Below are 56,320 nucleotides of genomic sequence, written 5' to 3'. Positions count from 1 at the left end.
ACTGGCTTCGCATGAGGGGTTAGGTAGCACTGTCGATCTGCCGTTAGTCTTTATTGGAGACTTCCTGGGAGGAAAGTGTTTGCCTATGGACATTGTTAGTGCGCTAGCGCTCATGATATCCTTTGGGATGTTAGTAGCGTTTATCGATTCTGATAATAACCATAAAAAATAATCCCTCATGCACTTTAGCGGGTTCGTGAGGGATTATTTTCCTAAGCTGCCCACCCCTCTTGTCGGGGATCGGTCTTTATTATTTTGTATGCACTTATAATCTTTCTATTTTAATCATACCACGAAGTAAATGTTTATACACGTTTTATTTATTCTTACTTCTTTGTTATTCCAAATCATTTTCAGACCGGATCAAACACAACCCTCTCCCGATTTTGTCTCCTTCGAAAAATGATCCTTATATGCAATACAGGCGTGCAACCCTTATTCCTTAAGTACATTACTTCACAAAGATTTTTTATAAGTAACAAAGAACGGGGTCAACAAAGAACCAGTAATTAACATAAACAGCGCTATTCCAAGTGTTACAAGAATATTCTTAATAGGCGAGAGAAAATCGCCAATGACTACCATTGGTAGGATAGTCAAAGAGACAAAAATGATCCTACCAGGAATTGTTATCTTATGTGTCGTACCACATTCGTTACATTTAATAGGTTTATAATTCCACCAAAGTGATTTATAGACTTTACTCCATTAACTGGCCGTTATGTACAATACGGGCACTGATCCTTATTCCGGAGGCGCGCCCGATTGCGGTAGATACATTATCCTCAATTACTTCTTTGGATTAAAAAGTTCATACTTAACTCCCTAGCATATTATTTTTCTTTTAACATTGAATACCTTCGAAAAAACTTATAGGAAATAGTACCAAGGAAAATACTAAGAAGTACAGGAGACAATTTCAAAAGGACAAATGGAGTTTCAAATAAAAATGCCTTCCAAAATAAGTCACCTTGCATACTCCAAAGACCTGTATGATATAATTCCGAATAATCCGTGTAGGGAGTAGCAGCAAATAGCATAAGCATACATAGCGAAAATGAATAACCCATCAATCTTTTATAATAATTAGCCATTGATTGGCGATCCGAGAAGATTTCATTTTGATCATCACCTTCCTTTTGCCAATACTGTCTTCCACCCAGACGGTGCCCCTCTATGTGGCTCCAACCAAAATCTTCATATATCCCTTTGTATTCCATGAACTTTTTCTTTGGTAAATAATCTTGATAATCAAGTCGCATCACATACCTCTTGTCAGTTCTTTCGAAAGTGTATATTCCTAATCCACTAATATTTGTACAGCGATAGCCTTCTTGTAATTGCTCGTTCAGCCATTGCTCTTCTTTTTCAATATCAAAAAATACCTTAAACCTCTTCATTTGATTCACTTCCTTCATACAAGGCTAAAATATGCAATAGCCTTTCCTGTTCCAATTTCAAAATAGCCCTTCCTTCTGCAGTTATCATATAAATTTTTCTCCGACCTGAATTTCCAACAGGTTCAATCCAACCATGTTTATTCAAGTTTTCAATCGCACCGTATAATGTACCAGCCGCTAAAATAACGGTACCATTACTTATTTTTTCTATCTTCTGCATTACGGCATAGCCGTGGAGTGGCTCACGTAGAGCTAATAAAATGTAATGCATGGTTTCAGACAAAGGCAATAATTTATGTTTCATACTCTCACCTTCTATTCAGTTTAACTATATAGTTTGACTTTATAATAATATAATACAGTTCAACTGAATAGTCAACAGCATTTTTAAAATTCATCGAAGGAACTTAAAGTAAAACCTTTATAATTAGGCAAAAATTTAATCTAAAAAAGTCGATTTCCTTTACGTTGGGAAATCGACTTTTTGTGTAATCTTATTCAATTAAATGGCTCAATACAGGAATAATATTTATTCCGGATAAGCTCCCTTTCCTGGAACAAAATTCAGGTATTCTTTTTATTCTCGAGATCATCGACCCTTTTTTCGAGATTTGAAATTTCCTCTTTTAGATTATCAGTTGGAGTTTTGACCCTATGCGTTATGCCTTTAAGAATTGCCATTACAGCTATAATCAAAACGATTATTCCAACTAAAAACATCAAAATTATTTCCATAAATTAATACTTTCCTTTCTTCCGTTAAAGCGCCAGTTTGAAGAACATCTTTATTGTAAATGAACGACTTTATTGAAGAAACATCTTTATAACACTTAATTCGTCTGTTTAAGTCCTTCGAAATACACATCTAACACACACATCGCTTCATCAAGTGAATCAAACGAACCTTGCTCAGCGATCCATAATGCACTTTCGTTCATTGCCCCTGATAATGAGTGGGTCAGTGATTCTACCGACAGGGACGAAAAACAACCGTTCTTCTGCATTTGATCAAGCTGACTGTATAGAAGTTTCATTGAATGATTGGCATCTAATTGACGCCAACGATTCCAACCAATGACCGCAGGACCATCAATCAGAATAATCTGTTTATGGTCAGGCTCAATGGCAGACTTAATAAATGCTCTGCAGCCAATTGACAGTTGTTCCCATTGTTCTGAACCCCTGCTTGCCTGCTGTTCGATATCTTGAGCGATTTTCTTCTGAATAGATTCAATTACAGCAAAAAAGAGTCCTTTTTTATTCTTAAAGTGATGGTACAACGCTCCACGCGTCACACCTGAATCTTTCACAATATCCTCGAGTGCTGTTTTTGCGTATCCATTTTTTGCGAAATGTCGTTTTGCCGTTTGGAGGAGTACTTGTGCTGTTTCCTCTGCTTCAGCTTTTGTTTTCTTCATTTGTTATTCACCAATCCTGCACATAAATTCTAGAGCATCTCCATCATTGACTTTTATCAATGACCGTAGTCCGTGCTTTACCGTCCAATTGATTTTGTTTCCATGTAACTTATACATCTTTTTTATCCATTCCATTGTTTCCTTTTTATACATTTTTGACAAGTCATTCAGGTGATTTCCAACAGATTTTTGTACATACTTGGAGCGATCGGTGATCAATAGCTCGAGCAAGGAAAGATTCACACACGGATCGCCATTAAGCACGGCGATTCGTTTTGCCCAAGGTAAACGAGGGCGTGTTCCCTCACTAACGAGTCGTCGTACATGTGCGTTTTCATCGATCGCCCATAGACGAAGTTTCTCTAACACTTCTCGTTCATAGTATAGTAAATAAGGACGAATCGCATATTCAGACGTATGACGTTTCGTGATTTCATACAAAGCGCCCATCGACACATCAAAGTCATCGATTCCATACACTTCGACATAATAAGCAATTGGCATTAAAAAATACCCATTTGTAAACATCCCTTGTTCCGTTTTGTTTTCAGGCCCAAGAATTTGTTTCAAAATTCCAATTGCATCAACATAGGGCAAGGCGAGCGCTTTGTGCAATTCTTTAGAGATGACAGCCACCCTGTCTTTCAGCTCCAATCCTTCGACGAGACCATTCACTCTCTTAACAAAGGAATCATGAGGAAATTCCGGATAAACAGGGCATATTTGATTCCCTAAAAATTTAGCTAATTCAGTATCAAAGTAATTCTTCAAAGGAATGTAAACACTCATGACAGAGTACCCTTGAAATGCTTTTGGAATTCAGCGGATGGTGGTATTGCTTGAATTACATCGATAAGAATTCCGTTCGGATCAGATGTAATGAAATGACGCTGCCCAAAATCTTCATCCCGTAAATCGAGTACAATGGGCAGGTGATGTTCATGAATTAAGCGATCGTAAAGGACATCAACATCTTTTACCTCAAGATTCAAAATTAGACTGGTCGTAATCTGCTGCCGAATGTCTGTTGGAACTGTATCATGACGATGATGAAGCACCGCTAGCTCAAACGAATCCAACTTCAAACTCACATACCAATCAATTTCAAAAACCACTTCAAACTGAAAGTGGCGGACAAAAAAATCTGCAGATTGAGAAACATCATCCGTAAGAATTACAGGATAAAACCCAGTCACTGCCATCAAACTACACCCCTTTAAATAGTTGTTAAATCAATTTTAACATACATACTGAATGTATGTAAACATTAACTTCAACCAATTACTTCAACCACGTGTTATTTTGGAATGGCGCCCGTTTGCTTAAAACAATGCATTCCGGTTCTTACACACAATTCAATCGTTCTCCTGTAACTTATTATTTACAATGTCTCTCAGTTTAGGGAATGCAAAAATCACAATAAGCGTTAACAATATAACCACAGATAAAGAGCCTAAAACGCTATATTCAAAATTAATGAGTTCAAACCAAACTTTACTTACCGAAAACATTACAACGAGCATTATCAAATAAGGAAAGAGCATCATAAAATAAAATCCTACACCTTTTCCAGATTTGAAAAGAGCATTCCATTTATCTGCATTCATATTAAAAATCATTTTCAATAGCTTGAATGATAACAGTAGCGCACCAACGTAAAAGACAGAACCTATGATGTCTAGTAGAATGTAGGAAATGATAAACAGAAGGATATCCAAATCCATCACCCCCTAATTTATGCAACAATATGCCCAATTGCGCCCGATTGCAACATAGTTTACAAACTTGGCTTACGTGATTGTAAAAGCCATAAAAACTTCCCTTTTGTATATGTATATACCGCTGGCGTCGAAGTATTTTCTGTCGCTACTTCATCTTCCAACTGTATATGATTCGCATTTATCTTTCTAATGACAAACATGTTACCCTCGTACTCACCATGCCGAAAGTTATCCAATGCAACAAAATTATAAATTAAGTGGAATGTTTCAGTATCCATTATTTCACTTTCAATAAAACTATCAAATATATCTGGTAAAATAAAATCATCATTACTCATCAATTCAACCTCCTTGCTTATCTATAACTGCTCCCGATTTTTTAAGTAATACACTATCCTCAAAGTATAGGTATTAAAAACTTACTTTGCAGTTCTGTTACGATATACAATCAAAGTAAGCGCATTTAATAAGATGGTAACGATAACAAGAACTGCTGAAGTGAATGCCACAGCACCTCCTGTGTCCATAAGAGCAGACCAATCCTCAATTTTTACCAATTGATAGTTACTAAAAATCTGGAAACATAACGAAATAGCACAAGCACTGATACTTATAATGGAAAAAGCGACCCATTTCTCATTTCCCTGTTTTTGAGATCGCAGGAGATTAACAACAGGAAGTACCCAAGCAATTAATCCAATCACGAGACTGCCAATGTTAAGCCAACTAGAATCAATCATATATTTTTCCCCTTTACAGCTATAATTTGAAATCCCTTATTCAATTATATGGCTCAACTGATGAATAAATTTATTCCGGAAGTGCGCCCGATTGCGGCACTTTAAAATGAATTTAACTCTCCCTCAAGAATTTCTTATACGCCTTCGAAGTGATTAAGTATATAATGTTAAGGCTTGCAAATGAAACAATTCCTACAAAAAGTAAATAAACTGCCGTATTAGGCTTTGGACTATCCACCACAAAAAATGCAATCAAAGAAATTATTAGAGAAATCTCAAATGCCTTTAATACAGTATTTCTCTTTGTTCTTTTCATAAAGTCCCCTCCAGTCTTGTTATCGAAGAGCAGCCATCTTTATTTAAAGTTAGAAAAGCGATTTTATGGATTTAATAACGTCAGTGAGAAATAAAATTGTAAAAAGTCCAGTGCTCGTGAGGATATTGGATAATGTACCATCAAAAATAAACGTACCCAAAATAACCCCTAAATAAAATCTCGGATCAGAGAATTCTTCAAAGGACTCATCTTCATCAATACTAATCTTTTTTTGCAGACTTTCATCTTTCTTTATTAACTCGTCAATGGTAACGCCAAAAGTATCACTTATTTTGATTAGTTTATCAATGTCCGGATATTCTTTATTTGACTCCCACTTATAAACTGCCTGACGTGACACGTCCAACTCCTCAGATAATTTTTCTTGAGACCAGCCACTTTCTTTCATTTCTCAATTCTTTCAATTTATCACCAAACTGAAGACCCATAATATCACCCTTTTTCATCAAGATTACATCAATTAATAAATAAGGGAAACAAACCTGCAGTTTCAAGTGTAAACTCCAGGTTTACATACTATATATTTAACCAAAGATCTTCTGTATTTAGGGTTTTTCCGCAAAATGGCCTGATTGTTGAATTGTCACAATCCGTCTCGTCAATGTAATTGTATCAAACTTTTTTATAAATTATCGGACTTTATTCAAATGATCAATCTTTATTATAAATTATCAAACTTTATTTCAAAGCCACAACTGAGGGCTTGTCCTTAATCCGTAAATAGCTCTAGAGACACAGTTTGTTTAATAATAGCTTTAAGATTTATATTACAACACTTCCTCAATAATTGAATTTCCCTCAGTTTCTTCGGCATCAAGCCATTTCCATTTCTCATACAGTCTAATTCGCCCATTGGCTAAGATTTCAGGATTCGAAACACATTCCCCTCCCCTAATTTCATTTTTGATATTAACGTGGTTATACCTAAACTCTAAACAACCATCTTCATTAACAATACCAATTAGTAAACCTTTGACGATTTCTCCTCCACTATACGTTGCGGAGATAATATTCCCCTCTTGCTTATATCTAAAAGTTGTTTTTGAAGAAACTTCTCCGTTAGCTGTATTATCAACTGAAACAAATGTACGATCGTTATAATTTATCATATTTTTACTCACCCTTTTCTTGTACTAAGTACATTTTTCACAATCCCATATTTATATTTAACATGAATGTCCATTCTTCTCATGAAGGTTTATTCTACAAAATGGCCGATTGAGGAACATCTTTATTGTAAATAAACGACTTTATTGCACTGATCACTTGTTTATAAAAAGTTTGATCAGAATTTATTTAAAGCATGCCAAGCTGTTGCATGAAGTGTACATCATCAGAAGAAACCTAATAATCCTTGATTTTACCCTCTTCCAGAAAGAAGATATCCATACCATGAAAAGAGATAACTTCTCCAGCATTTGCCTTGGCACCCGGCATTTCCCCGTTATATGTTCCAGTCAATTTCCAACGTGCGGAAACATAAGCGTTTTCTTCGATAGGACCTACTTCAATTGACATCTTTACGTCATTAAAGATCGCACGCCCATTCGTTATCTATTTCCTTTAATACTTCTACTCCTTTTCGTGATTCTGAATCCTTCTTATCAAGCCTTGCTTGATGAACTGTGCAGTTAGGTGACGTCACCTCATTAAGAATGGAAACATCTCCATTCCAAGCCTTTACCCATAGCTTATAAACTTGTTTTCCATCTAGAACAGTCAAACCAAAAACCTCCTCAATACGATTATATACTGCATTCAAGATCTCCCTTGGGATTCCTTCTTTTCTTCAACATAATAGCCCAATTGCGGAAGATTTTCCTTATTTAAAATCGGTCAAACTTGTACAATAAGTATAACATTTTCGATTCAAAAGATGACGGGTTTTTAACATTGATCATCGAGAAGGTGTGAAGTGGTAAGCAGTCTGTCACTTACTGGTACATTTTTTGTCATGCAGTGGTAAAAGTTATCCTCAGGAGGGTACATTTCAATTGGCTGTAACCACTTCCGAATTACGCTTCAATTTGTCTCCGATATTCCGACTATGTTCCTGTTATAACAAATTTATTTCCTGCTATCGCGGGGATGAGCAAACAAATGTATAGACATTGAAGATTGTGGAAAGCCGTTAATGTTACACTTGCTACCTTAGTATTCATTATGCTCTTTCAGGCGAATACAAAATAAAAAGCACCCCAAAATCCTCAACGAGCATGCCTCTATCTACCTGCTATATCTAAATATCACAATAAAAAGACATTTATAATGACTCTACACTCCCCTCTCAAACAAAATCCATTTCCATATTTTAACCGTATATTCGTTCGCATTTGGTGATATAATAGAACAAACGTTTCCAACAGGAGGCTTTCATATGACAATAAAACCTGGAAGTACACTAGAACTGATTTATCTGGACAGCAATAACCAGATCACACAACGAACAATTAAAGTGCTACGGACGAACAACGATACGGTGCTTGCTTTCTGCTACACCAAAAGGCAAGTCAGAACGTTTAAACGAAATAACATTTTATCTGTCGGGCCAATTAGAAAAAGGGTAGGTGCATAAGAAGTGGCTCATGATCGTGGTTCAATTAAATGGACATCGTTAATGATCCCGGAACATGTCGAGCTTTTAAAAAGGACATGGGAGGAACTGGAGCGTAAACAAAAGCCGATGATAGACGAACAGCGGCAGGAGGAAATAAATGTAAAGCTGCAGATGGCTTTAAAGGATGCCTTAACAGTGGAAATACAGTATTTTGAAAACCACGATTATCACAAGGTTAAAGGCAAAATCGGAAATATTGATCTGCAGAATAAGCACATCAAAATAGTCGATCACTGCCTGCCTTTAGAAAATATTATCGATGTTTATGTAGATTAACCCCTTATGCTAGGGGATTTTTTATGGCCCCCAATTGGAATACATGCATGCAAACTTCCTTCGCTTGAGGAAATGGTTTTTCGTATGAAAGCAGCTGCTGGGCAAGGGTCTGACCCCCTACCGCAGCGGCAGTCTTTGTTTTGGACTAGACTTGTTGTTCGTCATTAAAGATCCGCCCGAACTCCTTCCTCAAGCAATGCCTTTAAAGTTCCAGCTCCCTCTTCGTACACAACATCCGCTTCGAAACCGAGATCTCGCAGCATCTGATGGTCTTTTGTATCTTCTTGGCCCAACGTTGTCAAATAATCTCCAATAAAAATGGAGTTCGCTGCATATAATCCAAGCGGTTGCAGGCTTTTCAAATTTACCTCACGTCCGCCGGAAACGCGGATTTCTTTCGTCGGATTGATAAAGCGGAACAATGCCAGCACCTTCAGGCAATATATTGGATTTAATTCATGAGTGCCTTCAAGCGCAGTCCCATCAATTGCATGGAGGAAATTCACTGGAATCGAATCTGCCTCCAAATTCCTTAAAGCCTTGGCCATCTGCACCACATCCTGTTTTGTTTCCTTCATACCGACAATTACTCCGGAGCAAGGGGACAATCCAGCTTGTTTCGCTTCATTTACCGTCCTGACGCGATCCTGGTATGTATGGCTGGTTGTAATGGCATCATGATGATTTTCCGATGTATTAATATTATGGTTATAACGGCTTACTCCTGCCGCTTTCAACCTTTCTGCCTGACCAGGTTTTAAAATGCCAAGACATGCACATATTTTTAAATCGTATTTACCTTTGATTTCCTCGACGGCCTCGATGACTCGTTCCAATTCCCAATTGGCAGGTCCCCTCCCGCTCGCAACAATGCAATAGGTTCCGGCATTAAGCTGGTGCGCCTTTTCAGCACCTCTGACAATCGAATCCTTATCAAGCATCCTGTATTTTTCAATAGGCGCGGTGGAATCTCTTGATTGTGCACAGTACCCGCAGTTTTCGGAACAATTCCCTGATTTGGTATTGATAATCATATTCAGCTTCACTTTATTGCCATAGTAATGCTTTCGTATTTGATAAGCACCGCTAAGCAATTGCAGAATTTCTTCATTCGGACTTTTCAATATTGCCAGCGCTTCTTCATCAGTCAGTTCATAACCATTGATCACATCTTGTGCAAGTACATCCCAGTTCATTTCATGTCCCCTTCCTTCATATCAGGCTGCACGTTGTTTCTTTTGGACCTTTTGCACCCCTATGCCAATCTTTTCAATTCTATAAGCAAAAACTCCCGCCACAACAGATAGAATGATATCTTTAGGCAATGGCACCGCCATCCAGGCCCATGCCACGCCATATGTAAATCCGCTCGGTGCATCAAACCAAAATAAATATGCTGCATACATCCAATTGGTACCGAAGATATAATTGATTGCCATCCCGACCACTGCTGCAGTGACATACATTGGCAGACTTTTTTTCTTCTCCACCAGCTTTCCCGTAACATATGCTACCAGGATAAATGACACAATAAATCCAAATGTCGGTGACAGCAATATCGCAGCCCCGCCTTTGAACTGTGCGAAAATCGGTGCGCCGACAAGTCCGAGCAGCATATAAACAAACATCGTAAATGCCCCTAATCTGCTTCCCAGAACAATTCCAGCCAATACTGCGAAAAATGTTTGCAATGTAATTGGTACCCCGCCAACCATCATAAATGGTGCAATCGATGTGATATTAGCTCCGATTGCAGTAAGAGCAACAAACGCTCCAGCAGTGGTGATACTCTGTGCTGACCATCTTTGATTCACTATTGTCAACCCCCTTCCTCTATTGTTAACCAAATTATATATCAGTTAACAATAGAGGTAAAGAGAAAAAATTAGTATAGATAGATTGTTGGTTTCGAAAACAAATCCGGAAATTAACCGAACAGTTACGTTACAATTTTATCAACGAATTTAAAAGCGGGTGAAGAAGCGATGAAAAATGGAGAAATAGTTGGAAGGAAAATTATCGGGATTTCTAAAAATGGCGTTTAGGTTTGAAGGTTATATTGATGAAACAACGGGAAAAATAACAAATTTCTACCCAACTTTAAATGTTTAAGTGGAAAATAAAAATAAAGATTACCTTTTTCAAGTCATCCTGCCTTTACAAAATATTATCGATGTTTATGTAGACTAACCCCTCATATAAGGGGGTTTTTTATGTCATCCTATTAAGCATAATGCCCGCCGATTTTCCCGCTCCGATCTATCGTAATTCCAGCGTCCGTATAACTGGAAGCACGTAAAATAGCGGTTGATCCATATTTGTCGCGAATCGCATCCATGACATAACCAATATCATTTTTCTTCGCGCGATCCTCGAACAGATCCAATTGGGTTTCCCCTTTTTCAAACAGATTATCCAACGTCACATAGACATGCCTGATTTTACTTGCGCCATCGTAAAATTTTCGGAACAAATGCATGCAAACTTGGTACACATCCATTGTTACATTTGTCGGGATGTGGATGGACTGCGAGCGGGAAAATCCTCCTCTGGTTTCTTTAGAATAAGAAATCCCAAGATGAATTGTTTTCCCAACTTTATTGGCAGTACGGGCCCTGCGGCAAACCTCTTCGGATAGGTCCAGGATACATACTGCAACTTCTTCTCCAGTGTAATCACGTAATAATGATATACCGTGGCCAAACCCCTTCTGCTCAGGTCGCGTAAAGTCACCAAATACAGGACTTAAATCAATCCCCCAAGCGTGCCAATAAAGCTGCTCCCCCATAACACCAAAACGCTTTTTCAAAAGGGCCAGTTTAAAATTGGCGATTTGCCCAAGATTAACAATTCCCATCCGGTTTAAATTGTGTTTCATCCTGCTGCCAATTCCCCAGATTTTTTCAATAGGCGCGGGCCAAAGCTTCTCCTTCACGTCCTCATATCTGCACTCAGCGATGCCTGATTTTTTGGCGTGTAAATCCATGGCGACCTTTGCTAAAAATTTATTATCACCGATACCGATACTGCAGGTGAGTCCAAATGATTCAAAAATATCCTGTTTAATTTTTTCCGCAATTTCCCATGGGCTTCCAAAAAGCCGTTCCAACCCATTGACGGTTACCCAGACCTCATCAACCGAATAAACATGTATCGCCTCTTTCGGTGCATAGCGATTGAGCAGCTTTGTTATTTCAGTTGATACTTTTAAATAGTCAGCCATATGTGCAGGGGCGATAACAATATCCGGATCTTTGGGCAACTCATAAAAGCGACTAACGTTACTGATTCCGTATTTACGTTTTAACGCAGGCGATGCTGCAAGTACAATACTTCCTGATCGGTTTGGATCCCCAACTACGGCAAGCATTACTTTCATCGGATCTAAGCCTAATTTCACAGCTTCCACACTTGCATAAAAGGACCGCATATCAATACATAGCACATCATGCCGCGGGTAAAGCGAATAATCCATTGATTTATTTCACCACCTAAAGGAACGTTCGTTCTTATTATAGGCAAAAATAACTAGAATAATCAATGGAATTTCTAACCATCGGCAAATCACTTTGATTTCAATGGTAATTTCCTTCCGTATAATGGGATGACTGGGATCCTGAATCAAATATGTATACAAAAAAGTCGATTCGTTATTCAGCAATTGAACTTGTTTACGGAAGAGTCTAAGTATGATTCCTTCTTCAGTAACGTACCCTTCATTTACAGAGTAGGGATTTATCATTTTTTAAAAAATTTTAAAAAGTAAGATGTATATATTTTTAAAGCATGCTACATTTGAAATGTAACAAATAAATAAGGAAAGGAAAAAAATCTATGAAATTCAAAGCCGAAACACTGCCAAACTACCGCATCGCCTATATGCGACGAGTTGGTCCGTATGGTCCTGCAAATTATCAAGTAATGGAGAGGTTAAAAAAATGGGCTAAGGAGAAAAATCTGCTTAAATCGGCAACCCTATTTGCCATTTCACAAGATAATCCCGAGACAACACTTCCAGAAAACTGTAGATTTGATGCTGGTATTGTGATTTCAAAGGATTATCAATTGGATGATTCCGTTTACGAAGGTGAACTTTCTGGTGGAAAATACCTTATTTACGAAGTCAAACATACGGCACAAGCTATTCAACAAGCATATGCTGCTATTTTTCCATCACTAAAAAGCAATGGATACCAAATTGATAACAAACCTATTCTAGAAAGATACACTGGTGATATGATTAATAACCCTTATTGCGAAATATGTGTACCTGTAAAATCGTTATGAGCCGTACTATCAGCACAGAGTAAAAAACAGAGAAGAACAAGTCACTTATCAGGGGAATGATAACTTCTTGTTCTTCTTTCCTATCATAATTATTTCATCCTTGCGCTTTAACAGAATAACAAACCTTAAAGGATATGTTTTCAAATGTTCATAGCTTTTTTTCCAAAATGATTTTAGGTTCTCCTTCATTATCTGTGTAAGTACCAATAATGTCGAATCCGTTTTTAATATTTAATAGCAGCATCTGACGCCACTTATTTTTGGTATGTGTTTGAACTGCTTTGTAGCCACTCTCTTTGATATGTCGATGCTGCTGCACCATTAACGTTGAAGCAATACCTTGATTCCGGTATTCGGCATCCACTCCGCCTAGCCAGCTATAAAACTGCTCACGATTCAAAGCATATCCTATCTTATACCCGACCACCTTTTGATCATCTAATGCAATGTCAATTCGCAACTTAGGCTTTTCTTTCATTCTCCCTGCTAAATCATCAGACTTTCCAAAAACACTCGTATGCAGCATTATAATTCTTTCTAACACTTCCATATCGAGCATTTCATTATACTCGGTATAATTGATAATCAAACCAAACCTCCCTCTCTTATTCCATTCTTGCATAAGTAAATTGATTATTTTCCTTCCGTTACGATTTGAAAAGTCACGCCAAATTTATCTGTTACATTACCGAAAGCCGGGCTAAAAGGAGTTTCCTCTAGCGGTTGGTTGACCTTCCCATCCAACTGCAATGCTTCAAAAATTCGTTTTGTTTTTTCCACATCATTCGTTGAAATGCTAATCATTACTTGATTCCCCTTTTTAATCGGCGGGCCTGGAGTATCGGAAAATATAAGATCTGTTTCACCAACTTTTAACATTGCATGTCCCACATGTTCCTTAATAGCTGAAGGACAAGTAGGTAGCACCTCACCATAAGTTTGGACAGTAACAATTGTAGCATCCAATGTTTTTTCGTAAAATTGTATCGCTTCCTTTGCATTTCCCTCCATCATTAAATATGGCGTTAAGCGTAATGTCATTGTGAATCAATTCCTTTCTTTGGGATTTAGGTTTAATTCTTCAAAAACTATGAACGTTGACAAAAAATAAAATGACCATCAGGCCCCCAAACGTGCAGATCATCGGCAATGTATCCAACGCAACCACAGCATACCTTTGATACGTCTGAGATAGAAGCCTTTCGGGAAATTTTCGTCTTCTGTTAGTATCTCTGAAGCTATTGTGATGGAGCCATATGGAGCTTGATGTTGCCGGGAGGGCTGTCCAGAATAACCTTCAGGCTGATCCAGATACCTTAGTCTTAGGTTAGGGCCAAGCTCAAGCGGACACAATTCCAATCCAAGATCATTCGCTCGCTTAAAGAGCTGAGTCGTAGTTGCTCCCTCTGGCAACCCCAGGTCACGTACGGTGAGCTCAATGGTGTTCAACGTATACGTTTTGGCAGAGGTTGTAAAATTAGCTTCAGCAAATAGCCTTTCTCCAAACTCGTTCATCAAAATAGAGTGTTGTTGCATTTTCTGGATAAGCTGCGATTTAGTAAGGCCACCCACCTCGACTGTCCTAGTGATTGTTAGGCAATTGGGGTATATTTTTTCCCCATTTTCAATACGCATTCGTCTTCACCCCTTTTATGCATAAGTCTGCACAGGCCATATTCCATTCTTGCGCGCCGATTACGGAGGATCGTTCTTGAAAATCCATTGCTTTATAGATATTTAAGAAAAGCGTCAAAATAGTTTACGTACATTAATTCAAAACTTTTTCTCTATTTCAACACACAATTTTATCGAAATATTATCTGCATGCCGTTTTTACTTTTATATCCTTGAAAACGAAGCCAAACATACAGCAGAAGACATTCAAATAGCATACGGTGATATGATTAACAACCCTTATTGCGAAATATTGACTAACGAATATTCATTTTATATTTTTTTACGCCAATGAAGTCATGTTCATTATCTTACGGAATTTATCAATGAAATGACGTGTACAAAATCAATTATTGCAATTTGTCATTGACAAATGTTTATGTTGAGTTTATAGTTTTATTAAAACGGTATTTAAAAAACTAATAATTGTAAAAAGAGGTGAATTGACAATGTATGAACTTCTTGTTCTGTCATTATTAATGAAGTTTCCATTACATGCCTATCTCATTTCGAAAATAGCCAATGACACGATTGGACCTTGGGAAAAGGTTAGTAGGGGGACACTTTCAACTTTGTTAACCAAACTAAATAAAGCCGGGCTTATTCAAGAGGCGAATCCAGAAAATGTTCCCTTCCCTTCTGAACGATCATCCCGCACCTTTGAAATTACGGATAAGGGAAAAGACCGCTTTTATGAATTAATGATGGATACTGAAAAAGGCCTTGGGAACTACCAAAAGATTTTTCACACTAAAGCAATCTATTTTGACTACTTATGCTATGAAGATCAAATGTATTTAATAAATCATTATATGCGGTATTGTCAAAAAGCTATAGATCATATTAAGGAACAGCAATTAGAGTTTGATGAGAACCCTGACCAGATACAACCCATGCAAAACACGTATTTTTATCGAACAATCCGAGGATTAATGGATCATCATGTTAATCAGTGGCAGCTTGAATTACAATGGTTATCTAATTTTAAGGAACAGATTGAGACGAACCATACTAATTAAATAAATAAAGAAAAAGGAGATTAATAAATGGAATTTAAAACAGAAAAAGGCAATATAAATAATTTATTTGAAACCATGTATTCTGCATGGAGTAACGGTGATGGAGCAGCATATGCTACTTGTTTTACCGAAGACGTAGATTATGTCACTTTCTTTGGGCAGCATATAAAAGGCAAACAAGAAGTAAAAACTTCACATCAGGAATTATTTGATGGTGTGTTAAAGGGGTCCCAAATGCAAGGGCGAATAACGGACATTCGCTTTCTAAATGAACATACCGTTATTGTACATTGCGTCGGAAATACGAAAATGCGTTGGCAAAAAAATTATTCCAAAAATAGAGAATCCATTAATACCAATGTTTTAATCAAACAAAATGGAGAATGGAAGATTTCAGCATTTCACAATTGTCGTATCAAAGAGCCTAACTTTTTAGCGAAATGGTTTATGAAGAAAAATAATAAATAAGTTATTTTGATAAGGAATGGTATTGAAAAGGGTAAAATCGCTTACGGACCACCGTGTTTATATGAATGATTGACAAAAAGCGGTTGAATAACGGTTGGAAACCTACTACACAATTCTATGTATTGCGTATTTAGACCAGCACATTCGGAAGTTCGTAGAGTGAGACAGGCGCGATGTGTGATTGCTGTTGTCCATTAGAACATTCTCCTTGCATGACTCTACAATTATAAAAACGTTTAAAGCAGAACGATGGGACACTAGACCTGTCCCATCATTCTACTTACTTAATGTTCCGTGTGGGTCAATGACAAATTTTTAGCGACCCCGCCGTCAAAGTTCGCATAACCTTGCGGAGCCTAATCCAATGAAATGTGGTTGCATTTACCACATGGCAATATCCGCTTTTCCGTTCAAGATAGCGTGCATTAATTGACGATGATATTTCATCGGAGTTTGTCCGGTATGGATGGATGCGCCTTTGACCAGCCAAGCCGAAAGCGTACTTTGGGCGATCCTTGTTTAGCGTCTTGATCCTTGGCTCCAGGATCTACTGATATGTCCTGCACTTCCACTTTACCATTTCCTAAGTAAACTACACCACGATTATCTGCCAAAACGAAAAACTTCCTTGGAATGATGGTGTGCAGTACTTACTACAGCAGAGATTTTACACTGAGTGCTTGTAACTCCCTATTAATCTCTTTCCCACTAATGCTATTATAAAACTTAAAATTCAGGACTTTTTCTATTAATATGTTTATTAAAAACGTTTGCGGGAATCGGGTAAAGAAAGGTAATTTTTAGAAAGAGGAAGATGACTAGTGGAAAAAATAAACTTGGAAATGGCAAAACAAGTGATTGATGGCGCGGAAAGGGAAGCAAGTAAAATTGGTGTACAGATGGTAATCTCTGCGGTGGATGATGGTGGAAATCTCGTTGCCACCCATCGCATGGATGATGCATGGCTGGCGAGTGTAGACATTGCCCAGAACAAAGCCTGGACATCTGTTGCGCTGAAAATGTCTACAGCTGACTTAGAGGAAGCAACCGTTCCAACCGCAGAACTCTGGGGACTTAACACAACCAACCAGGGCAAAATTGTTGTCTTTGGTGGTGGAATCCCACTAAAAATAGACGGAAAAATAGTCGGCGCAGTCGGTGTCAGCGGTGGTGCTGTACCTCAGGACGTACAGGTGGCTGAAGCGGCGGTTGAGCATTTCAAAATATGAATTAGTGTATAAAACCTCCCACGACGGGAGGTTTTTGAGAAACATGTTTGATCTGCGTTCAATGGAGCCGAGCATATCCCTCACGATTAAAAAGGATTGCACTCATGTCATTGAACCGGAAAGTCCCTAACCTGGGCGATCCCCGTAGCAGGCTTGAAGAAGGAGACTTTCGGAAAACTGTTAAATACTAGTGACCTCTCCGTCTTCTATCATTTTTCTTTGCTCCTCAATTACCTTTTGAAGATCGTTATCTGATGTATTGACTTTGTATAAATAAGATAGGGCTTCTTCTTTTCTATTGTTTTTATACAATGCGGTTGACATACTGAAATTAAAGGCATTTGCTGATTGCGCAGTTTTAGATGGATTTTTAATATTTGAAAGATCATGTAAAAATATCTCTGCATTATCCGTTTCATTATATGCCTCCAAAATTTGGTTGTACTCTTTGACAAAGTGTCTGTCTTTTCTCTTATCAAGATATAGTCCAACCGCTACGTACAAGATAAAATGAATAACTGCAGCTAAAACAGGGACAAACACCATTAAAAAGGTGCTTTTGGGTGCGTATTTCAAAGGGAGAGCCAAAGCTATTATTTAAAAAATTCCGGATTCGTACCCGATTTGAATAAACCTCTTTCACTTTTCACTCTTTTACCTTGTTAATTTCGTTGCCCTACTCATCCCTAAACCCATTAGTAACATCGATAAGAGGACAAACAGTACCCAGTAACTATTGCTGCCAACTGCTAAAATTAATCCTGTGAGTACTGACAAAATTGATGTTAATTGATATGCCAACCACTTTATATCTTTTAGTACTGGCCAGTTCACCACTTCACCCCGACAACATTGTACAAAATTTTGTAAAGATTAGTGCGCGATTTTAATAATTACTTAAAAATAAAGCGATATAAATGGAATCAGTGTTTCTTCGTTTTTAATTATTATTTCCGCAAAATCTTCTCCATCACTTTTCCCTTTGCTAACTCATCGATTAGCTTATCCAAATAGCGAATTTCCTGCATCGTTGGTTCTTCGATATCTTCCACTCGGACGCCGCAGACTACACCTTTGATCAAAGCACGCGCGCGATTCAATTGGGGAGCTTCCGCAAAGAAGGTCTCAAAGTCTGTCTGTTTTTCCAGTTGTAATTCTAACTCTTCCTGGCTATATCCTGTCAACCAACGGATAATTTCATCGACTTCTGATTTGGTACGTCCTTTTTTCTCTGCTTTCGAAATATAATGGGGATAAACTTTTGCAACACTCATGGTATAAATTTTATGTTTGGTCATGATACATCCTCCCTTAATTATTCTGTTAATGGCCCGATAAATGAACATTTTATTCGGCTAAAGCGCCGTTTTAGGAAGATAGCTATCAACTCCTGTACAAATACATTGAGTGAGGGAGGCTAGTTCCTCTATTTTTTATATAAAAAATTTACAACAAATTTTATAAACTCTTCATACGAAGAAAAATATTTATTCCGCCGGTTATACCACTTTCGAACCGTTTCCATTAACCAAAATGGTACAGACTTCTCATCAATTAAATGATAGTATTGTTCATATCCTTTTTTTAAATGCTCCCATCTGAAATCATTACCTGGCAGTATGTATTCCGAGACATCAAGTATTTTTGCTCTTCCGTTTTGTAGTAAAATATTTTTCAAATGGATATCACGTGGGTTAAGCCCCTTCGTACGAACATATTCTCTTGCATCCTCCACGTCATTTATAACCTGTTCCGGAATGTGAATCCCTTGTAGGACGCAGTCGAAAAGAGTCTTTCCTTCTTCGTAGCTTAAAACGAGGCATTCGTCATAAGCAGCAAAACATGTTGAAAAGAAAGGTGAATCTCCTAATTTTTGATAAACATTTGCTTCCAATTTTACTTTAGCTATTTTGTCCTTGGCATATTTTTTAAATGCATAAGCTGGGGCGTTTAAAGATTGAAAAACGGCCGCATCTGTCCCCACACCGATACATTTCAAATCATCAGCGTGACCACTTATGGTTACAGGCTCGTTATTTGGATTTGAAAAAACAGTAGTCTTGGAAAGAGAATCCATTGCTATATCCCAATCGTTTTCCATATATCTATCTCTCCATTCATTAATTAAAGAAAACTACATAATCCAAATACTTTATTAAGAATTGACGAATGGCGCCTAATAGTTGAAAAATGAAATTACAGCCCTCCCCAGGTGATCCGTTCTCACATTCACATTTTGTTGTCTGGGCAAAACTTAGATCCTTAGCGAGCCACGGAACCCTCTGGCAGCATAGTAAGATTCCGCACCATTGTGATACACGAAGACGTGCCCGTAACGATAATCGCAAAAAAGGGCACCACCGCCGCGTTCTCTAATATCAGAAGGTGTTTGCACCCAACTCGACGTTTTCTTATCGAAATTTTCAAGTTCCTGCATTGCTCGATATTGTTCTTCTGTTAAAATTTCAATGCCCATGGCAGCTGCCATATCAAGCGCGTTATTTTCTGGTTTATGTTTTTTCCTTGACTCCAGCGCTTCACGGTCGTAACAAACACTTCTGCGACCTTTAGGACTTTCCGCTGAACAATCATAAAAAATGTATTCGTCCTTCTTTTTATCATGACCAACAACATCCGGTTCACCGCCAGTTCTTTCCATTTCATGGAGCGACCACAGTTTTTCCGTATTAGCTTCCAGTTTTGATTGGACTTTAGCCCATTCAAGACCTTTATGGCGGTGCATGTTTTTCTCGAAACGGGCTTTCAATCCTCCGAGTAATTCTTCGCGTTGTTCTGGTGACAACTCCTTTTTATTGCTGATTTTATTTCCCTTTGTCATGTTAATTTCCCCCTTATTGTTTTTACTCATAATGGCTTAAATATATATATAAAAATTGTTTTATAATTAATCATTTAAATAACTGTGTAAATTCAGTTTACATTAAAAGGCATGATTAAGTAAATCCATTCCTCCACAATCTGGTCAGATTCAAAAGGGGGCACTATTCGATTAGCGAACTCTTTTCCTGAATAACATTACTTTTAATATAAAAGTATTATTTTAAAGTTTGATATCTAAGGAGTGTTACATTAGAGACCTCGAGCTAACATTTTTTGCGTTAGCCTGGTCTTGCATCCATAGATCAATCGAGTCCTTTGTAAACAAAATGCGATTGCGCAGCTTCAAATACGGTATCTCGTTCAGCTTCACGAGATAATAAACCGTATTGGTATGAACCCCCCAAATAAGCCGCGACTTCTTTCACCGTGATCGTACTTCTTTCCAAAGCGGAAGCCCCCTTTCGTTCCATTTGAAATGAGGAAAGCAGAAATAATCCAACTGAATCGGAAAGCATCCCTTTCTACCATTACCATCGAAACAAATCCGGAATGGGTGGCATCGGATTGGAAAAAAGTTTTATTCTTTTCGCACATTGGGGCACTCGATTCATTTCCTCGTTTCCATGAATCAAAAAGGTATCCCGAAACACCCGTCTGCTTCGGGAGCCATTTGTTTATGTATCTGGACGAAGCCAATGACCTCTCCCATCCCCCATTCCATATATGCTTTTGCCTATTTTTATTCTTTTTCCTTTCCAATATTGACTGTGAATAAAATAACTGTTATTGTTATACACATAAGTATATAACCGTATGAGTGTATAACAACTTTAAGAATAGTGGGAGATATCAATGAGGGGACCTTTTGATCAAGATAAACCAATTTATATGCAAGTGCGTGAAAAAATTGAAGATCAAATTATTAAGTATCAGCTAAAAGAAGGGGAGCAGGCACCCTCTACAAATCAACTTGTAAATTTTTATAAGATTAACCATGCCACAGTATCTAAAGGAGTTAATCAATTGGTTGATGAAGGTATTCTTTACAAGAAGCGAGGGATTGGTATGTTTGTTGCAGCGGGGGCCAGAGAAAAACTTATTCAAAAACAAAAAGAATCCTTTATGGAAGATTATGTTGTCAAATTAGTTTATGAGGCTGATAAGTTGGGATTCACTCAAAATGACATCATTCAATTCATTAAAAATGTGAAAGGTCGTGATACAAAATGAACATTAAGGTAAAAAATTTAAGTCTAACCTATCGTAATCACGTGGCTCTTAAGGATATAACACTCGAACTAAGCGGTGAGAAAATATATGGCCTGCTGGGAAGAAATGGGGCTGGCAAAACATCGCTTCTCTCTGTATTGGCATCATTCCGTGAAGCCTCATCAGGTTCCATAACCATCAATGGCGAAGAACCATTTGAAAATGCTAAAATCATGCAGCAAGTTGCCTTTATGTATGACAAAGACTATAAAGATGAATCGGATAATGTAAAAGATATGCTACAAGACATACAGCGCTATCGCCCTAATTTCGATATGGATTATGCGGAATATCTTATTGAGAAATTTAAACTCAACAAAAAGAAACCGGTAAAACAGTTTTCGAAAGGGATGCAATCTGCCTTGAATGTCATTATTGGTTTATCGACTAGAGCACCGGTAACCATCTTTGATGAGGTATACCTTGGCATGGACGCTCCTTCAAGAGATATATTTTACAAAGAGTTATTAAAGGATCAACAAAATCATCCGAGAATCATGATCCTTTCCACTCATCTTGTATCTGAAATGGATTATTTATTTGATGAAGTCATTATAATAAACAAAGGTAAATTTCTGCTGCAGGAAGAATACAATTCCCTTATCTCAAAAGGGGCTACGATTACTGGGAACAGAGAACTAGTAGATAATTTTGTTCAAGCAAAGGAACAGATTAACGTACAACAATTGGGCGATACGAAATCGGTGATGATTTACGGGGAACTCGATGATCACGAACGAAATACTGCATTGGCTAAAGGACTTGAGGTAGCACCGGTCTCCCTTCATGATTTGTTTGTCCATTTAACGGAGGAGGAATAATATGAAACAAACCACAACTTTCCCTAAGGTTGCAAAAGATATGTTTTTGGTTCAGTTGTACTGGGCATTTGGATTCTTAGGTATCATGCTGGTCATTCACATTGTTAAAATAATAACAGCATTTATCCAAGGAAATGAAGTAGACAGTTACTATAATTCGGTTTTTGTTGCAGCCAATATATTTATGCTTGTTATTGGGCTGATATCTGTTTACTTTCTCCCCCATTATGCAGGAAACGGTGTGACAAGAAAGGATTATTTTAAAGGGGGACTTCTGGCTTCTATTGGATTATCTGTTGTTATTCCAATTATTGCAATCTGCATATCTGTAATAGGACAATTCATTTTAAAAAATATGGCTAACATAGGTTTAAAAGAACCAAATCTTAATGAAGTGGTATTAGATATTGATAGTAATATTATTGGTGATATTGTACAGTCTGTCATTTTAACTCCGTTCGTTGATCCCGGGAGCAATTGGATCTTAGCCATTGGTTTATTTAGTTTAAACATTTTTATGTATTATTTAGTAGGCTGGTTCATTAGTGCAAGTTTCTATCGATATGATACGATAACAGGTCTAGGATCTATCCTTCTTGGACTGATTAGTTTGACCTTAGTAGACGTGCTAATACGGATGTCTCTGAATTTACCTGTGGCTGACAGGTTTTCATCCCTGGATTTACCAGCAGTCATTACAATTCCAGGTATATTCGTTATAATAGTTATTATTATTTGGATAATCCGCGTATTGACAAAAAGGGTTTCTATTAAAATGTAAATCATGTCTGAAAAAAGCAATAAAAATAATCCCTCCTGTGCATTAGCCGGCCGCGAGGGATTATTTTTTAGAGGCCATATATCTATTGAAAAAATTGGAATTTTTAACTTCCTTCTCTTGTACTACTCTTTCTACTTGTTTGCTCTCCAAATGCTCCAACGATCTTTTTCTTCAATAACTTCGTCGTTACTTAACTTCCCATCAATATGAGATATAAGTTCTTCTAACTCTGCATCACTAAGCTCAAAAAGAATAGAACGACCTTTCCTTGATTTAATCTCCTTAAGTAAGTCCGTCTTTGAAGTGTATTTTTTTCTCGTTTCCCAAAGTTTGATTTCTTGAACATCTTTAAAACCAGCAATTTCTAGTTGTTTCTTTACTTCGTGGCCCGTATAACGCCTTCTTTGTTCAAGTTTTTTAAGGTTTGGAAACAATTCAAATATGTACCCCCTAATATGACTTTTATCTCCTTCTAAAAAACAGTCACTTGGCGTCCTGTCTTGAATCACTACTACTCCATTTTCATGTAATACTCTATAAGCTTCAATAAAGCAAGCATGTAAATCTTCTAAATGGTGAATGAGAGCCCTTTCCAGTACCATATCAAAGTGTTCATTAGGAAGGCCTGTTTTATAGGCATTTCCTATTTTAAAGGTAATCTGTCCTTCATAGTTTTCCGAATTTTGTCTAGCTCCCTTTAACATCGACTCTGAAAAATCTATACCAGTTACAAAAGGCACCCCCATATCTATTAATGCTTTGGAGTAAATCCCACCTCCACAACCGATATCTACAGCATGTTGAATACTACCTTTATCAATAATACTTATAATGGCGCCTGCCCAACCTTTGTCTGCACTTCTAGAAGTATAGCTTTCTTGGTTGCGATCATCGTGGAAATCAATAGACATTTCTTCATCCCCTTTATATAGAAGTTCTCTTTCCACAATATTGTAAGTAATGTATTTCAATAAGCATAATACGATTTTTAAATCATTTTTGATAATCAATTGTTATATCCGTTTCATTAGGTGAATTCTTTCCAATAAATTCTCCTGTTTTACCTTCTTTGACTCCTTTCTTGAAAAGACCTTCGCTTATTCAACAAAATCACTTTTGTTGAATGTAAAATACTCTTGTAAACAGAGGAGCAAAAACACCGTCTCAATGTTCAATGAAAATAAAGATGTTTACTTTCAATTAGTTTAAAGCTGCATTCTACCTGAATAATAGATTATTCTTAGCTGAAATTGTAAAATATAAAATTAAGGATACATGATTTATTTTATTTCCTGATATAAAATTCTGCTAGAATCCCATAATAAAATTGATTATTTCTTAACATCATTTCCATATGCTTTTTTTGTATAGAATTTCCTTTGGATTTATAGAGGATGTTCAAAAAGTCCGGTAAAAATGACACTTCGGGGCAGGAGATCTTCGACTAAGTACCGACACGTCCTGTGTCGAACGTCGAAGTCACCACATCCTGTGGAAGCTCGTTGGCTTGCTTTTCCGCTCCTCATGTACCTTTTATGTACACTCCGGTGCCGGGAGCTACGCCGCCTCGAACTTCTCGGTCCTTTTTATCCTCCTTTTTGAACACGCTCTTATAACGATTAATATTAATGCGACAACAAAATAAGAAAGCATAACATATACTAAAATGTCTGATAAATCTCCTTTAATCATCACAAGAGAAAAATTAAATAGTTGGTGAGTAACAATCGGTATCACCAGGTTCTTATTTAAGTTGTAGAACAACGTCACAATAATCGAAAAAGATATAATTCCAATCATAAAAAGTACAATATACTTGATTAAATTCACACCCGTATAACCCGAGGCAAACCATAGTGGGGTGTGCCAAAACCCCCATAAAACACCTACTATTAGAGCTGATATCAAAGGAGAGTACTTCTTTTGAAGTTCATTTAAAGCATATCCTCTCCAACCTAACTCTTCACCTAAAGGTCCCCTTACTAATTGATCTGAAAATGCGAAAAGTAATAGTCCAAGACCTGTAAATGATAATGCTAAATCTTGAGTATTAGTTGTATTTGATAGCAGAAATATAGTTACGGCGATGATTATAACTTGAATTATCATTATGGTGTTAAGAACAGAAAGCCTAATCCTTGAAGCAAATTGCTGTTTTACAAAATCCTTTAACCTTAATCCCGGATAGATCTTTTTAAATAAAATAATAAATGCAAAGGTGGATGACCATGCGGCAATGATTTGTAAAATGTTTGTTACGCTCTCTGGTGCACCTAACACTATACCTATACCGATTATCATAAAAACCACAAAAAATATTACATAAGTTAAGACAACAAAACTGATCAATGGACTTTTTAATGCTTTTTTCTTTTTAATAACTCAACTTTCGCAGAGTAAAAATGTAGTTTAACTTAGGTACAATACTAGTCAATAGCTAATGTGTTATGTTGCTTGACACTCAATCATCATAAAAGAAAAACACCTCCAGTTTTGGTATAGTTTAATTGTCCAGAAAAAACTACCAAATAGAAGAGGTGCTCCTACTATGATAGCGAAAAATAACCTAAATAAGCAACTGCCAAACGAGTTAAAATCTACATTTAAAGAATTAAAAGTTCTAAAACATCTAAGACATGCAGGAATCACGAAGAATTTTGGCTATTCCTGCGCTCATCTTTTTCAATTAGTCTTTTGTTTGATCTTCGAAAATAAAAACTGGTTTCGCGCACTTGAAAGTAAAAAGTCTCCTGAATTTCCGGCTAAGGATACTGTTTACCGCTTTTTGAATCAATCAACATTTGCTTGGCGTCGATTTTTACTATTCTTAGTCGCGTTTACCGCTGGAAAGGTAACGAAACTTACAAATCATGCCCGTCCGAAAGTATTTATTTTGGATGATTCTGCATATGATCGAAACCGTAGTAAAAACGTAGAATTACTTGCTCGTTGCTTTGATCATGCTTCCCAAAAAATGCGCTTTTACAAAGGATTTCGCATGTTAACTTTAGGTTGGTCTGATGGTGCGACGTTCCTACCGGTTGATTTTTCTTTATTGAGTTCGAAAAAGAGCCAGATTAACGGTATTTCTTCAAAAATTGACAAGCGCAGTTCTGGCTATAAGCGACGTCTTGAAGCGTTACAAACTGCACCGGAACAAATCCCGAATATGATCAGTCGCGCAATGAACACGGGGATCCAAGCCGATTATGTGTTGATGGATACATGGTTCACGCACCAGCCACTCATTAAAGACATTAAAGAACAAGGTCTAGATGTGATTGGTATGGTCAAAAAATTAAAACAGCGTTACCTAGTAGGTGACGAGCGTGTATCCTTGGAACAGCTCTATCGTTTGGCGACTCCAACCGATGGAAAGAAAGGGATTTTGCGCTCCATCCATACTGTCCAAGCAAACGGTGTCCCAGTAAAAGTGGTCTTCGTTCGCAATCGCAATAAGAAAAATGACTGGTTGGCTATTTTAAGTACAGATTGCACATTGAGTGATCAAGAAATTATTCGCATTTACGGCATGCGATGGGATATTGAAGTCTTTTTCAAAACAACAAAATCCTTACTGAAGCTACAAAAGGAATTTCAAGGCCGTTCCTATGACTCACTTATTAGCCATACAACTATCGTGTTTACAAGATATATCGTGTTGTCATGGCAAAATCGTTGCAGTACAGATCAACGTACTTTAGGTGGCATGTTTTATGAGCTTTGTGATGAAATCAGTGACCTTGATTGGGCTGTAGCATTACAGCAATTAATCGAGCTTCTTGAAGATACCATCAAAAAGAGTAACAAGAAAATGCAAGGATTAATCAAAATTCAACTACAGCAGTGGATTGCAGGCTTGCCTAATTACATCAAGGTTTACCTGCCTATTTCAGCATGCGAAAGTTGAGTTAATAATAAACCACCCCTTAGAATAAATTGTTAGCAATGGTTAAATTATATTATTATTTGAACCCAAATTCTTCAGACTAGGGACGGAAACTGACAACTGTGGCTTTATGGCAAATCAAATAATTTATTTTGAAAAAAAGATCGTTCAAAATGGATACTAAAGGGTTGGATATAGATGAAAAAAAACTGTGATAATCGATTAATCCTAAAGGAGAAATGACATATGACAAAAAAATTGATCCTGGCATCATCATCACCAAGAAGGCAGGAGCTGTTAAACCAGGTCAAGCTCCCTTTTATTATCCGAAAACCAAAAGTAGATGAATCACAAATCAAATCAAAGGATCCAGCGGAAAAAGTAAAGCAATTAGCGTTACTCAAAGGCCAAAATGTCCCGCTTTACCATGAGAATGAGGTGATCTTATCGGCTGACACCGTTGTTTCCTTCAATCAAACGATATTTGGAAAACCGAAAGATAGACAGGATGCCGCGCAAATGATTGCTTCTTTTAGTGGAAACGTACACGAAGTATTTACTGGTGTTATGATACGCTCCCATGATGATGAAATTGTATTTGTTGAACGGACAAAGGTTGAATTTTGGCCGTTATCAAAAGAGGAGATAGATTGGTACGTTTCCACAGATGAACCGTATGATAAAGCAGGGGCTTATGGAATCCAAAGCCTCGGGGTGATGTTTGTGAAGCAAATTATCGGCGATTACTATACTGTCATGGGATTGCCTATCTCGCGTGTGGTTAGGGAACTGAGGCGATTTACTATCTATATGGATGAAGAACAATGACAAGTAATTTTTACCGCTCTTATGTAGTATGTGTAAAATTATACTCGGTAGTAATTGCGGTACTTTTTGATAGCCAAAAAAGAGAAGGCGCTCTATCATTAAAATGTATGCTTTGCACGGCATAATACATTTTAGAAAGAGGCCTTCTCATGGATCATATTATATCAAAGCTGTATGAATTAATAAAGAATACAACGAATCTGGTGGAGTTTGAAGAAAGAGCTCAAATTTTAATGTATAACTTCTTTTCCTCTTTGATGGGGCGCATGTTCAGTGAATTAAATCAAGTCATTGTAGCACAAAGACGTGCAGATGACTGGAAAGTGGAAACCACAGATTCAAGAAGTGTACAATTTATGTTTGGGACGGTTACCTTTGATCATACGTTGATGAGGGATAAAAAAGGAAAGGCAGTCTATCCATTGGATGAGTGGATTGGTCTGCGGGATAGGCAACGATACAGTCCATTGGTGGAACTGAAAGTAGCCGAAATGGCGAGTGAAAGTACTTACCGGCAAGTGGCCCGTACTCTCAAGGAATGGACACCTGTAAGCTTAAGTCACCAAACGGTAGGAAATATGGTAAAGACTGTGGGTAAAGCCCAGGCAGAGATGGATCAAGAGATGGTGAAAGAGTTGGATGAAGCAGCGTCCCTGCCAGAAGGAAAAAAGGTTGATTTCTTTTATGCGGAGGCAGATGGTGTTTTTGTCCGCGGACTCCAAAAAAAACAGAGTATGGAAGTGCACCATGCGATCATGTATGAAGGATGGGAGAAAAACGGGAAACGTGTATCCCTTAAGGAACCGACAGTAATTATGACAACGCAATCTACAGATGCATTTTGGGATGAAACGCAGGCGATGGCATCCAGCCGATATACACTGGAAGACGCACAGGTTGTTACTAACAGTGACGGTGGCCCGGGTTATACAGTTGAAAGGTTTCAAGCTGCTTTTTCCCAATCGAATAAACCGATTTTAAACCAACTGGATGACTATCATATCTCACAAGGATTTAACCGTGCATTTGGCAGTGCAGGAAATGCCTATAAAGATGCAGGGAGAAAGGCACTGAAGGAACATGATTTAGAAGGATTCAAGCTTCAATTAGATACATACGAAAGCACATTGGAAGACGATAAGCAGATGGAGAAAATCAACGTCTTTCGCAGTTACATTCTCAACAATTGGGAACGCATTTACGACTGGCGGGATATTGTAACAGACAGCCCTAGAGATGCCAGGAAACTCGGTGCTATGGAATCCAACCAGCGGCATGTGTCTTTTCGTATGAAAAAGCGTGGAATGCATTGGAGTAATGATGGTGCGGAGGCAATGGTGAAAATCAAACAAGGCATGTTGAATAATACATTGCGTAACGCTTATCTGAAATGCAATGAACGGAGTACCAGGAAACAACGGGATGTAAAAAAAGCTGTCAGAGTGGCCCAATTATTACGTCAGCCAACACAACCATCTATTGGTGTAAAACAAGGTTCTGTCGCTTTATATGCGGCTCATTCAACAGCCATAGGTAACTTATTTAAAATATTACAATAAACCTCGTTTTTGATGGAACGGTCTTTGGTTTTTAAGACCGTTCTGTCAAAAATGAGGCCAGCAAGCGACAGCGCGGTAGCCGAACAAGGTGTACAAAATGGGAGCGCCTGAAATATTGGTATGAAAGCAACGTCGAGAAAAACTTGACACATACTCTTATGTAATTTTGTTTGCATAGCGCTTTTTTGTGTTATAATAGTTATAGAAGTATAATATGCACCATATAATAGAAGAGACCGAAGATACTCCAATATCTCCGGTCAGCAATGAATCGCTCCCCTTCAAGAGGGGTCAGCGCAGGTAAGAATAGACCTCACCCGGCTACTAAACTCAGGGAGGTCTATTTTTTATGGTCTATAATCGTCACAACGAGTGTTGCAAAAGCGATCATCAGTACCAATGTCTCAAAAACAGACAAGGGCAACACCCCCTTCCGTTATAGCGTATCGCATGACACTACAACGACAAGAATGCGCCGACCTCCCTTGAGGAAAACACGATTATTGCATATTTCTATTATATCACTTACCTGAAAAGTTTAAAGAAACATTTTAATTTTCTATTAATAACTTGTTAGACAAAAAACTTATCCTAGCATCGTCATCACCAAGAAGGCACGAGCTCTTAAACCAGGTCAAGATTTCATTTACTATCCAAAAGTATAGTTTAGTGTTAAACTATATTCAAGATGGTTTAACACTAAACTACTTTTCAAGGAGAGGACAATAGTGGGTAAATTACAAGATAAAGTGGTCATTATTACCGGTGGCGCCGGTGGAATCGGCAGCGGTATGGCCAAGGCAATGGTTAAAGAAGGAGCGATTGTCACCATAGTTGATGTCAACGAAGAAACTGGTAAAGCAATGGAAAAAGAACTGCAGGCTTTCTCTCCTAAATCCATGTTTCTGCAAGCCAATTTAATGGATCGAGAAAATCTTGGACACATTATTACAACAGTGGTTGAGAAATACGGCAGGCTTGATGTGTTAGTAAATAATGCACATGCGTCAAAGCAAGCAACGATTGAAGATACAGCACAGGAAGATTTGGATTTATCATTTGGTACTGGATTTTATCCAACCTTCTATTTAATGAAAGCTGCACTTCCCTATTTAAAAGAATCGAAGGGAAATGTGATTAATTTTGCATCTGGTGCCGGTTTGGAAGGTCATGAAACACAAGCTGCTTATGCAGCCGCAAAAGAGGCCATTCGCGGCATTTCTCGTGTCGCGGCAAATGAATGGGGCAAATTTGGTATTAATGTCAACTTAATTAGCCCAATCGCTAATTCGCCTGGTGTGCAGGCATGGGCAAAAGTACAGCCGGAATATTACGAAGCAGTTAAGAGCAAAATTCCAATGGGCCGCTTTGGTGATGTGGAAAAGGATATTGGCCGTGTTGCAGTATTCCTCGCTTCTGATGATTCACAGTATATTACTGGCCAAACAATCATGGTCGATGGCGGCTCCCTTATGCTTCGTTAACATAATGCTTATAGGAGAGATTTTTTGAGACAGACAAATATTTTTAAGCTGATTCATGCGATTGAACAAATGAATAATGAAAACATTATCCGGTTTACAAAGGCATTTCCATACCCACTTGGAATTTCGCCGATTCTAGTATTAGCCGAATTAAAATCAAAGGGGCCGCAAAAGCAAATAGAATTGGCTAAAACACTTGGCTATACAAAGGGTGCGATGACGAACATCGCCACAAAGCTTGTTCATTTAGAACTGGCTGAAAGGTTGTTTGATGAAAGTGACCGCCGGACTATCCGGTTAGAAATGACACCCGCCGGGGAAAATGCATTGTCAGAAGCACAGGCAATCGGTCAGGAATTGTTTATGCAGCATTTTGAAGTCTTAAACGAAGAAGAAATCAATCAATATTTAATGATTCAAGAGAAATTGGTTAAAGGCATTCAAGATAGGAAAGATAATGATACAGAATCTTAAATCGATCATATTTTACCCAAACAGGAGGAATTCATATGAACAGATTACATGGCAAAGTAGCAATTATTACTGGAGGGGCACGTGGTATGGGAGCAACACATGCCCGTTTATTTGCGAAGGAAGGCGCCAAGGTAGTGATCGCAGATATTCTTGAGCAAGAAGGACAAGCATTAGCTGATGAACTTGGAGAAAATGCAACATTCATAAAGCTTGACGTAACAAAAGCAGCGAATTGGGATGATGTTGTTACTGCAACTGAAAAAGCATTTGGTCCTGTACATGTGCTAGTCAATAATGCAGGCATCAGTATGAACAAATCCATCGAAGAAATAGCTGAAGAGGAGTATAGAAGAATCATTGACATTAATCAGGTATCTGTATTCCTTGGCATGAAGGCCGTTATCCCATCAATGAAAAAGAATAACGGGGCTTCGATTGTCAATATCTCGTCCATGAATGGCCTTGTTGGAGGGGCTATTGGATACACCGATTCAAAATTTGCCTTACGAGGAATGACAAAGGCTGCTGCGCTGGGATTAGCTCACTATGGTATCCGTGTAAATTCGGTTCATCCAGGAGTTATTGAAACCCCAATGATTGCACAAGAAGATTCAAAAGATGCGATTAAAGAATTTGCAAAGCATATACCAACGGGAAGAGTTGCAAAACCAGAAGAAGTTTCCAATCTTGTTTTATACCTTGCCTCAGATGAATCAAGTTACAGCACTGGTTCTGAGTTTGTAGTCGATGGAGGATTGACTGCACAGTAGGAAATAAGGTGGTTCACTTGGCGGGAGTATACACTATTTTATGTAAAGGATTGACGTGGAGAAGCGGGCGTAATAGCTTACTTTTGCGTTGGCCTGTAAGGAATTGACCTCACTTGGTTGTAAACTAAGGGAGGTCTATTTTTTTGGTCTATAATCGTCCCCAAAATATCTTTAATATCGGGGTGATCATTGCAGGAGAAAAAGAAGGAAGGAAATCCAATGATGAAGTCATTATATGTATGACTGGAGGTCTTCCAACAGAAGACGTAGCATGGGGTTATAAAGTTTATCAGAATGCATTAGAAAATAACATTGGAACAAAGCTTCCTTTATGGGACAGTTCTTATTTGACCAAGTAATGAAACTGAAAGCTACTGGGAATAGACATCAAGATTTTGAGATTAAAGTTTCCATAAGCTAAGGAGAAGGAAGGATGAAAGATTAGGTCCCTACTTCTCCGTTTTGTTTACCCCTCCTGTATCAAGCCTTATTCGGTAAGTCTTTATACTCCATATTCCACCATTTTAAAGTTTTAATTTTTTTGCATAATTTCCCCTAGTTTGAGTTTTAGAAAAGTCTAGTCAACAAGTTTCTTCTCCTGTCGCACGAGTTCTCTCTTCCGTCACGCGAGTTTAACACATTAGCGCGCAACTTCGTTCTTTTTATTTCCACTAATCAAATTTACACTAGACATCTTCCTCAATTTTTGTTACCCTATTAAAGTTACTCAAGCTAACTATTACCTATGATAACTATTTACGGAGGTGCTTCCCATAAAAACTACACAAAAGTTTTTCCATCAACTGATCACGTTGTATCGCCCTTTTGAAAATCGTTTGAATGTACAGTTAAACAAACATAACCTGCATCGGGCGCAATGGACCATTTTATACTACTTATACAACTATGGCTCGGCAACACATGTAGAGATTTCCCATTATCAAGGTGTGGAGAAGCCCACCATCACCAGAACCTTTGCCAGCTTGGAAGAATTGGGATATGTCGAGCAAGGGGCAAGTAAAGATAAGCGCGAAAAACGCATGCAGCTGACAGAGCTTGGCGGAACCGTTTATGAAAATGTCCGTGTCACCATTGATCAGTTTGAACAAGAGATTTTACAAGGCATGTCAGAAGCGGAACAACTGGAGACCATCAAAATTATGGAAAAAGTCAGGAACAATATTATGAAGTAAGGAGATTGTTTTTAGTGAATCAGTCAAAAAGTAAATTATGGACAAAAGACTTTATCATCGTATCATCCGCCAATTTTTTCTTATACTTGGTTTTTTATTTATTATTAGTAACGATGGCCGTCTACGCGGTTGAGCAGTTTCATGTTTCGGAGAGCCAGGCTGGGCTCGTAACTGGTATATTTATTATTGGAACGTTAATTGGACGGCTGTTTATTGGACGTATGATCACCTCCATCGGTAACAAGAAAATGTTATATTTTGGCCCACTAGCGTTGCATAAAAAATAAAAGATCTAGTCAACCATTTTGATTTGTAACTTATTTACATTTATCAATTATAAAGAATATTCAGTCTCACCTTCTTCGTGAATCAGAGAAAAAAAGATAATAGGGCTATAAAGGTAGTCCTTCATCCATTTTTTGGAATTCATTAGTTATTTAAACGAGTGGATCGTACGTTAGATCATCTAAATGTAAAACATCTCCTGATTCATATTGTGCTAAGGTTTCTTCAAATATTCGCTGATGCTGCATCTTTCGGCGTCCGTTGGATGTTCGATCCGGTTTTTTGAAAAGTTCTTTTATGAAGCTCGAAAGACTTTTAGACCAAAAATCACTTACCCAATTGAACATTTCCAGTAATGTACCTTTATATCCTAATTTGTTTTTCATTAACAGATTTAAGCAGAATGTAATCATCGCGATGTAAATCTGGTTGAATACGGCATTTTCGCTTTGTCCGTAAAATTTTATCAAGACCAAATGCTGCTTTATCCATTTGAAAAACAATTCGATTTGCCAACGTGTACGGTAGAGGTCACTAATTTCTTGCGCGCTCACTTTTGCATCATTGCATACAATCGAAATGAGGTTGCCTTTACTATCCAATGTTTCTACCAAATGTAAAGGATGTTTCATATTTCCGATTTTCACCATCGCATCACGAATGATTGCAGAGGATGGATCTACAGGTAGTTCCTCTATCACGTGAACGATCGTATTTGCTTTAATTCTGGTGACAAATCGAATTCCGTTTGCACAATAATACTCAAATTTGCCAAAGTCGAAATAGCCGCGGTCGAATACGTGAAGCGCATCTTTACCCAAAATTAATGGGTCTAACTGTGTGACATCTGCTGGCTTTGCAGGAGTAAGAATCACGTCATTTGGATAAGAAACACCATCACAAAAATTGACGGAAGTATGTAGCTTTATTCCAGCTTTTGTCTCTCGGAAAACGGCCCATTCATATTGGCTAAGGCACATCGAGATCGTTGATGAATCGATTAAATGTATCTTTCCAAGTGCCTTATCTGCTTGCTTGGAACCGAGTTCTTGATGCAATTTTTGAACCAGATGATGCAGGATAACCTGAAAAATTTCAGGCGGTATTTCACCCAGCTTTCGTGAAAGCTGAGATTTACTAATACGCTTTATGCCAACAAGTCTTTGTACCATTTTCTTGCGTTTTACATTATCGCTTATCCGCCCAAGACTCTTTAATTCTTTCAGCTGAGCATAAATGAAAGTTCTGATAAACGTGAGTACACCAAGCTTTTTTACATATTTATCGATTTGGGCATGGTCAATCATTTTTTGTATAACTTTTGTATCCAGTGGATGAATGTATTCCTTAAATACATGTTTTATGGTATTATTGTCCATGTTAGCTCCTTATAGTTAGGGATTTGGACTGGACTACCATACCCTAATTATAAGGCTTTTTTTATGACTTTTAAAGGTTAAATTGCCATTATTGCCAAATTTCACATAAAATATATTTCTTGACTTTTATATTTTATTTTCCTGCAACGCTAGTGATTTTGGCCTAATCTTTTTTATTTTGACTTCCTGTTTATATTTTATCGACGCAGGAATTACTTTTTTGCTTATCGCCCGTTTATTGCATGGAACTGCCTTAGGGATGGCAAGCACAGCAACAGGAACCATTGTCGCCGAGGTGATACCTGGTGAGCGAAAAGGAGAAGGAATCGGCTTTTACAGCATGAGCATTACATTAGCAACAGCAATCGGTCCTTTCGTTGGGCTATACATGAGTCAACATACTAGTTTTCAGTCGATTTTTGGCTTTTGTCTTGCATTAGGAATCATTAGTTTCATCATCTCTCTCTTTGTAAAAATACCAATAGTGAAAAAGCCGGCAAAAGCTGCTGTGAGTAAAAAATGGAAGCTTTCCGACTTTGCTGAACCAAAAGCATTACCAATTGCGCTGGTTGTGCTTATCATATCTCTTGGTTACTCCAGTGTCCTTTCATTTATTAATTTCTATGCAATTGAAATCGACCTGGTAGATGTGGCAAGCCTGTTCTTTGTTGTCTACGCTGTAGCAATATTGGTATCCCGCCCTTTCACCGGACGCTTAATGGACGTGAAAGGGGCAAACTCGGTCATGTATCCAGCTTTTATTCTATTTGGAGCAGGGTTATTGCTTTTAAGTACAGCAGGAAATAGCGTGGTCCTGTTATTAGCCGGTGTACTTATTGGTTTCGGTTTTGGTAATATGCAATCAACCACGCAAGCAATCGCGGTTAAGGTGACACCACCACATCGAATCGGACTGGCAACATCAACATACTATATTTCGCTTGATGCTGGACTAGGATTTGGGCCATCCTTGCTTGGGTTGATCATCCCGTTTACTGGATACCGAAACCTTTATATCATACTTGGTGTGCTTGTCCTAGCTACTACTATTCTTTATTATTTCATGCATGGTAAAAAGGAAAGTTCGGCATGGCCACGTATCAATCCAATGGAATCAAGAAAATCAGAAGCACATTAAGCAGCGCTTTCTGGGTATTAATGTCCCAAGTAGAGATTTACACTTGGGATATTTTCCGTTCTAATTATTAACCGTTTGCCTTAAGCTTTTTAGTTTTAACCTGTGTTATTTTTCTAAGCAAATAGCCTATTTTATTATCGCTCCTTACGAAATGGACTGTTGATGGATAAAATTGCTATCAGCTGTTGATTTATCTCTCGAATAGATGTCTCGTATTTTTGACGATGCCATTCTATTAATATTCCGAGGATCGCATTTGTCTGATAACTAAGAAGATAGTCTACATTTATATCACGTTCCGCTTTCAGAAATGCTTCATCTACGGATTCCTTCATAAATGACTGTATGGTATCAAATAGCAAATAATAGTACATCATTGGTATTTGTTGATCAAAGACAATCTGATAAAAACCCTGATATTTTTTTACATGATGAAATATTTTAATCATGTCTGCTTCGATATTCTCAATCATAAAGTTCGTCTTAAGATATGGCTCCTCATAAGATTGTCTCAAATCTTCCACAATTACTTCCAGATAATGTTTAAAAACTTCATGAACATCTTTATAGTGCAGGTAAAATGTTCCACGGTTAATTTTTGCCAAGCGACATAGCTCTGCAATTGTAATAGCTTCTAAAGGCTTCGTTTTCAATAGAGTTAATAAAGCATGACGTAAGCTTTCCTGCGTTTTTATAACCCGTAAATCCTGTTTCAAGTTTTTTCACTCCATTATTGAACACTTTTATAAATAGTTGTTGATTACGCAACACTATTTGTATTTTCTGTTGTTTGTAGTTCTTTTCCCTATCCAGTATAATTTTTATTGTACACATGTTCAATAAAAATCATTAGGAGGGGAATAAATTGAAATTAACAGACAAAGTAGCCATCGTAACGGGCGCAGCTTCCGGTATGGGAAGGGAAATTGCAAAATTATATGCAAAAGAAGGTGCAAAAGTTATTGTAGCTGATCTAAACCTGGAAGGTGCCGACGCAGTAGTAAAAGAAATCACAGAGGATAATGGAGTGAGTAAAGCAGTTCAAGTAAATGTTGCAAAACAAGAAGACATTGACAACATGATTGATACAGCCGTAAATGAATATGGAACGATGGATATTCTAGTAAATAATGCTGGTATTATGGATGGATTTGAACCTGTCGGGGATATTCTGGATGAGCGCTGGGATCTAATTTTTGATATTAATACGAAAGGCGTTATGCGGGCGATGCGTAAAGCACTCTCTATTTTCCTGGAAAAAGAAAATGGCGTAATCATTAATACCGCTTCAACCGGTGGATTGAATGGGGCTCATGCGGGGGCAGCATATGGTGCTTCAAAACACGCAGTCATTGGTCTCACCAAAAATACGGCTTACATGTATGCACAGAAGGGTATCCGTTGTAATGCCATTGCTCCAGGTGGTGTAGCAACAAATATTGCATCCTCCATGAAGACTGTTAATCAGTTTGGTATGGAACGGACCAAAGCCGTGCAGGCGGTTATGCCAAGAGTAGGACAACCAGAAGAAATCGCACAAGTAGCATTATTTTTAGCATCGGACGATTCAAGCTTTGTAAACGGTACTGTGGTGACGGCTGACGGCGGATGGACTGCTGCATTCTAGAAAATCTCCAAAGAGGCCTCGTTTATATATTGGAAAGGCCTCTTTTTATCTATTTTCTTTTTGGTTAATTTTAGTGCTGTTATGCAATTACATTAATCATCATTGCACTGGGCGATTGGATGCCCAAGTTCCTGACGACAGATGATAACTATTGAAAAAAACCGGTGCAAACGCAAACTACAGGACGCAGTGATACCGAAATCCTTTTGTCAATTAGCAAGTGATATTTTCTTGAACGATAGTTAGATTTCATTTCATTTTAAACTTTACTTCACAGTTTGTAATGATGTCTAGGAAATTTAGCTAATCATTGCGAATTTTCCCGCGAATCCAGCCCCTTAACACCCTTAAACTTTTTCGTTCCTTTTTCAACCTTGCCAACTTTTCCTGCTTTAGCAACTGGTACCACGGTTAGAACGCTCAAGCCAACCGCTTCCGCCCACTCCCCGATTGTTAACTCTTCTCCTGTGAACGGATCTTTTCCGTTAAAAACCCGGTACAGATCAGTAAATCTTCCATTATAACGCCATCTTCTGTCTCGGTCGTGCGGTTAAATGGCTGGATATGGCGAATGCTTTGGTTAAATTCATGGATTTCATTTTCGTTTAACAGCCGGTTAATGGTTATTAATGTTCCATCTATTAAAAAAACCTGATTAGCACAGTGCCAATCAAGGTTTTTTTGGCTAAATTTCTTGTTTAACTAAATTTAATAACAATTCTCCAAAATTATCAGCAATTATTTCAAATGATTGATTCCTTATATCAATCCCCGTTATAAATGAAACCACCTTTGGTTCGCCATTCTTGATATTATTAAAATCAAGGCAAAAAACCTCATCACCACCCGTTTCGTAAATCACCAATAAAATATTAGGAAGTTCGCCCTCCTTTCGTTCTGTTAATGTATACCATACAGCATCTGGGACTGATGAGTTTTCCTTACTTATTATTCCAAAAATCTCCTCCGCTCCGAAATTTCCAGCTCCAAAAGATGTCAAAAAGTCTAAATATGAACCCAATTTGAATCCAAGTTTTTGTTCTGCTTGATCAATCAATTCCTCTGAACGTGGACCTACAAAATCACATAATTCTTCATTGGCCAATATAACATTTTTAGCTAATATATATTCCAAATTTATCTCATATCATCTCGCTATTAATTAAATTCATTAGATTAATAAGAATAGGACTTTACCTTTTAAACTTATTTTTATTGTTGATGTTGAAATCACAAACATACTTAGGAATAAAGCAAACGCAAAATTAACTAGGTTGTCGTACTCAAAATTATAACTAAATCAGTAATTAATCTTCTTCCCAAGCCTCTTTTGCATCTGCAAATCTTTCAGTCAAAAAGTCAGTAAATGTTTTAGCTTCAATGCTATCATAACCATCATGCTGATCCCATGATATTACAGGACACTCATTATTAATCATTTCACTTGTATCCAGGCAATATACGAATTCATCACAGTCTTCAATAACCACCAAATTTTTTTCTAACCCAAATTTCCTCAACTTCATTGTTTCATCGATTACAATGGGTTCGTTAAACCTACCAACACCTAAAATATCTACTCCAAAAATCCCACCACTACCGTATTTCCGTAAAAACCATTTATAACCATCGGGTAAAGTTACATCCAATCTATTTTCTATTTCACCCAAAATACTCTCTTCCGCACCTCCGGTAAAAAAACCTGAATCTATATTTTCACTTATAATTCTTTCAATGTCCTTTCTGCTCATAAGTAGAATCACCACCTATTAAATTCTAATTATTTTTTAATTCACTTGCTCTCCACTTCCAGTATTTTGTCCTAAAATTATTATATTGCTTTTTTAGCAGTGGATCACGTCTAAAACTTCCCCCGTTTTCTACAAGGCCATGTAACACTTTGGTATATTCCTGATGTAAAGTTTTTGGTAATTCAACCATAGATCCTGGCTCTTTTTGTATCAAATGATGTAAATCAATTTTACTTCCATCTTTCCAAATAGGAGGTCTTCCCAGTTTCATAAGTTCCAGATTGGTTAAACCTGTTTTAGGATCAACGAGTGTAATATCAATGTCCTTTCTTTTATATACTCTTCTACTAATATTTCTATTTTCACCATTGACTTTTGTAGTTCCCTTGTAGTCCATAGGTTCATAGTTTTTATATTTTTTGCCCATTTCTGTTACATTAAAACTACTGGTGTTTTTATCAATGTTTCGAATTTCATTATAACTATAAATTTGCTCCTTCGCCAACATCACACCATCAGGATTACCACCCGTAAACGCCCATACAGGCTGATTCCCAAACATATTCGCATACCGATCCGCAAAATCCTGAATTCGTGCCCGCCCTTCTGCGGTGAGGTCTTTTCCTTTTTGCTTCACCGTTCGCAATGAGCCCTTGGAAAATTCGCCAAGTTTTGCAAGCTTTTCTGAAGGGTGCAGCCCTTTAACACCTTTGATCTTTTTCGTTCCTTTAGCTACCTTGCCCACTTTTCCGGCTTTGGCAACTGGTACCAATGTCAACGCACTCCAACCAACTGCCTCTGCCCACTCACCAAGTGTTAACTCCTCTCCTGTGAACGGATCTTTTCCATTGAAAACCCGGTATAGATCATTTACACCGACAATTTCTCCGGCTCCCGTAAGTAAGTCTTCCATTGTGACGCCATCTTTTGTCTCGGTTGTGCGGTTAAATGGCTGGATATGGCGAATCCTTTGGTTAAATTCATGGATTTCATTTTTATCCAACAGACGATTAATCGTTGTTATCGCTTCGATATATGGATTTACCGGTTTTGCTGCTGGAAGCATATCATGAAGGGGTGGCATTTTCTTGTTGACATAGGTGGTTCCTTTTTGCTGCAACGCGTCGTATTCATACCCTATGGCAACCAAATCCTCCGGAGCAAGGAGACCTGCTGCTTCGTCCAGGATTGTTAAATGCTTTTTAATGATCGCTTCCTGGTCTTCATAATGACGATGCATGCGCATCAGATAATCGGCCGTTTCTTCCGTATGTACGGATAATTTTCCCACTGCTTCCCCTCCCTCTCAAAGAATGTTTTGTCTAACGTACTGCATTAATCAGGTCCATAATCGCTGGTAATCCGGCTATATTTATACGATCGATAGCTTTCCGTTGTCCCTCCATACATAGCCGCAAGATTTTCATCCGTATTGCTAAATTGCTCGGCGATCTCTGTTGCATTATCTTGGAGCGTTATGATGTTACTGCATAAAACTTCCATGAGATTAATCAATGTATCCAAATAATAATGAATGCCCGATAAGCTGGAATTGTCTATCCCCTGCTCCTCCAGTGTTCGCTTAAATAGGATTAATTTCTGCGCCATCGCCTCAGCGCTAAGTTCCTCTTCGTAAAGTGTTGCATATAACTCCTCGATACGATCCGGATCCATCTTTACTTCAACCATTCCATCACCCCATATCATCAAACATATTGCGACTTTTCTTTTCTGCATCCGCAATTTCTTGATCTGCCTGTTGTACAATGTCTACCAATATCCGAATATATTCTTCTGCCAGCTTTGCACTATCAATATAAAAATTTGCCACCTCTTGATAACTATCAATGGACTTACCAGACAACTCGGAAAATATACGGTTAAATTTGGAGGCAATATTGTTTGTAGAATCGGCGAATTTATCTACTTGTTCCTGAACGCTCGAAATCCCTTCCATTGTCTTGACCGAATCGTATTCAATGTTGGCAGTACCAGCAGTACCTTTTCCGCCCCCGCCACTAGCAACAATCATACATATCCACCTCCTGTGAGCATCCGTTTTACACTTGGATCCATTTCCGTATGATTCATGTATTGCGCATGTTTTTCCTCTGGCAACGCCAGTAACGCAACCCGATGGATATTGTAAGACGCCATTTTTTCGAATACGATTGCTAGTTTTAATGACTGTAATTTTGCCAGTAAAGCAGCATGTTTATCACTGTAATCAGCTAAAAATGTGTCCAGTGTTGTGAACAAGTCTTCAGCTGCCTCCCGAGCTTTACTGTTGTTCCAGTCTGACGAGGATACTGGTGCTGGGCAAACACTGTTAAGGCTTTCGGCACTGGACAGCTGCTGAATGACGTTTTCGATCCGGTTGATTCGCGTATCAAAATCCATGACATCATCCTCCTACTTTCACTCGACAAGTAATTCATCGTTAATTTTCCCCTTTTTTAATGGTGTCAGTTCTTCCCAGTCTTTGATAAAACGAGCGATTTCTGCTTCCTCTTCAGCGGCATAGCCAGTAAAAATGACCTCCGCAATATCCTCTTGATTAAAAAAATACACATTCTCATCCAGTACTCCAGATGGATAGATGCAGGCAATGTAATCCATATACACTTCTTCTTTACGAATAGTTTCCACGATTGGTTTCCTGCCTGTAATCATTAATTTTTGTTCACCATCGTGCAAAAGTACGACACTTCCAATTGGCAACATGTTCATCACCTCATTATTTTGTATAAAAATGACCCGCAGAAAATTGTTGTCTGTGGGTCGTGTTGGTTGGATCTGTTTCATAACTTGTAAGAAAAATGATCTAGTTCAAGGTATTTATATCTAAGTAAAAAAATGATGTTTTCGTTAACTGCAATTTTATAAAACTTTCCAAGTGTTGTAAAACAATAATTGGTTATTTTCACAAAAGTAGTACTAAAGTAATGAAACATTCGGTTTTACAAACTAATAAACTCGAAAATACTTGTATTCCATCGGTTACAATAGATTATGACGGATGTGTTGATTCTGGTAAGAAGGAAGGTTCTGTTTGGAGAAGTATGAATCTAATGGCGTATAAAACAAAAGTGGACTTACTTCCTGCTACGGTTCTCCTGACAAAAAATGTCCCAAGTGGGTGTTAATCACTCGGGACATTTTTCGTTTTGGAGTTTACCTCTACTTACCCATTAATTCATTAATTCTATCTCTCATTTCTTTCGTATATCCTTGAAGCCCCCCAGTATGAATAAATAGTATATTTTGTTGATCGTCATAATTCCCTTGCTTAATCTCATTCACCATTCCTCTGAAGCCTTTCCCTGTATACGCGGGATCAAGAACAATCCCTTCCTTTTTTGCAAAATCGATGTAAAATGCAAGCTCCTCATCTGTGGCCTTTGCATAGCCAATTCCAACATATAGATCGTTGATAAAAATACTGCCAAAATTAACTTTACTTTTATCAATGTCCTTCACAATGTGGATAATGTCTTCTTTGAATACTTCTTTTGATTCATCGACGGAATAGCCAATAATTTTCTTGTTTGAACCATCTTGCTCATTTCCGTACCAAAGACCTGCATATGTCCCACCAGAACCAACTGCAATATTAATAGAATCAAAATGAATGTTCATGTCTTCTTCCTGCTTTTTTATCTCCTCATAACAATTAATATAACCATATGAACCAATTGCGTTAGAAGCCCCTACAGGAATGACATAGACTTTTTTACCTTTACGCTCTAATTCCGCTTTCAGCTCCTCCATTGCTTCTTCACGTGAATGCCCATCACCAATTACATGCACATTAGCGCCAAGCATTTTATCCAAAAATAGATTTCCTTCAAATTCTTTTATTTCGCCTCTAAGAACTAAATGACACTCCAAATTCTCCATACTGCAAACACAAGCGGTCGCTCTAGCATGATTCGATTGAATTCCTCCAGTTGTAATAACTGTATCATACCCGTTATCAAGCGCATATTTTATGGAATACTCCAGCTTCCTGACTTTGTTTCCGGAAATTTCCGTCCCAGTAAAATCATCTCGCTTTATATAAATGTTCTTTCCAAGTTTTTGACTAGTTTTTTCCAATTTCTGTATTGGTGTATTAAGATTAGCGATATTTAACTTCTGCATTTTTTTCTGTCCTTTCTTCATCCATTATTTTTACAAATGGGGTCTATCAAGAAACATTAACATGAAAGTGGAAACGACTGCAAAGGACAACGAATAAGTTATTTCCCTCATGGATGTCAATAGCATGAGACTTTTCAGGCGATTTTCGTATTTCGCACCAATAAAACCCGGAAGCGTCCGATGCTTCCCATATTTTTTATCCCATTTTCCAGATAGGAGATCATCTTCTAGCCGCTTAGCAAGTATCTTTCTCCTCTTCTTCATTATATAAAAGGTCTCCGTATTCTAGCTATCAACCGCTCAATAATCCCGGTTAACCATGTACTTTAAGAAATGCTTGAGAAAAGTAATATTGTGTGGCACCTCTTGCAACTCTTCCATTGCAAGACAATAATGTTCCCACATCGCCTTTTTAGCGCCATCAGCACCTAAGATGGAAACAAAGTTAGCATGGTTGTTTTCCGCATCTTTCAAGGTGGGCTTTCCGAGCAATTCCAAGTCTCCCTCAACATCAAGAAGATCATCCTTAATTTGAAAAGCAATGCCGGCATGATAGGCAAATTTTTTCAAAGCTTTCATGTTTAATTCCTCTTCACCTGTGAGAATTGCTGGCATGATAAGAGAAGCTTCAAATGCTATTCCGGTTTTATAAAAGCACATCATATTTAATTGTTCCAGTGTCAATTGTTTTCCTCTGGAATCCAAATCCATCGCCTGCCCCATGCACATATCTGCAGTCAATTGGGCCGAATAGTGAATCAATCGAAGCACCCGTTTCGAATCGAACGACTTAAGAGATGCTTGTTCGCACGTCGCCTTTTGGGTTAGAAAGAGACCGGTTAATTCGGAGGTAGCAACGTTATACATCTCATGTAGGGTTGGACGTCCCCTGCGGATGGACGCATTGTCCTGGGAAGGCAGATCGTCGAATATTAAGGACGCAGTATGCATATATTCCAATGATTTCAGCAGTGGCACGATGGCAGACTTTTCTAATCCATACATGTTAACGCCCATGAACCAAGTCATAATTGGCCGTAGTCGCTTTCCCTCACCTTCCAGACTATAATTTGCAGCATCAATAAGGGCTACCTTCATCCAAGCATCCTGATCACTTTTTGGGATATGTAAGATGTTGTTGATCTGATTGCGTACGATTTCGACCGTGTCTAAAAATTCCTTCTGTTCCTTCTGTTCATTTTTCAAATTGGTAATCATATGGTCCCGAAGCAGTTTATCAAAGAAATCCACATCTTCCGCTTTTCGAACCATACGTTGTATCACACGATTGAGTTCTGGAATCCCAGAAGCAAATATATCCATGACTTCATTGTACCTTTTGGTTCCAATTCGTTTTTTATATCGTTTCAGACCGTTTATTGCACGATCCAAAATCACCTCGCTCACTTTTGGATCTGATTGATACACGTTATGGATCAAATGGGAGATAACCGTCCAATATAATTCAAAAGGATTGATAAGGTCAGAACGCTTTTCATGATACGTTAAATAATACGTATAGGGTGTCACGCCACCTTGCTTCAAGTCATCAAACATATCAGCAAAATCATCCGCTAGCTGGTTGTAGATACCATAATAGAACGTTCGGTTGTCAATACCCTCATCCTCAGAAGCACCGATGATAGATCGGACAATCAATCGGGAAGAAGCAGATTTCATGATGACCGGGGTATAAATATCGTCATTCGTGTAATTACCATTGGAAAGATCCTTTGCACGGTCCACTTCCTGGGATTTAAAAAACACATAGGATTGCTCTAGAAAATCTTTTCTTACCTCTGGCCGCTGATGGGCCTTAATATATAGAAAGGCATCTCGCAGTTCGGAATGAATATAATGGATCAGTTCCTTGTTATTTCCGGTCCATTCTCCTAATTCTGGAACAATTCCCGTGATAAGGGTGGTACGGACCAAATCAGAATATTGCTTTTCCTCTTTAGGGGATAAAATTTTGGCATCCAGAAGATCGTCAATGAAAGGATAGGTCAAACCATACGAGTAGCCAAGCCTAATTGCTTTATCGAGTCTCTCTGTACGTTCTGACTGTGGTACTTCATCCACCATCTCTTCCATTACTTGCATCACTACCCCAGCAATGATTTTAATCAGTTTCCGCTGGGCTTCTTCCGCATCCATCCCATTAGGAATATTAGCAGAAACCGTCTTTAATTTACCAATCACCCATATCAAGGTCGATTCAACGCCCTCCTTTTGCGCGAATCGGTACAATCCAGCCATGCTAAACGTTTTTTCTCCTTGGAGTTTGGACTGAGTTAGGTGACTTTTTAACCTGTCAACTGAACGCCGGATTCGGCATTGTATATCAGGTGAATCCAGTGCTTTGCCCAGATCCCGCATAAAAATATAGGAGATGCTGCGGTCTAGGTAATTATCTAGTTTGCCTTTTTTATCCAGCCACCCAATATAATGATGATAGTCTTTAGAATCAGGCTCACTCTTCCGACGCATTACAAAGGATAATAAGGAAAAATGATGAAGATGATTGTGCTTCCAGGATTTAAAATCTTTTGTCAAGGTGGTGACGTAGGTGTTTTGTGAGACTTGCTCATGAAGTAATTTAAAATAAGCAGCGGCCTTCTCCTCAGCCTGCCGATAAGATGCATCGATATTTTTTATTAACTCGTCATTCATTCTACACATTCCCTCTATTTCATGCTCGCTACTTTTAGTATGCACTATAAGAGCGTGTTCAAAAAGGAGGATAAAAAGGACCGAGAAGTTCGAGGCGGCGTAGTTTCGAGCAGCGGAATGTATGCAATCAGATACATGAGCAGCGGAGAAACAAGCCAACGAAGAAATTCGAAGTGTCATTTTTTACCGGACTTTTTGAACATCCTCTATAAATCATAATTATCTGAGACTATTTCTATAAGGTCACATTATTTAAATATAATCAACAATAACAACTTTATTACTAACAAGCTACTATTGTCACGCGTAAGCTTATCTTCAAAAAACAAGCAACGCTCCGTTACTTTAAGCGCGCACTTTCACAAACTTGGTTACATAATTAGAAAAGCGTATATTAATCCTTTTTGCATTATCTCATAATAATAATAGCTAATACCAGACCTTCCGCAAAATGACCCTGTAATGGTGTATAATTTAATTCATCAATGACATTTTGTACAGCACGTCTTTTTTCATCGGAAACATACTTATGATTATTCAACACACGTGAAACGGTAGATACCGAAACACCCACCTTTTTAGCAATATCATGTATATTGGCCATCAAAATACCCCTTTAGTGATTTTAACGGTATTGGAGTTTATGTATCTAACATTATTTTAACAACAAAGCAGTAAAATATCTCTTGCAATTAATATAATTGGTTTTGCATTAATTATCATACAAACTTCTCTTCTTTCATACCGTTGAAAGTACTTTCTTTCTCAATCCCTATGAATATTTTTACATAAGTATCCAGTCACCTTCATGTAATTTACTTAATATAATAATCAACTTCTACAGTTTTAATGGAGGAATGGTACTTTATCGACTACTGTTATGATTGCTGTCAAATTGTCAGCCTGAGAGCACCCATTTGCATTCCAAAACCCCCTTCACTATACTAATATCGTCACAATGAAAAAATAAGGAGGTAAAAAACATGCTACCGAACTTTAATGATAATCTAAAAAAATACGCCAAGCTGCTGGTCGCAAAAGGCCTCAACGTTCATCCTAGCGATTGGGTAAAAATGACCATTGCCGTTGAACAGGCTCCATTAGCGCGCTTGGTCACCAAAGAAGCTTATGCGCTTGGTGCTGAAAAAGTAATTGTGAAATGGTCTGACGAGGAAATCACGAAACAGCATTACATACACCAGTCAGAAGAAGTGTTAACTAACATTCCGCAATACGAAATTGAAGAATCCGAAGACCATGTATTGAATCACCGCGTCTGCCGGCTTTCCATTTTATCCAGTGATCCCAGCCTTTTGAATGAAGTCACCCCCTCGAAAGTCGCTGCTTATCAAAAAGTGGCTGGAAAAGCATTCAAGGCACAGCGCATTGCGACGCAAAATGATGATTTGAAATGGACCGTCGCCGCTGCAGCTGGTGCTGACTGGGCGAGAAGCGTATTCCCTCACCTTAAAACTTCTGAAGAACAGGTCGATGCCTTATGGGATGAAATCTTCAAAACGTGCCGTATCTATCACGACGATCCGGTAGCTGTCTGGGATGAGCATAAAGAAACGCTAAAGGAAAAAGCCGCAAAATTAAATGACTATCAATTTGATGCCTTGCACTACACCGCACCAGGTACTGATTTAACGCTTGGCCTACCGAAGAACCATATTTGGCAAAGTGCGGAAAGTTTTAATCCTAAGGGCGAAGAATTTATCGCCAACATGCCGACGGAAGAGGTCTTCACTGCACCCGATACACGTCGTATGGAAGGCGTCGTTCGCAGCACAAAGCCGCTAAGTTATGCCGGAACATTAATTGAAGGCATCGAAGTACATTTTAAGGATGGCAAAATCGTGGACATTTCCGCTGAAAAGGGCGATGAAGCGATTAAGAAATTGGTTCAGGATAACGAAGGTGCAACAGGCTTGGGTGAAGTTGCGCTCGTGCCAGATCCATCGCCTATTTCGCAATCAGGCATTACCTTCTTTGAAACACTATTTGATGAAAATGCATCGAACCACCTGGCAATCGGTGCGGCTTATCCGACATGCATTCAAGGCGGGACAAAAATGAGCGAGGAAGAATTACTGAAACATGGGATGAATGTTTCCACTGCTCACGTTGATTTTATGATCGGTTCTGACAAGATGGACATTGACGGTATCAAACAGGATGGAACGGTCGTTCCGGTTTTCCGGAATGGAGACTGGGCGATTTAAGTTTTTTTATTAGGAAAAGCGGAAGCGCCCGTTTAGCAACGTACAAACTGGAGCACTCCGCAATGAGATAAAGGAAACACGGTGAGCTGGAAGCGAACCGATGTTGACTTATCGTAGTGAAGGAGTGTGAAGTTTGCTAGTTGCTGGGCGCTGGAGCTGGACACGGCCCTTCTCGATCATGAATTAATATCGCTAAAAACTATATACTTTCTTTACTTTGAACAAAGGGACAGCCCTTCGCTAATATACTAAAGCGTTGAGGGACTGTCCCCAATAATTGCACGATTTCTTTTTACCATCGTCATATAGATGATAAACGCGGTCACGCTACAAATAAAAATAACAATTCCCATTGGCACGGCTGTATGATCGCCACCAATCCCTACAAGCGGGGAAACGATCCCACCTCCGCCAAACGGAAGGATGCCAAGAAAGGCTGAGGCACTTCCCGCCACCTTTCCCTGCCGCTGCATACCGAGTGAAAAACTGGTAGTGTTCACAATCCCCACACTCGCTACGACAAGAAATAATGCTGGAAGCAATACCCAAAGCGGAAATGAGAAAAGCACAACTGCTAATAACAGACAACTACCAATACATGATATCGAGACACCCACATGTAATAGGTGTGCTTCTTCGATTTTATGTGCTAATCGTCCAGTAAGCTGTGCAGCAATAATGATCCCTACACCATTCACCGCAAATACAATGGAAAATTGCTGTGGTGTGATCCCATAGATATTTTGCAAAACAAACGGTGAACCTGCTATATAGGCGAACATGCTCATCGATGCAAACGCCTGTGCCAGTGCAATTCCCATAAATACCCGGTCTTTCAGCAGGTCACGAAACGTTTTAACTGTTTCCAATAAACCTCCCTGCGCTCTTTTTTCAATGGGCAGTGTTTCCGGGAGGGTAAATATAACCGCAAGAAACATGATAAATCCGATCAAACACAAAATCACAAATACAGCATTCCACGATACCCAATTTAACACAACCCCGCCGAATAACGGAGCAAGGATTGGAGCAGCACCATTCACAAGCGCAAGCAGGGCGATAAATTGCGTCAGGTCCTTGCCAACATACATATCGCGGGCTGATGCACGGGCAATCACAATGCCTGCTGCGCCAGAAAATCCCTGAATAAATCGCAGCCCAATAAATAGCCAAATGTTAGAGCTGAATGCACAAAGAAGTGAAGCAATGGCATAAATGACCAACGTAATCACAAGTGGACGTTTTCTGCCCTGAATATCACTCAACGGTCCAAAAAGCAATTGCCCTACCGCTAATCCTAATAGACACGCAGTTATACTTAATTGGCCGAGCGATGCAGTCGTTTGTAAATCATCCGTAACAATAGGGAGTGCTGGTAAATACATGTCCATCGACAGTGGGCCAAACGCGGTAAGGAATCCTAATATCAGAACCATCCAAACCTTATTGAATCGCTTTGGTGTTTCCTGGGAATCTATCATTCTTTCCATTTCATTCATAACTTGATCGAACCTCTTTCATGTGGATAGCAATATTTTTCTATCATACCACAAAAAAAGGACCGTTCCCCCGTCACTTGCTTAGTGAGGTGGATACGGCCTTCATCGCTTTTCTTTCTTTGGGTATATCCGAAATGCTTCATTTTTTAACAAAAGAGATTCGAGTAAACTAAAATTTAGGGACGGACACTCATCTTAGCAGTCTTTCCATTCTAATCAAAACGCCCCGGATCCACCTCCGCCGCCACCGACACCAGCTCCTCCGCCTGGAGTTCCACCAGGGGATGATGCGGATGCGGTATTGTTTGCACTTTCAAAACTTGTACTAGCCGCTGCAATTGCTGTAAACAGAACCAAATCAGAACCTGCATAACTTGTTGGGGGAATAGCCTCAAGCAGCTGCTCGTTTTTCTTTTTCATTCGTTTATCATTCATCCCAACCCCGAAAATAAAAGCGCGTTTCTGGTCATCGTCCATTTGCTCATTCCATTCGTCTACATTTATTTCCGGGTATTTTTCTTTGAAAGCCTTCCATTGTTGCACGACTTTGGTACCCTTAATCGTTCTCGGGCGATAGAATAATGCAAATAAACCTAATCCTATAAATAACAGAATCGAGAAGAACACCCACATAAACAATTCATGAACTCCAAACAAAATGACGAGTGGGATTAAAAGAATGCTTGATAAACCAGCCCATACACGTATTTTTGTCTTCTTCTTATATAGATGGTGGCTTTTCACTTCATCCTGAACTGCCTGTTTCCATGTTTCGAAATCTTTTCGGTATTTGGATTGATTGGCTTTCTTCTTGGTGTATTTCTCCAGGTCTTCTAAGCGAAATACCCCATTTTTTCCGATCGTATCAAACAGCCAATGGATCAGGAAGTTCTCATGTTGGTAATCCGTATTGCGATGCACCACGTCAAAGGTATCCTCGTTCTTTCGCTTCACGTAGCCCTTCCGCACCAAATCCATTAATGCTGCCGTCAGCGCTTCCGCACCGATGATTCCGGAATTCATAAACGAGATTGTCGCAGGCATGCTCATGTCCGCTTTTGGTATAAAATAGACAGCCGGAAACCTTCGTTCCATTTCCATACCCGTTACCCGTTTTTTCTGCCAAGCATAAAAACATAATCCAAGGAAATAGAACACAAAGACACCAACAATGTATGGGGCCAGATTTGCTAAGAATTCCTTACGCTCTTCAAAAGCAGCTTGCTTCTCCTGCAGCTCTGTCTTAGCCGCCAGAATCTCCTCCCGCATCGGCTTGTCTTTTGTCAATGCGGTTCCTGGGAAAAGTTCCGCATCATAGGCAACGCGAATATTCCCGTTTGATCCCTCGGGTACCTTCCCCATTGCAAAATGAACAATGCCACCGTCGTTGATATTTGCTGTTCCGAAGGCTTCTTCATCACCAAACGCAATGACATCCTCTGTCGGCTGTGGCGGATGAACATATACATCAAACTGCTCATAATCCGATTCATTGCTCTCATCAAAAAACGGCCAGTTAAATTGTCCTACATCCGAATAGCGCTGGACACCATTTTTGATCGTATAGGTCAGATTAATCGTGACCTCCTCATCCTTCCCTTTACGATAAATTTTGTATTCATTATCATCCTGTTCTACCTTTAATTTTTTGCCGTTTTCGGTGGCTTTTACGTCGATAATTTGCGTCCCTTTTTTAGGAATCAACGTCCTTGTTATACCCTTAAACTTTCCCTCGAAGGAGTAGACTTGTACTTCCGTTACATCTACCATTCCATCTTTCTGTAAAAACGCATCAATTTTCATATGATCGATGGAATATTCCATCGCATGTGTAGTTAATGGTGAGATCATAATCGAGGCAAGTAATACGATGAGTGCTAACAATTTCTTCATTACGAAACAAAACCCCTTTCTATCTGTTCATACGAAATGGGCAATGAAAAAGTTTCAAAGGGGGTAGGAAGCTACCCCTTGGAAATCTAAGCCAATACAGCTCAAACTGATTGCTAAGCCAGCTATCACCGTTTCACCAAGATTAAGGAATTATAAATATCTGTTAAACTATCATGGTAACCCCAACCAATTCCACCAGAATCGGCTACGACTGCCCTTAAACGGTCATTAAAATGTATGAATAACGTTTCATCTTTTTCACACGCTTTGGCAACTTTATGAAACATGGACTCCATACTGTCGTAAAATTTTTCATCAATGTCACCATACGTATTCGTGAATTCTGTCCCAACCTCTACATAACACAACATTAAATCAATCGTTCTAAATAAATCTCCTGTCAGTTTTTTAAAATCACTGATGGCCCTTTTCGCTTTAGCCAGGCGCATCTTCCCAAACCCTTTTTCCGGAAAAAATTCATCCTCGATTTCCTTTTTGGCACGTTCGAATAATTCCCGGATCTTTTCTTCACCCATAAATTTCACAGACAAAAAATCCTTCACATCATCATTCAATTTATACAAATCAGCAATAACGTTAATGAGTTCTTTTTGATCATAATTCTTTAAATTCTTTTTCAACTCCGGAATTTTCAATTTAGTAACCTTAGCCATATTTGTCCCTCCAAATGGAATTTATTATCCAATTCAAGCAATTTCCCTGTTTCTATTATCTTGTTTTTAGTAGTGGATTGCAAAAAAAATAGTTAGGCATTCACAAGCTTTTCAGAAGGTCGTATGGAGGAAAACATTATATCGGTGTTGCGACAACTAATACCTGTCCAGAAAACCTTTCACAGCTTGAAGTTCCCACCCTCAAACTATCAACAAACAGAATTACCGGGTTGAAACCCTGATTAAAGAGAGAAATTAGCCGATCGGTCGTACAAAAATCCCGATCAAAAGGCGAAATAAACCGATCGATCTTGTAGAAATCCCGATCGAAAGGTGAAATAAACCGATCGATCGTGCAGAAGTCCCGATCGGAAGGGGCAAACATCCTAAAAACAACAGAATGTCTAGAGATGCCATTCATTGTGGCGACACTATGTTAATAATCTCTTTTCGCTTATTAGGCATACAACCATATAACTACCCAATAAAGGATCGGAATCGTAAATAGGCATAAAATCGTACTTAGTACCACCCCTAATGATGCAAAGGAAGTGTCAGCACCGTACTTCTGTGCATAAAGTGAAATAGTTGGTGCAGCAGGCATTCCAGAAACTAACACGGCAATGAAAAGTAACGTAAAAGGAACGGATAAAGCCATGAAAGGCAACAGTAATAAAGGAATCATTAATAGCCTGACAAGTACTGCATTCCAGAGATACCTGTTTTTTAAAGCCTGATAATAGGCAGTAAATTTTATATTGGCGATCAGACTGCCGATGATGATCATCGAAAGTGGAATTGTCATTTTCCCCACATCTTCAAGTGCGTCTGTAATCATTTCAGGAAAGCTAATTGGCAACACAAAAACGAACAGCCCCAATAGGGTGGAAAGAATTCCCGGATTTAAAAGAATTGCCTTAACGTTAGGCTTAGCCTCATTAGTAGTAAAAAGATAAATACCGTACGTCCAAATCAGAATTAAGTAACAGATATTAAATATCGTTAAATAGATAATTCCTTCTTCCCCTAAAATAATAAAACTTACTGCATACCCAATAAAGCCTTGATTCCCAAAGATGATCAAGCCCTCATAAACATTGGTTTGACCTGCTGCAAGTATGGAGCGCTTGCTCATCCAACGTGCAATAAAGATGGACATCGTCAGTATATATAGAGACATCGTAATGAGCCAAATGAATTCTTTTACGAAAGTGACAGAAAATGAAATGTCCAACGAAAACAAAATTAGTGCCGGTAATGTAATATACAAAACAACTTGCGTTAATACACCATTAGCATTTTCATTTAAAACGCCTGTTTTTCTTGCCAAAAAACCGATCAGTGCAATCACGTACAGAACCAGCATTTCACCAAAAAAAGCTATAACCGAATCCATTTAACTCCCCCCTGTTTAATCTATGCAGTTTCTGCCTAGATGGTTTATTTCCAGTACAGGGGTTGCCCACTTGTCCGTTTGAATTTTTTCCACAAAAAAAGATAACTTGAACTCGATGTACAAGTTATCTTTCACATCCTATTCAACTCGGTTAGTCCTTCAGAAAAATTACAGGATCCATTAATTATGCTTCCAAACATTCATCCATAGAACTGACCAAATCCTGTACTGCCCGTTCTCCAGCATCTTCCCACCTGCTTTTATCCAGTATATTACCGTCCCTGTCGACAGGTTCCTGAAACTGGCTAAATCCTGTTGTGGTCAGTAAAGAATTTCCATCCCAGTCCAGTCCGGTATGTACGACATGCTTTATTACATATGGTTGGCGGAACTGAATATATGTCCGGGGATGGTCCAGTTGACCCTCCAACACATCAAATGGAACGCGGATATAAATGGTTTCCCCACCTTCACGGCATAAAACCATATCAAATTTCCCTTTGTCATACTCCCAATTTCCACATAATGCGTATCCATTTGCTTTAAACATTTTATACACATTACCAAAATAAGCCCTTTTACCTTCTATTTCGGTGTTCAATTTTAACATGATTACCCTTCTCCTGCATAATTTTTCTACTAGTATTTACGTAATTTTCATTAACATACATAAACTGCCTTATATGATAACTTCACAGCCGGCAGACTGGCGTTTTACCCTTTTTACCATGTAACCATAATCAAAGAAAAACCATTGATCTACTTTTTCCTGTAGTTGATCTAATTTATTTCCGGATTGACATCTGTACAAACCTTTTAGCAAAGAAGTAGAGTAGAAAACAGGAGTTAGATATTGCCTTCTTGTCCTCGGGTTTCAGGGTTTTCCACCTTACTAAGCCAGACTTGAGGGCAATTCCTCTTCCTGTTCCCCCTCATCAAACCGTACATGAGGTTTTCCCTCATACGGCTTTCCGACGTTCTTCTTTCTTTGGCATTACGTACTTGTCTAACTCGCCAATTTCACTAATTTATATTTGGTCATTTCTATTACCTCGCCCATTTTACTGTGTTTGTGGCGTTTATTTCGTTTCCTGTTCCAAAATATTGTAAGTCGTTCAAGTACATACCAGTCGATACGATTAAGCCATTTCTTAGCTATCGGGGAAGTAAGATAGTAGTTCTTAAACCCTTGCAGCTTTCGATTCAGCCCTATTATGAGATCTTCTATGTCTAGGGACAATTTATTGTTCTTTCCCACATATTCCTTGATCTTCTCTCGCATTTTCTTCATTGCCTTTTTACTCGGTATGTGCGACATCACATGTATTTTGTAACCGCCTTTAATAAGAATAGGGAATTTTCTGTGATGAAGTCCCAAGAAGTCAAATCCATCTGTATTATCCCATATATTGACAAGCCTTGATTTCTCAGGACTAAGTGTAAGGTTCAGTTTCTTCATGATACCTCTTAATACCTGAATACTTTCCAACGCTTGTTGCTTCGTAGAGCACATAATAACAAAGTCGTCTGCATAGCGAACAATTTGCCCCAGGTGTGCAAACTTCTTATTCCAGAGTGAGTCCAATACATTTAGATAGATGTTCGATAATAGTGGCGAGATCACACCACCCTGCGGAACCCCGGTTACAGAATCACGAAAATGGCCATCTTCCATGATTCCTGCTCGCAACCATTTGCGAATGAGTTTTAGTACTCTTCTATCGCTAATTCTCATTTTCACTAGCCTCATCAGTTTATCTTGGTTGATGTTATCAAAATACCCTTTAATATCGGCATCTACCACCCAAGCAGACTTCTTACTGGCTTTCTTGATTTTCGCTATGGCTTGATGGGCATTGCGTTTTGGTCTGAATCCATACGAGCAATCTTGAAAATCTGTTTCGAATATGGGTTCTAGTACCAGTTTTGTTGCCATCTGTGCCACTCTGTCCTTAATGGTTGGGATTCCCAGTGGTCTTGTTTTCCCATTTCCTTTTGAAATATAGGTTCTTCTGACTGGATTTGGACGGAATTGATTTTCCTTTAGTTCAAGGTATAACTCATTTAAGAATTCCCTTTCCCCATAGTCATATACAATCTCATCGATTGTTTGCCTGTCGATTCCACCACTTCCATTCTTGGATTTGACTCTTTTCCATGCTTCCGCCAGTATATCAGGACGATAGATCTTATCATATAGTGCGTGAAATCGTCTCGTAGGACTTTCCTTGGCACAAAGATATAAAGTTGATCGGAGTCGTTGAGCTTTTCCATTGGTGTAGTTAGCCAGTTTTCCGGCATTCACTTACTCGTACCTCCTTTCAAACTTGTGAACGAAGTAGGGTATTGGCTTATGCCGTCCTTCCCTAGACAATGTTGTGTTGTCATCGTCATCATCGGTACTATGACCCCCTCCGACTCCCTCTCAGCCCTTCCACCACTTCACCATCGGCTTATAGGTTTCTGTTTTACTCCGTAGAGTGACCGAGGAGGGTATCCCCAGTTCCGTTAATTACTTTCCTAACATGTCGCTCCCCTTACC

Annotated in this window: 69 protein-coding genes and 5 pseudogenes; 22 read left to right on the top strand and 52 right to left on the bottom strand. The window is 38.5% G+C overall.

Features of this window, described 5'->3' with window-relative positions:
- Nucleotides 1-456: 456 nt before the first annotated feature.
- From CZ382_RS24725 to CZ382_RS24060, 16 genes and pseudogenes are all read right to left on the bottom strand, one after another.
- A pseudogene (locus tag CZ382_RS24725) lies at nt 457-696 on the bottom strand (hypothetical protein); the annotation flags it as partial.
- A 137-nt stretch (nt 697-833) separates the two neighbouring features.
- Nucleotides 834-1,400, bottom strand: a complete 567-nt coding sequence (locus CZ382_RS01035) for a DUF2812 domain-containing protein (protein ID WP_088049400.1) — start codon at nt 1,398-1,400, stop codon at nt 834-836.
- Nucleotides 1,387-1,704 (bottom strand): PadR family transcriptional regulator, encoded by a 318-nt coding sequence (locus CZ382_RS01030; protein ID WP_088049399.1) that lies wholly within the window; start codon nt 1,702-1,704, stop codon nt 1,387-1,389. Before CZ382_RS01030 ends, CZ382_RS01035 begins: the two co-directional genes overlap by 14 nt.
- A gap of 260 nt (nt 1,705-1,964) precedes the next feature.
- Nucleotides 1,965-2,135 (bottom strand): hypothetical protein, encoded by a 171-nt coding sequence (locus tag CZ382_RS23885; RefSeq protein WP_188725756.1) that lies wholly within the window; start codon nt 2,133-2,135, stop codon nt 1,965-1,967.
- Nucleotides 2,136-2,230: 95 nt separating this feature from the next.
- A complete protein-coding gene (locus tag CZ382_RS01025; RefSeq protein ID WP_088049398.1) occupies nt 2,231-2,818 on the bottom strand; it encodes a TetR/AcrR family transcriptional regulator in 588 nt (195 codons plus the stop codon).
- A 3-nt stretch (nt 2,819-2,821) separates the two neighbouring features.
- Nucleotides 2,822-3,607 (bottom strand): DNA alkylation repair protein, encoded by a 786-nt coding sequence (locus tag CZ382_RS01020; RefSeq protein WP_088049397.1) that lies wholly within the window; start codon nt 3,605-3,607, stop codon nt 2,822-2,824.
- The gene (locus CZ382_RS01015) at nt 3,604-4,020 is read right to left on the bottom strand and encodes a VOC family protein (protein ID WP_088049396.1); all 417 of its coding nucleotides are present in this window, start codon (nt 4,018-4,020) and stop codon (nt 3,604-3,606) included. The genes CZ382_RS01020 and CZ382_RS01015 overlap by 4 nt, the downstream gene beginning before the upstream one ends.
- Nucleotides 4,021-4,173: 153 nt before the next feature.
- Entirely contained in the window at nt 4,174-4,542 is a 369-nt protein-coding gene (locus CZ382_RS01010) for a hypothetical protein (protein WP_140392707.1), read from the bottom strand.
- Between the two features lie 53 nt (nt 4,543-4,595).
- Nucleotides 4,596-4,877: a hypothetical protein gene (locus tag CZ382_RS01005; protein ID WP_088049394.1), complete on the bottom strand. Its 282-nt coding sequence runs from the start codon at nt 4,875-4,877 to the stop codon at nt 4,596-4,598.
- 81 nt (nt 4,878-4,958) lie between these two features.
- Nucleotides 4,959-5,279 carry a hypothetical protein gene (locus CZ382_RS01000; protein ID WP_088049393.1) on the bottom strand — a complete coding sequence of 107 codons (321 nt, stop codon included), beginning with the start codon at nt 5,277-5,279 and terminating at the stop codon, nt 4,959-4,961.
- 112 nt (nt 5,280-5,391) lie between these two features.
- A complete protein-coding gene (locus CZ382_RS00995; protein WP_088049392.1) occupies nt 5,392-5,595 on the bottom strand; it encodes a hypothetical protein in 204 nt (67 codons plus the stop codon).
- A gap of 49 nt (nt 5,596-5,644) precedes the next feature.
- A complete protein-coding gene (locus CZ382_RS00990; protein WP_230856222.1) occupies nt 5,645-5,956 on the bottom strand; it encodes a helix-turn-helix domain-containing protein in 312 nt (103 codons plus the stop codon).
- A gap of 10 nt (nt 5,957-5,966) precedes the next feature.
- The gene (locus tag CZ382_RS24070) at nt 5,967-6,110 is read right to left on the bottom strand and encodes a hypothetical protein (protein WP_230856221.1); all 144 of its coding nucleotides are present in this window, start codon (nt 6,108-6,110) and stop codon (nt 5,967-5,969) included.
- A gap of 273 nt (nt 6,111-6,383) precedes the next feature.
- Nucleotides 6,384-6,725: a n-acetylglutamate synthase gene (locus tag CZ382_RS00985; protein WP_188725757.1), complete on the bottom strand. Its 342-nt coding sequence runs from the start codon at nt 6,723-6,725 to the stop codon at nt 6,384-6,386.
- A gap of 235 nt (nt 6,726-6,960) precedes the next feature.
- Entirely contained in the window at nt 6,961-7,134 is a 174-nt protein-coding gene (locus CZ382_RS24065; protein WP_230856220.1) for an ester cyclase, read from the bottom strand.
- A gap of 10 nt (nt 7,135-7,144) precedes the next feature.
- Nucleotides 7,145-7,339 (bottom strand): hypothetical protein, encoded by a 195-nt coding sequence (locus CZ382_RS24060; RefSeq protein ID WP_230856219.1) that lies wholly within the window; start codon nt 7,337-7,339, stop codon nt 7,145-7,147.
- A gap of 654 nt (nt 7,340-7,993) precedes the next feature.
- On the opposite strand from CZ382_RS24060, the gene CZ382_RS00975 reads away from it, so the two are divergent.
- Both CZ382_RS00975 and CZ382_RS00970 read left to right on the top strand, forming a co-directional pair.
- A complete protein-coding gene (locus CZ382_RS00975; RefSeq protein ID WP_088049391.1) occupies nt 7,994-8,191 on the top strand; it encodes a hypothetical protein in 198 nt (65 codons plus the stop codon).
- A gap of 3 nt (nt 8,192-8,194) precedes the next feature.
- On the top strand, nt 8,195-8,509 hold the full coding sequence (locus tag CZ382_RS00970; RefSeq protein WP_088049390.1) for a YolD-like family protein: 315 nt from the start codon (nt 8,195-8,197) through the stop codon (nt 8,507-8,509).
- Nucleotides 8,510-8,673: 164 nt separating this feature from the next.
- On the opposite strand, the gene bioB is transcribed toward CZ382_RS00970, so the two are convergent.
- The 3 genes from bioB to CZ382_RS00955 all read right to left on the bottom strand — a co-directional run bounded on the left by bioB (nt 8,674) and on the right by CZ382_RS00955 (nt 11,984).
- Nucleotides 8,674-9,705 (bottom strand): biotin synthase BioB, encoded by a 1,032-nt coding sequence (bioB, locus tag CZ382_RS00965; RefSeq protein ID WP_088049389.1) that lies wholly within the window; start codon nt 9,703-9,705, stop codon nt 8,674-8,676.
- A gap of 21 nt (nt 9,706-9,726) precedes the next feature.
- Nucleotides 9,727-10,326 carry a biotin transporter BioY gene (locus tag CZ382_RS00960; RefSeq protein WP_371871375.1) on the bottom strand — a complete coding sequence of 200 codons (600 nt, stop codon included), beginning with the start codon at nt 10,324-10,326 and terminating at the stop codon, nt 9,727-9,729.
- A 407-nt stretch (nt 10,327-10,733) separates the two neighbouring features.
- A complete protein-coding gene (locus tag CZ382_RS00955; RefSeq protein WP_088049388.1) occupies nt 10,734-11,984 on the bottom strand; it encodes a DNA polymerase IV in 1,251 nt (416 codons plus the stop codon).
- A gap of 359 nt (nt 11,985-12,343) precedes the next feature.
- Here CZ382_RS00955 and CZ382_RS00950 point away from each other — a divergent pair, with 359 nt between their 5' ends.
- The gene (locus tag CZ382_RS00950) at nt 12,344-12,796 is read left to right on the top strand and encodes an AraC family transcriptional regulator (RefSeq protein ID WP_088049387.1); all 453 of its coding nucleotides are present in this window, start codon (nt 12,344-12,346) and stop codon (nt 12,794-12,796) included.
- Between the two features lie 148 nt (nt 12,797-12,944).
- Here CZ382_RS00950 and CZ382_RS00945 read toward each other — a convergent pair whose 3' ends face one another.
- From CZ382_RS00945 to CZ382_RS00935, 3 genes and pseudogenes are all read right to left on the bottom strand, one after another.
- Nucleotides 12,945-13,385 carry a GNAT family N-acetyltransferase gene (locus CZ382_RS00945; protein ID WP_308778164.1) on the bottom strand — a complete coding sequence of 147 codons (441 nt, stop codon included), beginning with the start codon at nt 13,383-13,385 and terminating at the stop codon, nt 12,945-12,947.
- Nucleotides 13,386-13,429: 44 nt separating this feature from the next.
- Nucleotides 13,430-13,837, bottom strand: coding sequence for a VOC family protein (locus CZ382_RS00940; RefSeq protein WP_088049386.1), 408 nt, complete (start codon nt 13,835-13,837; stop codon nt 13,430-13,432).
- A gap of 47 nt (nt 13,838-13,884) precedes the next feature.
- A pseudogene (locus tag CZ382_RS00935) lies at nt 13,885-14,431 on the bottom strand (helicase).
- A gap of 488 nt (nt 14,432-14,919) precedes the next feature.
- Here CZ382_RS00935 and CZ382_RS00930 point away from each other — a divergent pair.
- On the top strand, nt 14,920-15,489 hold the full coding sequence (locus CZ382_RS00930; protein ID WP_088049385.1) for a PadR family transcriptional regulator: 570 nt from the start codon (nt 14,920-14,922) through the stop codon (nt 15,487-15,489).
- A gap of 27 nt (nt 15,490-15,516) precedes the next feature.
- Entirely contained in the window at nt 15,517-15,957 is a 441-nt protein-coding gene (locus CZ382_RS00925; protein ID WP_088049384.1) for an SgcJ/EcaC family oxidoreductase, read from the top strand.
- 443 nt (nt 15,958-16,400) lie between these two features.
- On the opposite strand, the gene CZ382_RS24720 is transcribed toward CZ382_RS00925, so the two are convergent.
- Entirely contained in the window at nt 16,401-16,571 is a 171-nt protein-coding gene (locus CZ382_RS24720) for a hypothetical protein (RefSeq protein WP_371871373.1), read from the bottom strand.
- A gap of 207 nt (nt 16,572-16,778) precedes the next feature.
- Here CZ382_RS24720 and CZ382_RS00915 point away from each other — a divergent pair, with 207 nt between their 5' ends.
- On the top strand, nt 16,779-17,186 hold the full coding sequence (locus CZ382_RS00915) for a GlcG/HbpS family heme-binding protein (protein ID WP_088049383.1): 408 nt from the start codon (nt 16,779-16,781) through the stop codon (nt 17,184-17,186).
- Nucleotides 17,187-17,366: 180 nt separating this feature from the next.
- Here CZ382_RS00915 and CZ382_RS00910 read toward each other — a convergent pair whose 3' ends face one another.
- The 6 genes from CZ382_RS00910 to CZ382_RS00890 all read right to left on the bottom strand — a co-directional run bounded on the left by CZ382_RS00910 (nt 17,367) and on the right by CZ382_RS00890 (nt 20,473).
- Nucleotides 17,367-17,732: a hypothetical protein gene (locus CZ382_RS00910; RefSeq protein WP_088049382.1), complete on the bottom strand. Its 366-nt coding sequence runs from the start codon at nt 17,730-17,732 to the stop codon at nt 17,367-17,369.
- A gap of 401 nt (nt 17,733-18,133) precedes the next feature.
- Nucleotides 18,134-18,484, bottom strand: a complete 351-nt coding sequence (locus tag CZ382_RS00905; RefSeq protein ID WP_088049381.1) for a DUF2200 domain-containing protein — start codon at nt 18,482-18,484, stop codon at nt 18,134-18,136.
- Between the two features lie 128 nt (nt 18,485-18,612).
- Nucleotides 18,613-19,287 (bottom strand): serine/threonine protein kinase, encoded by a 675-nt coding sequence (locus CZ382_RS00900; RefSeq protein WP_088049380.1) that lies wholly within the window; start codon nt 19,285-19,287, stop codon nt 18,613-18,615.
- Between the two features lie 153 nt (nt 19,288-19,440).
- Nucleotides 19,441-20,025 carry a DUF4256 domain-containing protein gene (locus CZ382_RS00895; protein ID WP_088049379.1) on the bottom strand — a complete coding sequence of 195 codons (585 nt, stop codon included), beginning with the start codon at nt 20,023-20,025 and terminating at the stop codon, nt 19,441-19,443.
- Between the two features lie 246 nt (nt 20,026-20,271).
- Entirely contained in the window at nt 20,272-20,382 is a 111-nt protein-coding gene (locus CZ382_RS24055) for a hypothetical protein (protein ID WP_230856224.1), read from the bottom strand.
- Nucleotides 20,330-20,473 carry a hypothetical protein gene (locus CZ382_RS00890; RefSeq protein ID WP_230856225.1) on the bottom strand — a complete coding sequence of 48 codons (144 nt, stop codon included), beginning with the start codon at nt 20,471-20,473 and terminating at the stop codon, nt 20,330-20,332. The genes CZ382_RS24055 and CZ382_RS00890 overlap by 53 nt, the downstream gene beginning before the upstream one ends.
- 406 nt (nt 20,474-20,879) lie before the next feature.
- Here CZ382_RS00890 and CZ382_RS00885 point away from each other — a divergent pair, with 406 nt between their 5' ends.
- From CZ382_RS00885 to CZ382_RS00875, 3 genes are read left to right on the top strand one after another with little or no spacing between them, the layout of a single operon-like run.
- On the top strand, nt 20,880-21,257 hold the full coding sequence (locus tag CZ382_RS00885) for a GntR family transcriptional regulator (protein ID WP_088049378.1): 378 nt from the start codon (nt 20,880-20,882) through the stop codon (nt 21,255-21,257).
- The gene (locus CZ382_RS00880) at nt 21,254-22,117 is read left to right on the top strand and encodes an ATP-binding cassette domain-containing protein (protein WP_088049377.1); all 864 of its coding nucleotides are present in this window, start codon (nt 21,254-21,256) and stop codon (nt 22,115-22,117) included. Before CZ382_RS00885 ends, CZ382_RS00880 begins: the two co-directional genes overlap by 4 nt.
- 1 nt (nt 22,118) lies before the next feature.
- The gene (locus tag CZ382_RS00875) at nt 22,119-22,898 is read left to right on the top strand and encodes a hypothetical protein (protein ID WP_088049376.1); all 780 of its coding nucleotides are present in this window, start codon (nt 22,119-22,121) and stop codon (nt 22,896-22,898) included.
- Between the two features lie 131 nt (nt 22,899-23,029).
- Here CZ382_RS00875 and CZ382_RS00870 read toward each other — a convergent pair whose 3' ends face one another.
- Together CZ382_RS00870 and CZ382_RS00865 are read right to left on the bottom strand one after the other, a co-directional pair.
- A complete protein-coding gene (locus tag CZ382_RS00870) occupies nt 23,030-23,809 on the bottom strand; it encodes a class I SAM-dependent methyltransferase (RefSeq protein ID WP_088049375.1) in 780 nt (259 codons plus the stop codon).
- Between the two features lie 646 nt (nt 23,810-24,455).
- The gene (locus CZ382_RS00865) at nt 24,456-25,199 is read right to left on the bottom strand and encodes a CPBP family intramembrane glutamic endopeptidase (protein WP_235000365.1); all 744 of its coding nucleotides are present in this window, start codon (nt 25,197-25,199) and stop codon (nt 24,456-24,458) included.
- A gap of 247 nt (nt 25,200-25,446) precedes the next feature.
- Here CZ382_RS00865 and CZ382_RS00860 point away from each other — a divergent pair, with 247 nt between their 5' ends.
- The 3 genes from CZ382_RS00860 (at nt 25,447) to CZ382_RS00850 (ending at nt 29,174) form a co-directional block, all read left to right on the top strand.
- Nucleotides 25,447-26,808, top strand: a complete 1,362-nt coding sequence (locus CZ382_RS00860) for an IS4 family transposase (RefSeq protein ID WP_088049373.1) — start codon at nt 25,447-25,449, stop codon at nt 26,806-26,808.
- Nucleotides 26,809-27,033: 225 nt separating this feature from the next.
- The gene (locus CZ382_RS00855) at nt 27,034-27,615 is read left to right on the top strand and encodes a Maf family protein (RefSeq protein ID WP_088049372.1); all 582 of its coding nucleotides are present in this window, start codon (nt 27,034-27,036) and stop codon (nt 27,613-27,615) included.
- Between the two features lie 149 nt (nt 27,616-27,764).
- Entirely contained in the window at nt 27,765-29,174 is a 1,410-nt protein-coding gene (locus CZ382_RS00850; RefSeq protein ID WP_088049371.1) for an ISLre2 family transposase, read from the top strand.
- 340 nt (nt 29,175-29,514) lie between these two features.
- Here the strand turns inward: CZ382_RS00850 and CZ382_RS24715 are convergent, their stop codons facing one another.
- Nucleotides 29,515-29,601 (bottom strand): putative holin-like toxin, encoded by an 87-nt coding sequence (locus CZ382_RS24715; RefSeq protein ID WP_407701305.1) that lies wholly within the window; start codon nt 29,599-29,601, stop codon nt 29,515-29,517.
- Between the two features lie 143 nt (nt 29,602-29,744).
- On the opposite strand from CZ382_RS24715, the gene CZ382_RS24490 reads away from it, so the two are divergent.
- The 7 genes and pseudogenes from CZ382_RS24490 to CZ382_RS00820 form a co-directional block, all read left to right on the top strand.
- Nucleotides 29,745-29,903: a Maf family protein gene (locus CZ382_RS24490; protein WP_268811306.1), complete on the top strand. Its 159-nt coding sequence runs from the start codon at nt 29,745-29,747 to the stop codon at nt 29,901-29,903.
- Nucleotides 29,903-30,658 carry an SDR family NAD(P)-dependent oxidoreductase gene (locus CZ382_RS00845; RefSeq protein ID WP_088049370.1) on the top strand — a complete coding sequence of 252 codons (756 nt, stop codon included), beginning with the start codon at nt 29,903-29,905 and terminating at the stop codon, nt 30,656-30,658. The genes CZ382_RS24490 and CZ382_RS00845 overlap by 1 nt, the downstream gene beginning before the upstream one ends.
- A 24-nt stretch (nt 30,659-30,682) precedes the next feature.
- Nucleotides 30,683-31,132, top strand: coding sequence for a MarR family winged helix-turn-helix transcriptional regulator (locus CZ382_RS00840; protein ID WP_088049369.1), 450 nt, complete (start codon nt 30,683-30,685; stop codon nt 31,130-31,132).
- 35 nt (nt 31,133-31,167) lie between these two features.
- On the top strand, nt 31,168-31,902 hold the full coding sequence (locus tag CZ382_RS00835; protein WP_088049368.1) for a glucose 1-dehydrogenase: 735 nt from the start codon (nt 31,168-31,170) through the stop codon (nt 31,900-31,902).
- A 143-nt stretch (nt 31,903-32,045) separates the two neighbouring features.
- On the top strand, nt 32,046-32,261 hold the full coding sequence (locus tag CZ382_RS00830) for a hypothetical protein (protein ID WP_235000364.1): 216 nt from the start codon (nt 32,046-32,048) through the stop codon (nt 32,259-32,261).
- Between the two features lie 444 nt (nt 32,262-32,705).
- The gene (locus CZ382_RS00825; RefSeq protein ID WP_407701304.1) at nt 32,706-33,095 is read left to right on the top strand and encodes a MarR family winged helix-turn-helix transcriptional regulator; all 390 of its coding nucleotides are present in this window, start codon (nt 32,706-32,708) and stop codon (nt 33,093-33,095) included.
- A 14-nt stretch (nt 33,096-33,109) separates the two neighbouring features.
- Nucleotides 33,110-33,358: pseudogene (locus CZ382_RS00820) on the top strand (MFS transporter); the annotation flags it as partial.
- A 174-nt stretch (nt 33,359-33,532) separates the two neighbouring features.
- Here the strand turns inward: CZ382_RS00820 and CZ382_RS00815 are convergent.
- On the bottom strand, nt 33,533-34,759 hold the full coding sequence (locus CZ382_RS00815; RefSeq protein ID WP_088049366.1) for an IS4 family transposase: 1,227 nt from the start codon (nt 34,757-34,759) through the stop codon (nt 33,533-33,535).
- Nucleotides 34,760-34,919: 160 nt separating this feature from the next.
- Here CZ382_RS00815 and CZ382_RS00810 point away from each other — a divergent pair.
- Nucleotides 34,920-35,897 (top strand): annotated as a pseudogene (locus tag CZ382_RS00810) (MFS transporter); the annotation flags it as partial.
- A 134-nt stretch (nt 35,898-36,031) separates the two neighbouring features.
- Here CZ382_RS00810 and CZ382_RS00805 read toward each other — a convergent pair.
- Nucleotides 36,032-36,613: a TetR-like C-terminal domain-containing protein gene (locus CZ382_RS00805; protein ID WP_088049364.1), complete on the bottom strand. Its 582-nt coding sequence runs from the start codon at nt 36,611-36,613 to the stop codon at nt 36,032-36,034.
- A 149-nt stretch (nt 36,614-36,762) separates the two neighbouring features.
- Between CZ382_RS00805 and CZ382_RS00800 the strand changes: the two genes are divergently transcribed.
- Nucleotides 36,763-37,524, top strand: a complete 762-nt coding sequence (locus tag CZ382_RS00800; protein WP_088049363.1) for an SDR family oxidoreductase — start codon at nt 36,763-36,765, stop codon at nt 37,522-37,524.
- Between the two features lie 307 nt (nt 37,525-37,831).
- Here CZ382_RS00800 and CZ382_RS24710 read toward each other — a convergent pair whose 3' ends face one another.
- The 12 genes and pseudogenes from CZ382_RS24710 to CZ382_RS00740 all read right to left on the bottom strand — a co-directional run.
- Nucleotides 37,832-38,026: a pre-toxin TG domain-containing protein gene (locus CZ382_RS24710; protein ID WP_088049362.1), complete on the bottom strand. Its 195-nt coding sequence runs from the start codon at nt 38,024-38,026 to the stop codon at nt 37,832-37,834.
- A gap of 183 nt (nt 38,027-38,209) precedes the next feature.
- Entirely contained in the window at nt 38,210-38,659 is a 450-nt protein-coding gene (locus CZ382_RS00790) for an SMI1/KNR4 family protein (protein ID WP_250889592.1), read from the bottom strand.
- Nucleotides 38,660-38,831: 172 nt separating this feature from the next.
- Nucleotides 38,832-39,275 (bottom strand): SMI1/KNR4 family protein, encoded by a 444-nt coding sequence (locus tag CZ382_RS00785; RefSeq protein WP_088049360.1) that lies wholly within the window; start codon nt 39,273-39,275, stop codon nt 38,832-38,834.
- A 25-nt stretch (nt 39,276-39,300) separates the two neighbouring features.
- The gene (locus tag CZ382_RS00780; protein ID WP_088049359.1) at nt 39,301-40,566 is read right to left on the bottom strand and encodes an HNH/ENDO VII family nuclease; all 1,266 of its coding nucleotides are present in this window, start codon (nt 40,564-40,566) and stop codon (nt 39,301-39,303) included.
- 44 nt (nt 40,567-40,610) lie between these two features.
- The gene (locus CZ382_RS00775) at nt 40,611-40,964 is read right to left on the bottom strand and encodes a hypothetical protein (protein WP_088049358.1); all 354 of its coding nucleotides are present in this window, start codon (nt 40,962-40,964) and stop codon (nt 40,611-40,613) included.
- Between the two features lie 4 nt (nt 40,965-40,968).
- Entirely contained in the window at nt 40,969-41,307 is a 339-nt protein-coding gene (locus CZ382_RS00770) for a hypothetical protein (RefSeq protein ID WP_088049357.1), read from the bottom strand.
- Nucleotides 41,304-41,675, bottom strand: a complete 372-nt coding sequence (locus CZ382_RS00765) for a hypothetical protein (protein ID WP_088049356.1) — start codon at nt 41,673-41,675, stop codon at nt 41,304-41,306. Before CZ382_RS00765 ends, CZ382_RS00770 begins: the two co-directional genes overlap by 4 nt.
- A gap of 18 nt (nt 41,676-41,693) precedes the next feature.
- Nucleotides 41,694-41,999: a DUF4176 domain-containing protein gene (locus tag CZ382_RS00760; protein WP_200809505.1), complete on the bottom strand. Its 306-nt coding sequence runs from the start codon at nt 41,997-41,999 to the stop codon at nt 41,694-41,696.
- 456 nt (nt 42,000-42,455) lie between these two features.
- Nucleotides 42,456-43,418 (bottom strand): D-cysteine desulfhydrase family protein, encoded by a 963-nt coding sequence (locus CZ382_RS00755; protein ID WP_088049354.1) that lies wholly within the window; start codon nt 43,416-43,418, stop codon nt 42,456-42,458.
- A 30-nt stretch (nt 43,419-43,448) separates the two neighbouring features.
- Complete coding sequence (locus CZ382_RS00750) at nt 43,449-43,682, bottom strand: hypothetical protein (RefSeq protein WP_088049353.1); 234 nt, start codon at nt 43,680-43,682, stop codon at nt 43,449-43,451.
- 36 nt (nt 43,683-43,718) lie between these two features.
- Nucleotides 43,719-46,100 carry a polyprenyl synthetase family protein gene (locus CZ382_RS00745; protein ID WP_196406355.1) on the bottom strand — a complete coding sequence of 794 codons (2,382 nt, stop codon included), beginning with the start codon at nt 46,098-46,100 and terminating at the stop codon, nt 43,719-43,721.
- A gap of 460 nt (nt 46,101-46,560) precedes the next feature.
- Nucleotides 46,561-46,695 (bottom strand): annotated as a pseudogene (locus CZ382_RS00740) (LacI family DNA-binding transcriptional regulator); the annotation flags it as partial.
- 379 nt (nt 46,696-47,074) lie between these two features.
- On the opposite strand from CZ382_RS00740, the gene CZ382_RS00735 reads away from it, so the two are divergent.
- On the top strand, nt 47,075-48,316 hold the full coding sequence (locus CZ382_RS00735) for an aminopeptidase (protein WP_088049350.1): 1,242 nt from the start codon (nt 47,075-47,077) through the stop codon (nt 48,314-48,316).
- 248 nt (nt 48,317-48,564) lie between these two features.
- Here the strand turns inward: CZ382_RS00735 and CZ382_RS00730 are convergent, their stop codons facing one another.
- The 6 genes from CZ382_RS00730 to ltrA all read right to left on the bottom strand — a co-directional run bounded on the left by CZ382_RS00730 (nt 48,565) and on the right by ltrA (nt 56,083).
- Nucleotides 48,565-49,815 (bottom strand): multidrug effflux MFS transporter, encoded by a 1,251-nt coding sequence (locus tag CZ382_RS00730; RefSeq protein ID WP_088049349.1) that lies wholly within the window; start codon nt 49,813-49,815, stop codon nt 48,565-48,567.
- A gap of 216 nt (nt 49,816-50,031) precedes the next feature.
- Nucleotides 50,032-51,708, bottom strand: coding sequence for a DUF2207 domain-containing protein (locus CZ382_RS00725; RefSeq protein WP_088049348.1), 1,677 nt, complete (start codon nt 51,706-51,708; stop codon nt 50,032-50,034).
- A gap of 125 nt (nt 51,709-51,833) precedes the next feature.
- Nucleotides 51,834-52,382 carry a DUF6155 family protein gene (locus tag CZ382_RS00720; protein ID WP_088049347.1) on the bottom strand — a complete coding sequence of 183 codons (549 nt, stop codon included), beginning with the start codon at nt 52,380-52,382 and terminating at the stop codon, nt 51,834-51,836.
- 457 nt (nt 52,383-52,839) lie between these two features.
- On the bottom strand, nt 52,840-53,778 hold the full coding sequence (locus CZ382_RS00715; protein WP_088049346.1) for an AEC family transporter: 939 nt from the start codon (nt 53,776-53,778) through the stop codon (nt 52,840-52,842).
- Between the two features lie 184 nt (nt 53,779-53,962).
- Nucleotides 53,963-54,388 carry a YugN family protein gene (locus CZ382_RS00710; RefSeq protein ID WP_088049345.1) on the bottom strand — a complete coding sequence of 142 codons (426 nt, stop codon included), beginning with the start codon at nt 54,386-54,388 and terminating at the stop codon, nt 53,963-53,965.
- 396 nt (nt 54,389-54,784) lie between these two features.
- A complete protein-coding gene (gene ltrA / locus CZ382_RS00705) occupies nt 54,785-56,083 on the bottom strand; it encodes a group II intron reverse transcriptase/maturase (RefSeq protein ID WP_088049344.1) in 1,299 nt (432 codons plus the stop codon).
- Nucleotides 56,084-56,320: the final 237 nt, after the last annotated feature.

The organism is Virgibacillus dakarensis (assembly GCF_900155625.1).
Classification (GTDB): domain Bacteria; phylum Bacillota; class Bacilli; order Bacillales; family Amphibacillaceae; genus Lentibacillus_C; species Lentibacillus_C populi.
Note: the sequence above shows the minus strand (reverse complement) of the source record. Positions and strands in the feature narration are given on the sequence as shown.

What these genes read in the sequence shown, in the direction of transcription:
- CZ382_RS01035 (WP_088049400.1), bottom strand. Translation starts at nt 1,400, where the DNA reads ATGAAGAGGTTTAAGGTATTTTTTGATATTGAAAAAGAAGAGCAATGG.
- CZ382_RS01030 (WP_088049399.1), bottom strand. Translation starts at nt 1,704, where the DNA reads ATGAAACATAAATTATTGCCTTTGTCTGAAACCATGCATTACATTTTA.
- CZ382_RS23885 (WP_188725756.1), bottom strand. Translation starts at nt 2,135, where the DNA reads ATGGAAATAATTTTGATGTTTTTAGTTGGAATAATCGTTTTGATTATA.
- CZ382_RS01025 (WP_088049398.1), bottom strand. Translation starts at nt 2,818, where the DNA reads ATGAAGAAAACAAAAGCTGAAGCAGAGGAAACAGCACAAGTACTCCTC.
- CZ382_RS01020 (WP_088049397.1), bottom strand. Translation starts at nt 3,607, where the DNA reads ATGAGTGTTTACATTCCTTTGAAGAATTACTTTGATACTGAATTAGCT.
- CZ382_RS01015 (WP_088049396.1), bottom strand. Translation starts at nt 4,020, where the DNA reads ATGGCAGTGACTGGGTTTTATCCTGTAATTCTTACGGATGATGTTTCT.
- CZ382_RS01010 (WP_140392707.1), bottom strand. Translation starts at nt 4,542, where the DNA reads ATGGATTTGGATATCCTTCTGTTTATCATTTCCTACATTCTACTAGAC.
- CZ382_RS01005 (WP_088049394.1), bottom strand. Translation starts at nt 4,877, where the DNA reads ATGAGTAATGATGATTTTATTTTACCAGATATATTTGATAGTTTTATT.
- CZ382_RS01000 (WP_088049393.1), bottom strand. Translation starts at nt 5,279, where the DNA reads ATGATTGATTCTAGTTGGCTTAACATTGGCAGTCTCGTGATTGGATTA.
- CZ382_RS00995 (WP_088049392.1), bottom strand. Translation starts at nt 5,595, where the DNA reads ATGAAAAGAACAAAGAGAAATACTGTATTAAAGGCATTTGAGATTTCT.
- CZ382_RS00985 (WP_188725757.1), bottom strand. Translation starts at nt 6,725, where the DNA reads ATGATAAATTATAACGATCGTACATTTGTTTCAGTTGATAATACAGCT.
- CZ382_RS24065 (WP_230856220.1), bottom strand. Translation starts at nt 7,134, where the DNA reads ATGTCAATTGAAGTAGGTCCTATCGAAGAAAACGCTTATGTTTCCGCA.
- CZ382_RS00975 (WP_088049391.1), top strand. Translation starts at nt 7,994, where the DNA reads ATGACAATAAAACCTGGAAGTACACTAGAACTGATTTATCTGGACAGC.
- bioB (WP_088049389.1), bottom strand. Translation starts at nt 9,705, where the DNA reads ATGAACTGGGATGTACTTGCACAAGATGTGATCAATGGTTATGAACTG.
- CZ382_RS00955 (WP_088049388.1), bottom strand. Translation starts at nt 11,984, where the DNA reads ATGGATTATTCGCTTTACCCGCGGCATGATGTGCTATGTATTGATATG.
- CZ382_RS00950 (WP_088049387.1), top strand. Translation starts at nt 12,344, where the DNA reads ATGAAATTCAAAGCCGAAACACTGCCAAACTACCGCATCGCCTATATG.
- CZ382_RS00940 (WP_088049386.1), bottom strand. Translation starts at nt 13,837, where the DNA reads ATGACATTACGCTTAACGCCATATTTAATGATGGAGGGAAATGCAAAG.
- CZ382_RS00930 (WP_088049385.1), top strand. Translation starts at nt 14,920, where the DNA reads ATGTATGAACTTCTTGTTCTGTCATTATTAATGAAGTTTCCATTACAT.
- CZ382_RS00925 (WP_088049384.1), top strand. Translation starts at nt 15,517, where the DNA reads ATGGAATTTAAAACAGAAAAAGGCAATATAAATAATTTATTTGAAACC.
- CZ382_RS00910 (WP_088049382.1), bottom strand. Translation starts at nt 17,732, where the DNA reads ATGGTGTTTGTCCCTGTTTTAGCTGCAGTTATTCATTTTATCTTGTAC.
- CZ382_RS00905 (WP_088049381.1), bottom strand. Translation starts at nt 18,484, where the DNA reads ATGACCAAACATAAAATTTATACCATGAGTGTTGCAAAAGTTTATCCC.
- CZ382_RS00900 (WP_088049380.1), bottom strand. Translation starts at nt 19,287, where the DNA reads ATGGAAAACGATTGGGATATAGCAATGGATTCTCTTTCCAAGACTACT.
- CZ382_RS00895 (WP_088049379.1), bottom strand. Translation starts at nt 20,025, where the DNA reads ATGACAAAGGGAAATAAAATCAGCAATAAAAAGGAGTTGTCACCAGAA.
- CZ382_RS00885 (WP_088049378.1), top strand. Translation starts at nt 20,880, where the DNA reads ATGAGGGGACCTTTTGATCAAGATAAACCAATTTATATGCAAGTGCGT.
- CZ382_RS00880 (WP_088049377.1), top strand. Translation starts at nt 21,254, where the DNA reads ATGAACATTAAGGTAAAAAATTTAAGTCTAACCTATCGTAATCACGTG.
- CZ382_RS00875 (WP_088049376.1), top strand. Translation starts at nt 22,119, where the DNA reads ATGAAACAAACCACAACTTTCCCTAAGGTTGCAAAAGATATGTTTTTG.
- CZ382_RS00870 (WP_088049375.1), bottom strand. Translation starts at nt 23,809, where the DNA reads ATGTCTATTGATTTCCACGATGATCGCAACCAAGAAAGCTATACTTCT.
- CZ382_RS00865 (WP_235000365.1), bottom strand. Translation starts at nt 25,199, where the DNA reads ATGATAATCGGTATAGGTATAGTGTTAGGTGCACCAGAGAGCGTAACA.
- CZ382_RS00860 (WP_088049373.1), top strand. Translation starts at nt 25,447, where the DNA reads ATGATAGCGAAAAATAACCTAAATAAGCAACTGCCAAACGAGTTAAAA.
- CZ382_RS00855 (WP_088049372.1), top strand. Translation starts at nt 27,034, where the DNA reads ATGACAAAAAAATTGATCCTGGCATCATCATCACCAAGAAGGCAGGAG.
- CZ382_RS00850 (WP_088049371.1), top strand. Translation starts at nt 27,765, where the DNA reads ATGGATCATATTATATCAAAGCTGTATGAATTAATAAAGAATACAACG.
- CZ382_RS00835 (WP_088049368.1), top strand. Translation starts at nt 31,168, where the DNA reads ATGAACAGATTACATGGCAAAGTAGCAATTATTACTGGAGGGGCACGT.
- CZ382_RS00815 (WP_088049366.1), bottom strand. Translation starts at nt 34,759, where the DNA reads ATGGACAATAATACCATAAAACATGTATTTAAGGAATACATTCATCCA.
- CZ382_RS00785 (WP_088049360.1), bottom strand. Translation starts at nt 39,275, where the DNA reads ATGAGCAGAAAGGACATTGAAAGAATTATAAGTGAAAATATAGATTCA.
- CZ382_RS00775 (WP_088049358.1), bottom strand. Translation starts at nt 40,964, where the DNA reads ATGGTTGAAGTAAAGATGGATCCGGATCGTATCGAGGAGTTATATGCA.
- CZ382_RS00770 (WP_088049357.1), bottom strand. Translation starts at nt 41,307, where the DNA reads ATGATTGTTGCTAGTGGCGGGGGCGGAAAAGGTACTGCTGGTACTGCC.
- CZ382_RS00765 (WP_088049356.1), bottom strand. Translation starts at nt 41,675, where the DNA reads ATGGATTTTGATACGCGAATCAACCGGATCGAAAACGTCATTCAGCAG.
- CZ382_RS00760 (WP_200809505.1), bottom strand. Translation starts at nt 41,999, where the DNA reads ATGTTGCCAATTGGAAGTGTCGTACTTTTGCACGATGGTGAACAAAAA.
- CZ382_RS00755 (WP_088049354.1), bottom strand. Translation starts at nt 43,418, where the DNA reads ATGCAGAAGTTAAATATCGCTAATCTTAATACACCAATACAGAAATTG.
- CZ382_RS00750 (WP_088049353.1), bottom strand. Translation starts at nt 43,682, where the DNA reads ATGAAGAAGAGGAGAAAGATACTTGCTAAGCGGCTAGAAGATGATCTC.
- CZ382_RS00745 (WP_196406355.1), bottom strand. Translation starts at nt 46,100, where the DNA reads ATGTGTAGAATGAATGACGAGTTAATAAAAAATATCGATGCATCTTAT.
- CZ382_RS00735 (WP_088049350.1), top strand. Translation starts at nt 47,075, where the DNA reads ATGCTACCGAACTTTAATGATAATCTAAAAAAATACGCCAAGCTGCTG.
- CZ382_RS00730 (WP_088049349.1), bottom strand. Translation starts at nt 49,815, where the DNA reads ATGAATGAAATGGAAAGAATGATAGATTCCCAGGAAACACCAAAGCGA.
- CZ382_RS00725 (WP_088049348.1), bottom strand. Translation starts at nt 51,708, where the DNA reads ATGAAGAAATTGTTAGCACTCATCGTATTACTTGCCTCGATTATGATC.
- CZ382_RS00720 (WP_088049347.1), bottom strand. Translation starts at nt 52,382, where the DNA reads ATGGCTAAGGTTACTAAATTGAAAATTCCGGAGTTGAAAAAGAATTTA.
- CZ382_RS00715 (WP_088049346.1), bottom strand. Translation starts at nt 53,778, where the DNA reads ATGGATTCGGTTATAGCTTTTTTTGGTGAAATGCTGGTTCTGTACGTG.
- CZ382_RS00710 (WP_088049345.1), bottom strand. Translation starts at nt 54,388, where the DNA reads ATGTTAAAATTGAACACCGAAATAGAAGGTAAAAGGGCTTATTTTGGT.